Genomic DNA, 56,198 nt, shown 5'->3' with positions numbered 1-56,198 from the left:
GCGTCTATCCCGGGCCTTTGCGCCCTTGCCAAAGCTGCCGCTCAGCCTACGGCGGATAGCCGCGTTGGCCTTGCTGGTGGTGATCGGCCAGATCGCCCTGGGCGGCTGGGTCAGTGCCAACTATGCGGCGGTCGCCTGCATCGACCTGCCCACCTGCCATGGCCAGTGGTGGCCGGCGGCCGACTTCAGCAACGGCTTCCACCTCAGCCAGCACGTCGGCCCCAACTACCTGGGTGGGCAGCTGGACAGCGATGCGCGCACGGCCATTCACATCAGCCACCGTCTGGGCGCGCTATTGGTGACCTGTGTGCTGCTGCTGCTCAGCTGGAAGCTGCACCGCTGTGGCCTCACTGGCCTGTCGCGGCTGGTGCTGCTGGCGCTGGCCGTACAAGTCGGCCTGGGGATCAGCAACGTGCTGTTCCACCTGCCGCTGGCCGTGGCCGTCGCGCATAACGCGGGCGGTGCGATGCTGCTGCTGAGCATGGTGCTGGTGAACTACCGCATTCGCGTGGTCGACAAGGTCCGCGTCGGCGTCGGGCAGGGCTGGCGCCTGCGGCCTGTAGCCGGAGTGAGCATCAACCATCACATGAGGAACGATTCGTGGCGACGCTTCTGAGCGCACGGCGTGCCGGCTGGCGCGATTACCTGGAGCTGACCAAGCCCAAGGTGGTGGTTTTGATGTTGATCACCTCGCTGGCGGGCATGTTCCTGGCGACCCGCGCTGGGGTCAGCTGGAGTGTGCTGCTGTTCGGCAACCTGGGGATCGCCCTGTGCGCGGGCAGCGCGGCAGTGGTCAACCACGTGGTGGACCGGCGCATCGACGCATTGATGGCGCGTACCCACAAGCGGCCCTTGGCCCAGGGCCGGGTCGAGCCGTTGCCGGCGTTGCTGTTCGCCCTGGCTCTGGCGCTGCTTGGCATGGCCCTGCTGCTGGTCTTTACCAACCCCCTCACCGCCTGGCTGACCCTGGCTTCCCTGCTCGGCTATGCGGTGCTCTACACCGGCTTTCTCAAGCGCGCCACGCCTCAGAACATCGTCATCGGCGGGCTGGCCGGCGCCGCACCGCCGCTGCTGGGTTGGGTCGCAGTGAGCGGCCATGTCAGCGCCGAGCCTTTGCTGCTGGTGCTGATCATCTTCGCCTGGACGCCACCGCACTTCTGGGCGCTGGCCATCCACCGCAAGGAAGAGTACGCCAAGGCCGATATCCCGATGCTGCCGGTTACCCACGGCGAGCGTTACACCAAGCTGCATATCCTGTTGTACAGCCTGATATTGCTGGCAGTGAGCCTGCTGCCGTTTGCCATCCACATGAGCGGCCTGTTGTACCTGGCCTGCGCCCTGGTACTGGGCCTGCGCTTCCTGCAATGGGCTTGGGTGTTGTACCGTGGCAGCCAGCCGCACGCGGCGATCGGCACCTTCAAGTACTCTATCGGCTACCTGTTCGCGCTGTTCATCGCGTTGCTCGTTGACCACTACCTGTTGCTGAATCTATGACCCGAACCCAGAAAACCGTCTTCATCCTCGTCGCCCTGGTCGCGCTGATCCTGGGCCTTACCGTCAACAAGGTGCTCAGTGAGCGGGGCCAGCTGAACCCGACCGAACTGATCGATGCCGGCATCATCCTGCTGCCGCAGAGCCGCGCGGTGGCCGATGTGACCATGACCAACCAGGATGGCCAGCCGGTGCAGCTGGACGACCTCAAGGGCAAATGGTCGCTGCTGTTCTTCGGCTACACCTACTGCCCGGACATCTGCCCGACCACCCTGGCCCAGTTGCGCCAGGTGAAGAGCGAGCTGCCCAAGGAGGCCGTGGACCGGCTGCAGGTGGTGCTGGTGAGCGTGGACCCGAACCGCGATACGCCGAACCAGCTGAAGCAGTACCTGGGCTATTTCGACAAGGATTTTGTCGGGGTGGCGGGGTCGATCGAAGATACCCAGAAGCTGGCCAATGCCTTGAGCATTCCGTTCATCCCGGCCGATACCAGCAAGCCGGGGTATACCGTTGATCACAGCGGCAACCTGGCGGTCGTTGGGCCGGATGGGCGTCAGCGTGGGTTCATTCGTGCGCCGTTCAACAACCAGAAGCTGGTGGCGCAACTGCCTGGCTTGGTCAAGCGGGATTGAGATTGCTGGGCCTGCTGCGCAGGCCTTTCGCGACACAAGGCCGCTCCTACAGGGGAACTCACATCCCTGTAGGAGCGGCCTTGTGTCGCGAAAGGGCCGCAAAGCGGCCCCAAGGATGCGAGATCAGAACGCCGGAACGACAGCGCCTTTGTACTTCTCGTTGATGAACTGCTTCACCTCAGGCGAGTGCAGTGCAGCCGCCAGCTTCTTCATCGCGTCCGAGTCCTTGTTGTCCGGGCGGGCAACCAGGATGTTCACGTACGGCGAGTCGCTGCCTTCGATGGCCAAGGCGTCTTTTTCCGGATTCAGCTTGGCTTCCAGCGCGTAGTTGGTGTTGATCAGGGCGATATCGACCTGGGTCAGCACACGCGGGATGGTGGCCGCTTCCAGCTCACGGAACTTCACGCTTTTCGGGTTTTCGGCAACGTCCTTCACGGTCGACAGGATGTTGGTGTTGTCCTTCAACTTGATCACGCCGGCCTTGTCCAGCAGCAGCAGGGCGCGGCCGCCGTTGGTGGCGTCGTTGGGGATGACCACGGTAGCGCCGGAGGACAGCTCGTCGAGCTTCTTGATCTTGGTCGAGTACACGCCCAGCGGCTCGATGTGCACGCCGGCAACGCTGACCAGGTTGGTGCCCTTGGCCTTGTTGAACTCATCCAGGTACGGCTGGTGCTGGAAGAAGTTGGCGTCCAGGCGCTTCTCGGCCACCTGCACGTTCGGCTGAATGTAGTCGGTGAATTCCTTGACCTTCAGGTCTACGCCTTCTTTCGCCAGCTGAGGTTTGACGAAGTTGAGGATCTCGGCGTGCGGCACCGGGGTGGCGGCGACGGTGAGGGTTTCGGCGGCGTTGGCCGAGAAGGCCGCGACAGCGGCGACAACAGCAAGCAGCTTCTTCATGAATCACTCCTTGTGAGGGCCGCGACGGCCCCCGAACGGGTCGGCCGGGCCGACCCCATTGGGGTTACTTACGGGAAAAATGCACGACCAGTTTGTCGCCCACGCTCTGCAGGACTTGAACCAGGACCAGCAACAGCACCACGGTCACGACCATCACGTCGGTCTGGAAACGCTGGTAACCGAAGCGGATGGCCAGGTCGCCCAGGCCGCCAGCGCCGACCACACCGGCCATGGCGGTGTACGACACCAGGGTGATGGCGGTGACGGTGATCGCCGCGAAGATGCCCGGGCGGGCCTCCGGCAGCAGCGCGCTGGTGATGATCTGGCGGGTGGTGGCGCCCATCGACTGGGTGGCCTCGATGATGCCGCGGTCCACCTCACGCAAGGCGGTTTCCACCAGGCGCGCGAAGAACGGCGTGGCACCCACCACCAGCGGCGGGATGGCGCCGGCGACACCCAGCGAGGTGCCGGTGATCAACACGGTGAACGGAATCATCACGATCAGCAGGATGATGAACGGCAGCGAGCGCAGGATGTTGACGATCAGCGACAGCAGCGCATACACGCCCTTCTGCTCGAACATCTGCTTCGGCCCGCAGAGGAACAGCAGCACGCCCAGTGGCAGGCCCAGCAACACGGTGAAGAACAGCGAGCCGAACAGCATGATCATGGTATCGACGGTGGCCAGCCAGATTTCGGCCCAGTCGACGTTAGCGAAGAAATTCAGGGCGTCCATCAACGCAGTACCTCCATATGTACGTCAGCTGCCTTGAAGCGGGCGAACGCCGCTTCCATGTCCCCGCCGATCAGGGCAAGGGTGAGCTGGCCATAGGGGACATCCTTGATGCGGTCGATACGCCCGGCGAGGATGCTGTAGTCCACGCCGGTTTCACGGGCCACGGTGCCCAGCAGCGGGGCGTAGGTGGAATCGCCCTGGAAGGTCAGGCGCACGATACGGCCTGGCACGTGGGCGAAGTCGTCGCGCTGCTCGCCTTCGTCGACCTGCTCGTCCTCCTGGACGAAACGCTTGGTGGTCGGGTGTTGCGGGTGCAGGAACACGTCGGCCACCGAGCCTTGCTCGACGATCTGGCCGGCATCCATGACTGCTACGCGGTCGCAGACCCGGCGGATCACGTCCATTTCGTGGGTGATCAGTACGATGGTCAGCTTCAGCTCACGGTTGATCTCGGCCAGCAGCTGCAACACCGAAGCGGTGGTCTGCGGGTCGAGGGCGCTGGTGGCTTCGTCGCACAGCAGGATCTTCGGGTTGGTCGACAGGGCGCGGGCAATGCCGACGCGTTGCTTCTGGCCACCGGACAACTGCGCCGGGTACTTCCTGGCGTGGTCCTGCAGGCCGACCCGGGCCAGCAGCTCGGTGACACGCTTGTCGATCTCGCTGCGGGACAGCTCGCCGGCCAGGGTCAGTGGCAGGGCGACGTTGTCGGCGACCGTCTTGGATGCCAGCAGGTTGAAGTGCTGGAAGATCATCCCGACCTGCTGGCGGAAGCCGCGCAGCTGGTTGGCGTTGAACGCGGTGACGTCTTCGCCGTCGACGATGATCGTGCCGCCGGAAGGCTCTTCGAGGCGGTTGATCAGGCGCAGCATGGTGCTCTTGCCGGCGCCGGAATGGCCGATCAGGCCGAACACCTGGCCATCTTCGATGGTCAGGCTGGTCGGATTCAGTGCGGGGATTTCCCTACCGGCGACGCGGTAGGTCTTGTGTACCTGTTGGAACTCGATCACGTAGCGAACCTTGTGGGGCGCATGGAATTTGGGTCAGCGGTTAGCTGGGGTCGCGCATTTTAGCCTTTTCCCATAGCTGTTCTTAGCATTTATTTCGTAATGCACCAATCCTTCGGGCATATCGCGACAACCGGTAATCCTGATTGAACGCTCGACAACGCCCTCCAGTCACTACTTGCACAAGCCCGACAAGGGCACGCCTGAAGACTGACGAGGAGAGCCGACCATGCCCAGCAAGAAGACGGACGCGCCCAAGCACAGCGAGGCCGCCGGCACCCAGACCCCTGACCGGGCCAACACCAATGCCAAACTGCAGAGCCTTGAATCGTTCCGCAGTGACGCCACCGGCCAGGCACTGCGCACCAACCAAGGGGTGAAGATTGCCGACAACCAGAACAGCCTCAAGGCCGGCGCGCGCGGGGCCTCGCTGCTAGAAGACTTCATCCTGCGCGAGAAGATCACCCACTTCGACCACGAGCGGATTCCTGAGCGTATCGTTCATGCCCGTGGTACCGGGGCCCACGGCTACTTCCAGAGCTACGGCTGCCATGCCGAGCTGACCAAGGCCGGTTTCCTGCAGGACCCTGAGAAGATCACCCCGGTGTTCGTGCGCTTTTCCACGGTGCAGGGGCCACGTGGCTCTGGCGACACCGTGCGTGACGTTCGCGGCTTTGCCGTCAAGTTCTATACCGATGAAGGCAATTTCGACCTGGTTGGCAACAATATGCCGGTGTTTTTCATCCAGGACGCAATCAAGTTTCCCGACTTCGTGCATGCGGTCAAACCCGAGCCGCACAACGAGATGCCTACCGGCGGTTCGGCCCATGACACCTTCTGGGACTTTGTCTCGCTGGTGCCGGAGTCTGCGCACATGGTGATCTGGGCCATGTCCGACCGCGCCATTCCGCGCAGCTTGCGGATGATGGAAGGCTTTGGCGTGCACACCTTCCGCATGATCAATGCCGAGGGCGTGGCCAGTTTCGTCAAGTTCCACTGGAAGCCGCGCCAGGGCGTGCACTCGGTGTTGTGGGACGAAGCGCAGAAGCTTGCAGGCAAGGACACTGACTACCATCGCCGCGACCTCTGGGATGCGATCGAGACCGGTGATTACCCCGAGTGGGAGCTGGGTGTGCAGATCGTGCCGGAAGCCGATGAGCACAAGTTCGACTTCGACCTGCTCGACCCGACCAAGCTGATTCCCGAGGAGCTGGTAGCGGTCACCAAGCTGGGCAAGATGGTACTCAACCGCAACCCGGACAACTTTTTCGCCGAGACCGAGCAAGTGGCCTTCTGCCCGGGGCATATCGTGCCTGGCATCGACTTCAGCAACGACCCGTTGCTGCAGGGCCGGTTGTTCTCCTACACCGACACCCAGATCAGCCGCCTCGGCGGCCCCAACTTCCATGAAATCCCGATCAACCGGCCGGTGGCGCCGAACCACAGCAGCCAGCGCGACGCCATGCACCGCATGACCATCGACAAGGGCCGGGCTTCTTACGAGCCCAATTCCATCGATGGCGGCTGGCCCAAGGAGACGCCGCCAGCCGCGCAGGACGGCGGCTTCGAGAGCTATCAGGAGCGTATCGATGCGCACAAGATCCGCCAACGCAGTGAGTCGTTCGGCGACCACTTCTCCCAGGCGCGGCTGTTCTTCCAGAGCATGAGCCCGACCGAGCAGCAACACATCATCAAGGCTTACAGCTTCGAGTTGGGCAAGGTGGAGCGCGAGAACATTCGCCAGCGTGAGGTGAACGAGATCCTCGCCAACATCGACCTTAAGCTGGCGGCGGCGGTGGCGGCCAACCTTGGCTTGCCGGCGCCGAAGCAGGGCACGGTGCAGGTAAAAGGTAGCAAACCCGTGCATTCCAAGGCTTTGAGCCAGATGAACCACCCCGGTGATGTGGGGATCAAGGGGCGCAAGATCGCCGTGCTGGTAGCCGAGGGTGTGGATGCTGCGAGTGTCGACAAGCTGGTCAAGGCGCTGCAGGCCAAAAGCGCTCGGCCGATGCTGCTGGGGCCGACTTCGGCGCCGGTAAAAACGGCGGACGGCAAGCAGTTGCCGGTAGATGCGTCGATGGAGGGGATGCCGTCGATCATGTTCGACGGGATTGTGGTGCCCAAGGGCGTGGACAAGGCCTTGGCTTCAAGTGGGGTGGCGAAGCACTTCCTGCTGGAGGGCTACAAGCATCTCAAGGCGATGGTGTTGACCAAGGACCTGTTGAATAGCCTGGGGCTCAAGGAAGACAAGGGATTGCTGCTCGGAGATGAGCAGAAGACCGTGGATGCCTTTGTCAAAGCGGTTGAAGGGCATCGGGTGTGGGAGCGGGAGGCGGCAGCAGAATCGGTGCCCGCCTGATAGGGCCTCTTCGCGGGCTTGCCCGCTCCCACAGGTTCTATGCAAGCCTCGAGGCTGGCGCTGTACCTGTGGGAGCGGGCAAGCCCGCGAAGGCTTCAACGCTGATGCGGGACCAATACCACCTGCGCGGGCATCGACCGTTGAATCTCATGCTTCTGCTTCAGCTGGAACCCGCTGTCGAGCTTGTGCACGCGCTTCTCCAGCAGGTTCTTCAGCCAAGGTGCATCCTGAGTACGCGGCACCTGGAACACCACGTCACACTGGTAATTGACCACGTCCTTGGCAATCTCATCGAGCTGGCGACGCATCGCCCGGATGTCGGTGGTCTTTAGCGCAATCACCGTGCTCGGCGCCGTCGGGTCGATCACCCGCGCCTGGGGCTTGGCCTCAGCCGCCTTCAAGGCCGCTTCTGCCTTTTCCAGCTCGGCCTTGCGCGCCTGGGTCACGGCGTCGCCGCCGGTTACGGCCGGTGCCTGCGGCATCAGCGCCCGGGCCCGGGCCAGCGCAGTAGCGGCGGCATTGACGTCGCCCTTCTGCAGCACGATCTGGCTGCGTTTCAGGTAGGCCTCGGCCAACTGGCGCTGGTTTTGCTCCAGGCGAGGGTCATCTGGCGACTGCGTCTGCAGTGCAGCCAGCTGGTCTTCGGCGGTGGCCAGCTCGTTGCTGGCGATACTCTGTTGCAGCTGCTGCCAGGCATCGGCTTGGGCAGGTGCATCGGCCTGTTCTACCGGCGCGCTGGAACACGCAGCCAGGAACAGGGAAAACGCGGCAACAAGCAGATAACGGGATGCGAACGGCTTCATTCCTGCGACTCTCTATTTGCGCAAAAAGCGAGCAAGTCTACACCCAGGTGCGCACGCTCGAAAATAAGTCTTACAGACCCTTTACCGGTGAAAAGGTTGCAGGGTGCAACTCTGAGCACCCCGGTTTTCAGCGTTTTGGCAGGGCCAGGCTCAGCAAGAATAGCACTGCCGCGCAGACCACGATCGATGGGCCGGCCGGGGTGTCCTTGAACCAGGACATGGCCAGGCCGCCGCATACGGCGGTAATGCCGAGCAGGCTGGCGCCCAGGGCCATCTGCTCTGGCGAGCGGGCGTGGCGCTGTGCCGCGGCGGCGGGAATGATCAGCAGTGAGGTGATCAGCAGCACGCCGACGATCTTCATGGCCACGGCAATGACCACGGCAATCAGCAGCATCAGGGCCATGCGCAGACCCGCTACCGGCAGGCCTTCGACCATGGCCAGTTCTTCATGCACGGTGATGGCCAGCAACGGTCGCCACAGCGCGGCGAGCAGCAGCAGGACCAGCGCGCTGCCGCCCAGGATCCACGCCAGGTCGGTGGTGCTGATGGCCAGCAGGTCGCCGAACAGGTAGGCCATCAGGTCGATGCGCACATCATGCATGAAGCTCAGCACCACCAGGCCCAGCGACAGGGTGCTGGGGGCGAGAATGCCGAGCAGCGTATCGGAGGCCAGCGGCTGGCGTTGCTGCAAGGTCACCAGCAGGATCGCCAGCAGCAGGCAGCCCACCGTCACTGCCAGGGCCGGGCTGACATCCAGCACGAAGCCCATGGCCACGCCCAACAGCGCGGCGTGGGACAAGGTATCGCCGAAGTAGGCCATGCGCCGCCACACCACAAACGAGCCAAGCGGGCCCGCTACCACTGCCAGGGACAAACCCGCAAGCAAGGCGTAAAGAAGAAAATCAGCCATGCTTGCAGTGCTCTCCGTGAACATGGGCGCCAGGGGCGACGACCGAGCCGTGCAGGTCGTGGCTGTGGTCGTGATGGTGGTGATAGACAGCCAGGCTTGGGGCGTTCTGGCCAAACAGCTCGACAAAGGCCGGGTCGTTGCTGACCTGCTCGGGGTGGCCCGAGCAGCACACGTGACGGTTCAGGCAGACCACCTGGTCGGTGGCGCTCATCACCAGGTGCAGGTCGTGGGAGACCATCAGCACGCCGCAGCCGTGGCGGTCGCGCAGGCGGGTGATCAGGTTGTACAGCTCGGTCTGGCCGACCACGTCGACACCCTGCACGGGTTCGTCGAGCACCAGCAGCTGCGGCTCGCGCAGCAGCGCGCGGGCCAGCAGCACGCGCTGCATCTCGCCACCGGAAATGGTCTGGATCGGGCTGTCGATGACCTGTTCGGCACCCACTTCCTGCAGTGCCGACAAGGCAGCCGCGCGGTCTACCCCGGGCACCAGGCGCAAGAAGCGCAGTACCGACAGCGGCAGCGTGGCGTCCACCTGGATCTTTTGCGGCATGTAGCCGATACGCAGCTTCGGCTTGCGCCAGACCTTGCCGCGGTGTGGCTTGAGCAGCCCGAGCACGGCGCGCACCAGGGTGGTCTTGCCGGCACCGTTGGGGCCGATCAGGGTGACGATCTGGCCGGGCGCCACCGACAGGTCGATGCTGTCGAGCACCGCTTCGCCACCAAAGCTGACGCCGACCTGCTCCAGGCGGATCAGGGCGTCGCTCATGCTGCGCTCCGGCAGTTGGCACACAGGCCGACGATTTCCACCGTCTGGGTTTCGACGCTGAAACCCACGCCCTTGGCACTGTTGATGATGGCGTCGCTGATGCTGTCCTGCTCCAACTCGATGGCCACGTGGCATTCGCGGCAGATCAGGAACTGGCCCTGGTGCGCGTGCTCCGGGTGGCTACAGCCGATGAAGGCGTTGAGTGAGGCGATGCGGTGCACCAGGCCGTTTTCCAGCAGGAAGTCCAGCGCACGGTACACGGTCGGTGGAGCGGCGCGGCGGCCGTCCTGCTCGCTAAGTACGGCAAGGATGTCGTAGGCGCCCAGCGGCTTGTGGCTCTGCCACACCAGCTCCAGCACACGCCGGCGCAGTGCGGTCAGGCGCAGGCCCTGGCGCGTGCACAAGGCATCGGCTTCGGACAAGGCGCTGTGCACGCAATGGGAATGATCGTGGGGACGGTGAGCCAGCGGCGTGATGGACATGGGCAGCGACGGTTCTGGATGGAGACGTTATTATGTTACCTGTTTCTGACGAGTCGAGTATTCATCGTGTCCCGATTCCTTGTGCTTTTTGTCGCTTTCATCGCCTGTTCGGCGCAGGCCGACGTGCGCGTGCTGACCAGTATCAAACCCCTGCAGCAGATTGCCGCCGCCGTGCAGGATGGCGCGGGCAAGCCTGACGTGCTGCTGCCACCGGGCGCTTCGCCGCACCACTACGCCCTGCGCCCGTCCGACGTGCGCAAGGTCGGCGACGCCGACCTGCTGTACTGGATCGGCCCGGACATGGAGAACTTCCTGCCGCGGGTGCTGGGCAGCCGCACCAAGCCGACAGTGGCCGTGCAGTCGCTTTCAGGCATGAAGCTGCGCCACTTTGGTGAGGACAGCCATTCCCATGAGGAGGCGGACCAGGACGACCATGACCACGATCACCGCCCAGGCAGCCTGGATGCGCACCTGTGGCTGTCGTCGGTCAACGCCCGGGTGATCGCGGCGAAGATGGCGGCTGACCTGGCGGCGGCGGACCCTGCCAATGCGGCGCGCTACCAGAGCAACCTGAAAGCCTTCACCGAGCGCCTGGATGGCATGGATGCGCGGATCAAGGCGCGGGTGGCCGGGATCGCCGACAAGCCCTACTTCGTGTTTCACGAGGCATTCGACTACTTCGAGTCGGCCTATGGCCTGCAGCACACTGGCGTGTTCAGTGTGGCGTCCGAGGTGCAGCCGGGCGCGCAGCATGTGGCCGCGATGCGCAAGCGCCTGCAGGAAGTGGGCAAGACCTGTGTGTTCAGCGAGCCACCGCTGCGCCCGCGCCTGGCCGAGACACTGACGGCCGGGCTGCCGGTGCGGTTGGCGGAGCTGGATGCCTTGGGCGGAACCGACCCGGTGGATGCCAAGGGCTATGAGCGCCTGCTCGAGAAGCTCGGTGGTGACCTGGCTGGGTGCCTGGAACAGCTGTAAGCCTGTTCTGGCCTCTTCGCGGGTAAACCCGCTCCTACAGGGGTAGCGTGAACCTGTGGGAGCGGGCGTGCCCGCGAAGCAGCAGAAGAGGATCTAGAGGGCGAACGGCAGGTGCAAGGCCACCTGCTGGCGTTGCGCCAGGCGCACCTCGAACTCGCTCGGGTCATGGATCATCACATCCATCCCGGCAAACGACTCTGCTGCAATCAGGCGCGACAGCCAGAAGCGCACGCAGCCTACCCGCAACATCTCCGGCCACAGCTCGGCTTCGGCAGCGGTAAACGGCCGCAGCGCCGCATAGGCTCCCAGCAATGCCTGAGCGCGCGGCACATCGATAGCACCGTGTTCATCCAGGCACCAGTCGTTAACGGTGATGGCGATGTCATACAGCATCGGCCCGGAGCAGGCGTTGTAGAAGTCGATGACACCGGTCAGGTGGGTACCTTCGAACATCACGTTGTCACGGAACAGGTCGGCGTGCAGGTTGGCACGCGGCAAGGCCAGGATCTGCGTCTTGTGCGCGGTGATCTCGTCCAGCGCCGGTTGCAGCAGGGTCGCCTGCTCGGCGCTCAGGCGCGGCAACAGTTCGGCACCGGATGCCAGCATCCAGTCCAGGCCGCGGTCGGTGCGGCGCTCGATGATATGTTCGCGGGTGGCCAGGTGAATGTGCGCCAGCAGTTCACCAACCTGGGCGCAGTGCTGGGCGTTCGGGGCCTTGATGTGCTTGCCCGACAGCCGCGGCTGCAGCAAGGCCGGCTTGCCGCACAGTTCGCGCAGGGCATTGCCGTCACGGTCACGCAGGGCGTAGGGCACCGGCATGTCGGCATCGTGCAGCACGTCGAGCAGGTCGATGAAGAACGGCATGTCCTCGACCGGACCGCGCTCGACCAGCGTCAGGACGAACTCACCCTGTTCGAGGCTGACGAAGAAGTTGCTGTTTTCGGTACCGGCGGCAATGCCCTGAAAGTCGAGCAGACGGCCCAGCTCGTACGGCGCCAGAAAGGTTTCCAGCTCAGGCCGGGTCACGGGGGTGAAGACTGACATGATGAAAAAATGCCCATACGGGCACTTCCGCCGGGAAGTGCCGGGTTGATGTGAACGGTGCGCGCGTCAGATTACCACTCGAAGATCTTCCAGGACGGAATCAGCATGTCCGGTTGGTCGGAACGAATGAAATTGGCATCGGTGCCATCGGCGCGGACCAGGAAATACGGCTTGCCGTTTTTCGGCGTGATCTTGATCGCATACAGGAAGCCGTTCTGCCGGTATTCCTGGATGGTTTTATCGCCTTCCGTGCGAATGGTCACCTCGGGATCGGCCGAGGGGGCGTCTTCCGCCGCCAGGGTGACGACCGGCATGGTTGCCAACAGGCCGAGCAGTAACAGGCGATTGAGTGTACGCATGATAACCTAGTCCCTTTGTCGTCATTGATCCGGCTATTCTAGCTCCGGACCCGCCGAAAAGGTTGATTCTGCTCATGAGCCAAGCGCCCCTCGTCCTGGTGGACGGTTCCTCCTACCTCTACCGCGCCTTCCATGCGCTGCCGCCGCTGACCACGTCCAAGGGCATGCCGACCGGCGCGGTCAAGGGTGTGCTGAACATGCTCAAGAGCCTGCGCAAGCAATACCCCGACAGCCTGTTCGCCGTGGTCTTCGACGCCAAGGGCGGGACCTTCCGCGATGCCATGTTCGCCGAGTACAAGGCCAACCGCCCGAGCATGCCTGATGACCTGCGGGTGCAGGTCGAGCCGCTGCACGCCAGCGTCCGGGCGCTGGGCTACCCCTTGCTGTGCGTTGAAGGCGTCGAGGCCGATGACGTGATCGGCACCCTCGCCCGCAGCAGCGCGACCCAGGGCCGGCCGGTGATCATCTCGACCGGCGACAAGGACATGGCGCAGCTGGTGGACGGCCACGTGACCCTGGTCAACACCATGACCGGCAGCGTGATGGACGTCGCCGGCGTGCACGAAAAGTTTGGCGTTGGCCCGGAACACATCATCGACTTCCTCGCCCTCATGGGTGACAAGGTCGACAACATCCCGGGCGTGCCGGGCGTCGGTGAAAAAACCGCGGTCGGGCTGTTGACCGGTATCGGCGGCGGCCTCAGTGACCTCTACGCCAACCTCGACAAGGTCCCGACCCTGGCCATCCGCGGCGCCAAGACCCTGCCGGCCAAACTCGAAGAGCACCGCGACTCGGCGTTCCTGTCTTACGAACTGGCCACCATCAAGTGCGACGTACCGCTGGATGTCGAGGTCGAGGCGCTGGTTTGCGGTGAACCGGACCGTGAGGCGCTGCTGGCGCTGTACAGCGAAATGGAGTTCAAGAGCTGGGTCGCTGAAGTTCAGCGTGATGCCCAGCGCGGTGCGAGCAAGGCCGGCGACGATGTCGCCCCAGTGATCGACGAGCCGGCCGCCGAGGTCGAGACGAGATACGAAACCATCCTCGACCAGGCCCGTTTCGACGCCTGGCTGGAAAAGCTGCGCCAGGCGCCGCTGTTCGCCTTCGACACCGAAACCACCGGCCTGGACGCCCAGCAGGCGCAGCTGGTGGGCCTGTCGTTCGCCGTCGAGCCCCATGAAGCGGCTTATGTGCCGCTGGCCCACGACTACGAAGGCGCCCCGGCCCAGCTGGACCGCGAGGCCGTGCTGCTGGCGTTGAAACCGCTGCTGGAAGACCCGGCCAAGGCCAAGGTCGGGCAGAACGCCAAGTACGACATCAATATCCTCGCCAACAACTCGCCGGCCATCGAGATGCGCGGTGTGGCCTACGACACCATGCTCGAGTCGTACGTGCTCAATTCCACCGCCACCCGTCACGACATGGACAGCCTGGCGCTGAAGTACCTCGACCACACCACCATCGCCTTCGAGGACATCGCCGGCAAGGGTGCCAAGCAGCTGACCTTCAACCAGATCAACCTGGACAAGGCTGGCCCTTACGCCGCCGAAGACGCCGACATCACCCTGCGCCTGCACCACGCGCTGCAGGCGCGCCTGGCGCAGACGCCGAGCGTGCAGCCGGTGTTGATGGACATCGAGATGCCGCTGGTGCCGGTGCTGGCCAAGATCGAGCGCCAGGGTGCGCTGGTCGATGCCGCGCTGCTGCAGGTGCAAAGTGGAGAGCTGGGCGTGAAGATGGCCGAACTGGAGCAGCGTGCCTACGCGCTGGCCGGTGAGGAGTTCAACCTCGGCTCGCCCAAGCAGCTTGGGGCGATCCTCTATGACAAGCTGGGCATGCCGGTACTGAGCAAGACCGCCAAGGGCCAGCCCTCCACCGCCGAAGCGGTGCTCGACGAACTTGCCGAGCAGGGCTACCCGCTGCCCGAGGTACTGATGCAGTACCGCAGCCTGAGCAAGCTCAAGAGCACCTATACCGACAAGCTGCCAGGGCAGATCAACCCGCGCACCGGGCGTATCCACACCTCCTACCAGCAGGCCGTGGCCGCTACCGGGCGCCTGTCGTCCAGCGACCCGAACCTGCAGAACATCCCGATCCGCACCGCCGAGGGTCGGCGCATTCGCCAGGCCTTCGTTGCCAGCCCCGGCTACAAGCTGCTGGCGGCGGACTATTCGCAGATCGAACTGCGCATCATGGCCCACCTGGCCAAGGACGAAGGCCTGCTGCATGCCTTCCGCAACGACCTGGACGTGCACCGCGCGACGGCAGCGGAAGTGTTCAGCGTGGCGCTGGAAGACGTCACCACCGACCAGCGCCGCAGCGCCAAGGCCATCAACTTCGGCCTGATCTACGGCATGAGTGCGTTCGGCCTGGCCAAGCAGATTGGCGTCGACCGCAAGCAGTCGCAGGATTACATCGACCGCTACTTCGCCCGCTACCCGGGCGTGCTGGCCTACATGGAGCGCACCCGCGCCCAGGCAGCCGAGCAAGGCTTCGTCGAAACCCTGTTCGGTCGCCGTCTGTACCTGCCGGATATCAACGCCAAGAACCCGGCCCTGCGCAAAGGCGCCGAGCGCACGGCGATCAACGCGCCGATGCAGGGCACCGCCGCCGACATCATCAAGCGCGCCATGGTAAACGTCGACAACTGGCTGAGCGAGAGCGGCCTGGATGCACGGGTGATCCTGCAGGTGCACGACGAACTGGTACTGGAAGTACGTGAGGACCTGGTCGACCAGGTGAAAGATGAAATCCGCACGCACATGAGCAACGCCGCGCAACTGGATGTTCCGCTGGTGGTCGAAGCAGGTGTTGGTTCGAATTGGGACGAAGCTCACTGATTGAGCTGGGAAAGATGTGTAGGATCTGCGACGTGGTGACGCGGATCCTGGCATGGCTCGATGCCATTAGTTCAGGAGTTTCATGAAACTATCGCAAATAGTTTTGAGGGCTCCGGAACTAAACCGGTGAAGTGGAACTCAGAGTAACTGAATGGCTGGTGAAGCCTTTCGATGCTCCTATGTTGTGTTAAGTGTTGGCAGATACCTGGACCCCGCCCTAGCGGTCCAGACTTGAACCCCGAACTTCCCCCTCCCCATACGAAGTCCGGGGTTTTTTTTGCCCGGAATTTGACTTGCAGCTGGCGAATAACACTGTGGGAGCGGGCGTGCCCGCGAAAAATCCAGCGCGGTGTCTGGCCTGGGCTTCGCCCAGGTTCGCGGGCTCGCCCGCTCCCACAGGATCAGTGAACGGCCATCAAACAGCTGGCTTGTCTTCCAGCTCCATCCAGTCCGCCAGCACCCGGTAGGCCTCTTCCAGGCCCTGGCGCTTGGGTGCCGAGAACAGCTGGATGGTCGCCGCGTCACCCCACCCCTTGCGAATCTCCGACTGCACCTTGAGCAACGTGTTCTTGCCCGCGCCATGGGTCAGCTTGTCGGCCTTGGTCAGCAGGATGTGCATCGGCATGCGGCTGGCCTTGGCCCAGTCGAGCATCATCTTGTCGAAGTCGGTCATCGGGTGACGCACATCCATCATCAAAATGATGCCTTTCAGGCAATCACGGCTGCCCAGGTAGGCCTCCAGGTGCTTCTGCCAGTGTTGCTTCAGCGGAATCGGGACTTTTGCATATCCGTAGCCCGGCAGGTCGACCAAACGCCTTTCATCGTCCAGACTGAAGAAATTCAACAGCTGGGTGCGCCCTGGGGTTTTCGAGGTACGCGCCAGGCTGGCATGAGTCAGGGTATTGAGGGCGCTGGATTTGCCGGCGTTGGAACGGCCGGCGAAAGCCACCTCGTAACCCTGGTCGTCCGGGCATTGTTCGACCTTGGCAGCGCTGAGGGCGAATTTGGCTCTCTGGCAGAGGCCGAGGATGGGGTTATTGACTTGCATGGGATTTCCGATGTGGGTGTTGCCAAAGCCTAGGCCGGCAAGCGGTGTCGTTTCCGTTTGGATGGCGGAAGTATATAATGCCCCAGTTTTTGTGTGCTCATTCTCCCAGCGAAGGGGAATGGGCATGGGGTGTCGAACAATAGCTCGCGCATCAGAACGCAGCGCGTCCCCCAACCCTGTCAGGTCGTTTCGCATGGCGAAATGGCTGCTAGCTGTCGGTATGTTCCTGCCGTTTTACAGCGCACAGGCTACACAGGATCCCGAGGCGTTGTACAACCGCACGTGTGCGGCCTGTCACGCCGGGCAGTTGCCACAGGCACCCAAGAAGGGTGACCCGGCAGCGTGGGAGCCAAGGCTGGCGCAAGGCATGGAGCAACTGGTGGTGCATGTTACCCAGGGTTTCAAGGCTATGCCGCCGCGTGGATTGTGCATGGACTGCAGTGCCGAGGACTACCGTTTGGTCATCCTTTGGATGAGCGGCAGTCCCGATACATAACATTTCACCCTTAGCCGTGTTGGATTAGCTGATGAACAAACTAGTCGTGAGTCTGCTGTTGACCCTGGGTGTCGCAGGTGCGGCCACTGCTGCGGAACCCATCAAAGGCGATGCCGCCGCTGGCCAGGCCAAGACAGCCGTCTGTGGTGCCTGCCACAACCCCGACGGCAACAGCCTGGCGCCGAACTTCCCGAAACTGGCCGGCCAGGGCCAGCGCTATCTGGAAAAGCAACTGCACGACATCAAGTCGGGCAAGCGCACCGTACTGGAGATGACCGGCATGCTGGCCAACTTCAGTGACCAGGACCTGGCCGATATCGCCGCCTGGTTCTCCAGCCAGAAAGGCAGCGTTGGTGCCGCCGATCCCAAGCTGGTCGAGCGCGGCCGCGCGCTGTTCAATGGCGGCAACCTGGAAAAAGGCATGCCTGCCTGCACCGGTTGCCACTCGCCCAACGGCGCAGGTATCGCCCTCGCGGGCTTCCCGCACCTGGGCGGCCAGCATTCGCAGTACGTGACCAAGCAGCTCACCGACTTCCGCGAAGGCAACCGCACCAACGACGGCGATGCGATGACCATGCGCACCATCGCTGGCAAGCTGAGCAACCATGAGATCGAAGCGCTGGCCAGCTACATCCAGGGCCTGCATTAACATTCGGTTAATGCTGTAACGCTAAAGATGAAAGGGCGGCGCAGACCGCCCTTTTTTCTGTCCGCAGCCGTTACACTACAGAACTCGGGCCCTTCGCCACCGGTCACAGCACAGGTCGCGTCGAGGCGACCAATGAATGCTCAGGAGTAAAGCATGCGTAAACTGATTCTCAGCGCCGCGCTGGTCGCTGCCAGCGTCTTCGGGATGACTGCCGTCCAGGCCGCAGAGCCTGCCACTGCCGGCAAGGAATACATCGAGCTGAGCAACCCTGTTCCGGTATCCCAGCCAGGCAAGATCGAAGTGGTCGAGTTGTTCTGGTATGGCTGCCCTCACTGCTACCACTTCGAGCCAACCATCAACCCGTGGGTCGAGAAGCTGCCCAAGGACGTCAACTTCAAACGCGTACCGGCCATGTTCGGCGGCCCGTGGGACGCCCACGGCCAGATGTTCCTGACCCTCGAAGCCATGGGTGTCGAGCACAAGGTTCACGCCGCCGTATTCGACGCCATCCAGAACCAGCACAAGCGCCTGACCGACCCGAAAGACATGGCCGACTTCCTCGCCACCCAGGGCGTGGACAAGGACAAGTTCCTCGCCACCTTCAACTCGTTCGCCATCAAGGGCCAGGTCAACCAGGCCAAGGAACTGGCGAAGAAGTACGAAATCACCGGCGTACCGAGCATGGTGGTCAACGGCAAGTACCGCTTCGACCTGGGTACCGCCGGCGGGCCGGACGGCGTGCTGGACGTTGCCGACCAGCTGATCGCCAAGGAGCGCGCCGCTAAGTAAGCGGCGTACCCCATGCCCCGCTTCAGAACTACGCGTGGCATTGGCCTGCACCAGCCGCAGGTCAACGAGCATCACCTGCAGGCCCCTGGCCTGCCCGAGGATGGTCGCCTGCGGCTGCTCAGCTTCAACATCCAGGTCGGCATCAGTACCGAGCGCTACCGGCATTACCTGACCCGCAGCTGGCAGCACCTGCTGCCGCACACCGGGCGGGCTGGCAACCTGCAGAAAATCGGCCAGTTGCTCAACGACTTCGACCTGGTGGCCCTGCAGGAGGCCGATGGCGGCAGCCTGCGCTCTGGCTACGTCAATCAGGTAGAGCATCTAGCCCAACTGGGTTCCTTCCCTTACTGGTATCAGCAGCTCAATCGCAACCTCGGGCGTTTTGCCCAGCACAGCAATGGCGTACTTAGCCGCCTCAAGCCACAACTGCTCGAAGATCACCCGTTGCCCGGCCCGGCCGGCCGTGGTGCGATCCTGGTGCGCTTTGGCGAGGGTGAAGATGCGCTGATCGTGGTCATGATGCACCTGGCCCTGGGCGCCAAGACGCGCGCCCTGCAACTGGGCTACATCCGTGAGTTGATTGGCGGCTACCGCCATCAGGTGCTCATGGGGGACATGAATACCCACGCCACCGACCTGCTCGAGCATTCGCCACTGCGCGATCTGGGCCTGATTGCGCCTCAGGTCGAAGCCACTTTCCCCAGCTGGCGCCCGCAGCGCTGCCTGGACCACATCCTGCTCAGCCCGAGCCTGACCCTGGAGCGGGTCGAGGTCCTGGCTCAGCCGATTTCCGACCATCTTCCCGTTGCGGTTGAGATCCGATTGCCTGATGCACTGACTGTGGATACGCTGCCGGTCTTGAGCTAGATCAGCTAAAGCGCGGCAAGCCCTCAAGTGTTCGCAGGGCGCGCCGACAGCGTTTAATTACACAGCCCATAGATGCATTACCCGTCGCGGATCCAGGCATGACCGAAGAAGCCGAGCGCTGGAAAGAAAAATACCTTAAAAGCATCGAACAGCAGGAAAAGCTCGAACGCCGCTGGGACGCGCGCCTCGACCTGCTGCGCCGTGGCCTGGTACGCAGCACCCTGGCGGCCGAAGGCAGCGACAAGGTTGTCGACCAGTGCATGAAGGAAATGCGCGAGGTCATTCGCAGCGACAACATGGACGCCGGCCTGGCCGGGTTGATCCCGCGTCTGGAAAAGGCGGTGCTGGACTCCGAGCAGCGCCGTGAAACCCGTATGAATCAGGTCAGTGATGCCCTGAACGCCCTGGTTACCCAGCTTCAAGGCTTGCCACTGCCCGGTGAAGTTGCCCGGCCACTGAAAAAACTGGCGAAGAAGCTCGATGGTGGGGTCGCCCAGTCACGTGAGTTACCGCCTCTTCTGGGTGAACTCAGTGGCCTGCAAGGGCGTGCCCTTTCGTCGCTGAGCAAGCCGGATGACGAGGCCCGCCCGGGCTTCCTGCAGCGTCTGTTCGGCAACCGCGACAACGAGCCTGAGCCTGCCCAGGCTGCGCAACCTGCGCTTGAAATTGCGCCGGTCGAACCCCAGCCGCAGCCGGATGGACCTGTGCTGGTGGACTTGCCACCGCGTGATGCGGACGAGCTGCAACCTCTGGCTGCCGCTGAGCCTGCCCCGGAGCCTGAGGAAGCTGCTCATGTCGCCGAGCCGGAGGTGTCAGAAGAGCCACACACCGTTGAACAACCGGTAGTGGTCCAGCCTGAAGCTGGACCGCAAGCAGATGAAGCTCCCGACCTGCAGGACCAGCCTGAGCAACCGGTGGCCTCGGTGCCGGCGACACTCGAAGAAGTATTCGGTGAGGACGGCCCCTATTCCCTTCCTGATGCAGTGGAGCCGCCGTACAGTCAGGTCGCCGCACACATCGAACAGACCCTGATCGGCCTGCTGGACGACCTCAGCCTGCCGGAGCGCCACAAGGCTCAGGCCCTGGAAATGCGCGAGCGGGTGGCACGCGGGCTGAACTGGTATGAACTGATCCCGGTCCTCGATGACCTGGCGGTGCTCATGCTGGCGATCACCGACAGCGGCCAGCACGAATTCGAGACCTACCTGCAGCAGCTCAACGAACGCCTCGACAGCTTCCAGAGCCACCTGCACGAAGCCAGCGCCGGCCATGCCGACAACAGTTCCGCCGCGCGCGAGCTGGACAGCCAGCTGCGTGAACAGGTCGATGGCCTGCAAAGCAGCGTGCAGGGCGCCGTGGATGTGGACAGCCTCAAGCACATCCTGGAAAACCGCCTGGAAACACTGCTTGGCACCATGGACGAACACCAGCACGAGCGTGATCGCCGCGAGCAGGAACTTGCCGGACGCCTGCAGGGCCTGGCCGAGCGGGTCGCCAGCATGGAGCAGGAAGCGCTTGGCTACCGCGAACACCTGGAGGAACAACGGCAGAAGGCGCTCATCGACCCGCTAACCGGGCTGCCCAATCGCGCAGCCTGGGCCGAGCAGGTCGAGCGCGAAATGCTCGACTGGCAGGAAAGCGGCGGCCATCTGGCCATGGCAATCCTCGACCTGGACCACTTCAAGCGCATCAATGACAGTTACGGCCACCTGGCCGGCGACAAGGTGTTGAAGATCGTTGCCGACCAGTTGCGCAAGCGCCTGCGCCCACGTGACTTCATCGCCCGGTTCGGGGGCGAAGAGTTCGTGTTGTTGCTGCCGCAGACGTCTCCTGCAGCCGCTGCCCAGGTTGCCGAAGCGCTACGCGCGGCAATCGAGGCCTGCCCGTTCCATTTCAAGGGTGAACGCGTGGTCATCACCACATCCATCGGCTTGAGCGCCTTCCGTTCCGGCGAACGTGGCGACCAGGTGCTCAAGCGTGCCGATGCCGCACTGTACCGGGCCAAGGATCAAGGCCGTAACCGCGTGGAACAAAGCTGAACGGGTAGCAGGCACGCGCATACGTTATGCTATTGCGTTACTGCCTGATCAGCTTGGCTTCCCACATGAAAGCGTTAATTTCCGCATTGCTGATGCTCGTACTGGCCGGTTGCTCGACCGGCCTGCGCATCGACCGCAGCCACCCTTCCGCCAACCAGGACAGCCGAATCCAGTTCGTCGTCCTGCATTACACCAACGCGTCGCTGGAGCGTTCGCTGGCATTGCTGACCCATGGCGAGGTCAGCGCCCATTACCTGATCGGTGACGGTCCGGGCACGGTCTACCAGCTGGTCGACGAGAACCGTCGCGCCTGGCATGCCGGTGACAGCCAGTGGCAGGGGCGCACCTGGCTGAACTCCAGCTCCATTGGCATCGAGATCGTCAACCCGGGGTTCGACGATACGGCCAAGGGCCGCGTCTGGTACCCCTACAGCGAAGCGCAGATCCAGTCGTTGATCGCGTTGCTCAAGGACATCGTCAAGCGCAACAACATCGAGCCACGACACATCATCGGGCACAGCGACATCGCCCCCGCACGCAAGCTCGACCCTGGCCCGTTGTTCCCCTGGAAGCGTCTGGCAGATGCAGGCCTCGGCGTCTGGCCTGAAGCCAATGCCGTAGCGCGCCAGCAGGCCTATTTCAACGTCAACCCACCGACCATCGGCTGGTACCAGCAGGAACTGGCGCGCTTTGGCTATGCCATCGAGCAGACCGGGCAGCTCGATGTCGCCACGCGCAATGTCATAGCTGCCTTCCAGATGCACTTCCGCCCGCAGCGTTTCGACGGCATGCCGGACGCGCAGACCGCAGCCATGCTATCGGTGCTCAACCGCATGCGTTAAGGCGAATTGCATTCGGGCGCCAAACGGCAAAGCCGATTCTCATTCCAGTTGCTATACCTTGTTAATCAACTGGATGCTGCCCATGTCTGCCCTGATTTCTGCATTGCGCCAATTTTTTTACCGCCCCTGGATGCTGGCCTCCCTGGCAGCGTTGGCCAGCGCCGCAGTATTGCTGACCGCCAGCATCGGTATTGCGCTGCAGCAGATGAAGGAAAGCGAGAGCGCGCAGATGAACGCCCAGGGCGAGCGCTTTCTCGACCGCCTGGAGCAGGTGTTCGGCCAGTTGCGCGAGGGCGTCGACGAACTGCAGGCGCAGTCGCTGCGCGGCTGCAGCCCGGCGATGATTTCTGTGTTGCAGCAGGTCGGCCTGGGTTCGCGCTTCATCTATGAAGCAGCCTACGTAGATGCCAATGTCGCCTGCTCCAACCGGGGTGGGGCCAGGGCTTTCGTGCCAACGCGCGCGCCGGATATCCAGGGCCCGACCTATAGCTATTGGCTCAATACCACCACTGAACCCAACGAAAACCTCGCTGCCTTGATGCTGGCGCGGGGCAACTTCCTGGTTTCTACTTCACGCGGACACCTGACCGACGTGGTCGACCTGCCACCAGGCGGCAGCCTGCTGGTGGTGCTGGACAACGGCACCCGTGCAATCCCTGTGCTGGGCCCGCCCCAAGCCTGGCCGCCGACCAGTGGCTGGCCGCCGCCCAGCCAGAAGTCCTTGTTCGAGCTGCGTGATCGGCTGGTCTATCGCATGCCGACCAAGTCGCCAGACTACCAACTGGTGCTGATTGCACCACGGGCCAGCCTGCCTTTACGCATGAACGGCATGCTCTGGCTGCTATTCCCGGGCAGTGTGCTGGCGGCCTGCTGCATCGGCTGGCTGGTGCTGCAGCTGATTCTGCAGCGGCGTTCGATGAGTTCGGAACTGCAGAATGCCTTGCGCCGGGGCGAGCTGCAGGTGCTGTATCAACCGATCATCGAGCTCGACAGCCGACGCTGTGTCGGTGCCGAGGCCCTGGTGCGCTGGCGTCGCCCGGACGGTTCGCTGACCAGTCCGGACCTGTTCATTCCACTGGCGGAAAACACCGGGCAGATTCGTCAGATCACCGATTTCGTGCTGCAACGGGTACTGGAGCAACTGGGCCAGCTGCTGCGCTCACATCGCAATCTTTATATATCGGTGAACCTGGCGGCCTGCGATGTGATGGTGCCGCGTATTGGCCGGGTGGCAGCGCGGCTGCTGGCGCTGCACCGCGTGGCGGCCAGCCAGATTGCCTTTGAAGTCACCGAGCGCGGTCTGATCGACGTGGTGGTGGCTCGGGATAACCTGCAAGCCCTGCGAGCGGTCGGGCATCAAGTGCTGATCGACGATTTCGGCACGGGCTATTGCAGCCTGGCCTATCTCCAGACCCTGCCGGTGGACTGCCTGAAGATCGACAAGGCGTTTATCGATGCGCTGGGCCACGACGCTGCCAGCAGCGGTGTGGCGCCGCACATCATTCGCATGGCCCACGACCTGCACCTGCGGGTGATTGCCGAGGGCATCGAGTGCGAGGCGCAGGCGGTGCTGCTCAACAGCGAGGGGGTGAATTACGGGCAGGGCTGGTTGTTTGCCCATCCGCTCAATGCCCGGCAGTTCGCCGAGCTGGTGACCCGTGGCCGGCAGCCACGGCGAGCGCGGATCGATGATGAGCCATGAGCCTGGGCAAGCTCAGGCTGGCAAGGCCATATAGAACTGTGTGCCCTGCCCTGGCCGGGAAAACACGCCCATGCGCCCGCCATGCAACTGCACGATCTCCTTGCACAGTGCCAGCCCCAACCCGGCGCCACCTTTCTTGCGCCCTACCTGCACGAACGGTTCGAAGATCCGCCCCTGCTGCCCGTAGGCAATGCCTTCACCATTGTCCTCGACACTGATGATCACCCGCTCCGCGTGCCGCCGCGCATGCAGGCGGATGCGCCCGCCACTGGCGGTATGGCGGATGGCGTTGTGCAGCAGGTTGTCCAGCACCCGGTCGAGTTGCGCCACGTCGGCCTGGATACGCGGCAGCGGTGGCTCCAGGGCCTTGATCAGTTCGATCTGCTTGTTGGCGGCTTGTTCGCTGAAGCGTGCCTGCGCCCTGTCGAGCAGTTCGTCGATGGCGCATGGGGCAAGCTCGAGCTTTTGCAAGCCGCTCTGGTAGCGCGAGAAATTCAGCAGGTCATTGATCAGCTGGGTCAGGCGCTGCATTTCCTCGCCGATGGTCTCCAGCAGATCGCTCTCGCGAGCCTCGGGCGGGAATTTCAACCGTTCACGCAACAGGCCGAATGCCATGTGCATCCCGGTGACCGGGGTGCGCAATTCATGGGAAGCACGTAGCACGAACTCACTGCGCACACGTTCGAAGGCGCGTTGCTCGGTGACATCGTGCAAGACCATCACCGCACCCAGAATCGGCCCTTGCGGATGACTGACCGGGGTCAGGCTGTAGGTCAGCAGGCGAGATTCTTCATCAACCTCGATGCTCAGGTCTTCCGGTGGCCGATCCAGGCTGCCACCGCGCAGTACCTGGCGCAGCTGTTGCTCCAGCTCCGGGCGCTGCAGGGCCTCGGCCAGGCCACTGCCAACCCGGCTGTCGCTCCAGCCCAGCTGCCGCTGGGCGACCGGGTTGAGGTGCTCGAGGTGCCCCTGGCGGTCGATGATCAGCAAACCATCGTCGATGCTGTCGAGCACGGCCTGCAAACGCTGCTGGCCTGCCAACAGTTCATCGACATTGGTTGCCTGGTGCTTGCGCAGGGCGTCGGCCATCAGCCCGAAGCGGCGGGTGAGCTGGTTGAGCTCGATGGCCTGTGTGACCGGCAAGGTAATTTCGAAATCCCCCTTGCCAAGTTGGTCGGCGGCCTTGGCCAGGGCTTCGATCGGCTGGCCGAAGCGGCGGGCGATGTTGTGCGCGGTGACGAAACCGAGCACCAGCACCACCAGCCCCATCAGGCCGAGTACCCCACTGACCAGCAAGGCGCGGTCACGGGTGTGCTCTTCGCTGCGGGTCATGAGATCGAGGGCTTGCTTGTGCGAATCGATCAGGTCGGTACGCACCTGGTTGAATGCCGCGCCCAGTGGTTGTTCCACGCCCATGCTGCGGGCCGGCGCCGGGCTGTCGCGGTAGGCCTGGATGAAGGCCTGGTAGTTGCTGCTGGCCTTGCTGAAGCCGGTGCGTTCACCGCCTTGCGCCAGCCCCTGGTTGAGCAGCTCCTGGAAATTGTCCTGCAGGGGGCGCAGGTTGTCCCGAGCGGTGTCTTCGTCCAGTAGCAGAGTCAGTTGTTCGCCGAGGTTCTGCCGCAGTTTCAGGCCCACTTCCAGTGCGTTGGTAGTTTCGCGCACTGACTGTTGCTGCACCGTGGCCATCTGCAGCACGCTCACCAACCCCAGCAACAAGCCCAGCAGGGCCACGGTCACCAGGGCCGAGATACTGAGGAACAGCCGCGTACGCAGCTTCATCGGCAGCCTCACAGGTTGTACTGCTTGCGCTTGCGGTAGAGCGTGGAGGCGTCGATGCCGAGGGTTTTGGCAGCCTGATCGAGGGTGTCGCTGGTAGCCAGCACGGCGCCGATGTGCGCACGTTCCAGCTCATCCAGGCTCAAGGCTGCGCCTACCCGAGGCGCATTGCCTGCCGGTTGTTCGCCCATTCCCAGGTGGCTGACTTCCACACGCTCCTGAGGGCAGATGATGCTGGCGCGTTCGATCACGTTGCGCAGTTCGCGGATGTTGCCCGGCCAGCGGTAGTTGAGCAGCGCGCTGCGCGCCTCGTCGCTGAAACCACGGGCCGGACGCGAGTATTCCTTGACGAAGCGGGCCAGGAAGCGGTCGGCCAGGGTCAGGACGTCCTCGCTGCGCTCGCGCAGCGGCGGCAAGTGCAGGGTAATGACGTTGAGGCGGTATAGCAGGTCTTCGCGGAAGCGGTTCTCGCGCACCATGTCGTCAAGGTTGAGGTTGGTCGCGGCGAGGATGCGCACGTCGGCGCGGCGGGTAACCGGGTCGCCTACCCGCTCGTATTCCTTGTCCTGGATGAAGCGCAGCAGCTTGGGCTGCAAGGTCAGGGGGAAATCGCCGATTTCATCGAGGAACAGCGTGCCGCCGTCCGCCTGGCTGACGCGACCCAGGGTGCTCTCGCTGGCGCCGGTAAACGCCCCACGGGTATGGCCGAACAATTCGCTTTCCATCAGTTCGGCATTCAGCGATGGGCAGTTGATGGTCACGCAGGCTTTGCGGGCCCGCTTGCTCCAGCCGTGGATGGCACGGGCCAGCTCGCCCTTGCCGGTACCCGACTCGCCGAGAATGAGGATGTTGGCATCGGTGGTGGCCACCTGACGGGCGGTTTCCAGCACGGCCATCATCGCCGGGCTGTGCGAGTCGAGGCCGTCCTTGGGTTTGCGCACTTCGCCTTCAAGGGCCTCCAGGCGCGCCGAGAGTTGGCGGACTTCCAGCTGTTTGGCGGTAGCCAGACGCAACTGATCAGGGCTGCAGGGTTTGACCAGGTAATCGGCGGCGCCGGCCTGGATGGCATCGACGGCAGTGTCGATCGCCGAATGCGCGGTGACGATCACCACCCGCATCCACGGCGCCTGAATGCGCATCTGCGCCAGCACATCGAGACCGTTGTCCTCGCCCAGGCGCAGGTCGAGGAAGCACAGGTCGAACACTTGGCGCTGCAGCAAGGCGTCAGCCTGCGCAGCACTATTGGCCGTGGCCACGCTGTAGCCTTCGTCTTCAAGGCAGTATCGGAAGGTGCGCAGGATCGCGGACTCGTCATCCACCAGCAGAATGCGGCCTTGGTTGTCCTGGGCTGATTCCATTTCCTGCGCTCCTTCGGGTAGATCTTCAATTAGTGTGGGAAAAATCGGGCAAGTTGCACGGTCAATTGTGAAGGAATCTGTCCTTTGCATGCTAGCCAATGGCCAAACTGAACCGTGACGCCGGATATCTCGATGATTTTCTTAGAGCAGCGCGCTGGCACATTGGTTGCGATGATTTTCTGCTTTTGCCAACTAAAAGGAGGTACACCCGTGTCCCCTACCACCCGAATGGCCGTGTTGGCGGCCGCCCTGCTGTCCGTTTGCACACCTGTGTTCGCCGATCCTGTTCAGGACGCTCGTTTGGAGGGGGCGTTGCAAACTGCGCTAACCCTCAACCGGATCCTCAACCCGTTCCGCATCAAGGTCGAGGTCGATGGCCAGCGGGCTCGCCTTTCCGGGGAAGTCGAGAACGGCGTCGAGCGCGAGTTGGCCGAGCAGGTGGCCCTGGCCACACGGGGTATCGAGCAGGTCGACAACCAGTTGCGGGTCAACGCCGAACTGGTCGAGCGCCCGTTGGAGCTGCGTGCCTACGCCCAGCGGCTGGAGGATGCGACCTTGGCGGCAGTGATCCGCGCCCGATTGCTGTGGAGCAAGGCTACGGAGAAATCACCTATCGAGGTGCAAAGCGAAGACGGCGTAGTCACCTTGCGTGGAAAAGTCGACAGTGCCGAGGCCAAGGAGCTCGCGGGCGTGGTGGCGCGCACCACCGACGGCGTGCACCTGGTCAACAACCTCGTCAGCATGGATACCGCGGCCATGGCGAAGGCAAGGGAAACACCGGTTGACGCTTCGAGCGGGCCGCAGCCGAGCGACGGCTGGGTGGTCGACAAGATTCAGACCAGCTTCCGCTTCAGCCGCAATCTGGACGGCCTGAACATCAAGGTGGCCAGCGAACAAGGCATGGTCCGGCTCACTGGCGAGGTGGTCAGCAGCGAGCAGAAGACCATCGCCGTGGATATCGCCAGGCAGATCATCGGCGTGCGGGGCGTCGACGCCGATCTGCTCAAAGTGGCGACCAAGGTCGAGGGGTGAATCGTGCATTTCGCACGACGCCAGCAGGGGCATCGTGCAGGATACGTCCTCAACGGCGTTGTGCTATGCAGATAACTAATTGATTTATAAGCATTTTATTTGGATTGGCGGGCTGGCATGCAGGCTGCAATTACTTGTTCAGGTTTGAACAGAAAAATTACAGCAGGAGAAGCCGGCATGAACCGCCCATCCGTCAACCGCTCGCTCAATGCCGCACTTCCCGTGCGCCAGTTCCTGTTCCTTGGGATGGCGTTGCTGCTGACCTTGGCCGCCGGCCTCTTCTACTACAGCTGGCAGACCGCCCGGCTCGCCGATCAGGTAGCAGCGCAGACTGCGTTGCTGGCACAGATCCAGTCGACACGGGCCAATACATTGGTCAAGGCAACCGAACCGGTCGAGCAGCGGCCTGCCGCCAATACTTCGCCGGCCACTGTGGATAACGTCGTGCCCCAGCAACGCTGGGTGTTCTAAGACGCTGGCCGCACCGATTTTCAAAAAGAAAGGAGAAGCATCATGCTGAGCTGGGCTATCACTTTCCTCATCATCGCCATTGTCGCCGCTGTGCTTGGCTTCGGTGGTATCGCTGGCGCCGCTACGGGTATCGCGAAGATCCTGTTCATTGTCTTCCTGGTCCTGTTCGTAGCCTCCTTCTTCTTTGGACGTGGTCGAGGTTGAAGATGAGCAGGAAGCTTTGTACAGCCCTGGCTGCCGCCGCCGTGATGTTGGGCGGCAGTGCAGCGGTGCTGGCGGCCAACGATGGCCAGGTCCGGGTCGAGCAGTTGCTCGGCTCGGACCCCGAATACCGGGAAACCTGGCAAGACACGATCAAGGGCGAGGAACGTTTGCCTGACTGGGTTATCAACCTGAGCGGCAGCGGTCAGGAGCAGATGTCTGCAGTGACCGAAGACGGCGACAAGTATCTGGTCGGCCCGCTGTGCGAGTCACCTCAGAACTGCACCTACAAGCGCCTGATCGTGGCCTTCAGCTGGGACAAGGACGACGCCTACGGGATGCTGGTGGAAGTGCCCGAAGGCTTGCCGAGTGACAAGTCGCCAACCCGCCATGCGCAGTACCGCTGGCTGGGTAAGCCGGACGACGGCATGAAGGCGATGTTGCAGGAGCAACTCAAGCGTGACCCGAATTGGTACTGACCAGCGGTCACGCGCTGTCATGTAATGGAAGCGGAACCTTTTTATCTTTCTCGCTTCTATGATGCGCCGCCCCGAGGAGGGGCAGCGCATGACCAGGGGGCCGGGCTGTTCTGATTGTTGCAGGATCGGAGTGGCCTAGGGGTACAGGGAGTACCTCCAGCATTGGGCCGGGTCAGGAAAAGGCAGAATCGGAAGCTTCAGGTCGGGGGTGTCTGACAAACACCGCAACCGGGCCTGGCTTCCGAGGCGCCATCTCCCCCTTTTGCTGATTCCTTTCAGGTCCTGACCTCGAAGACACATTTTGTCTTGACCGTACATCAATTTTTTTTCGTCCGGTATAGGGGTCGCGCAAGTGACATTTCGGCCATTCGGATTGTCGAACAAGCCGTTTTTATCCCCGACTACATACCGCTAAAACTGCCTAAATATGGCGGTTTGGTCTTGTTCGGATTTCCGAACGTTATAAATCAATGACTTACGTGCGGCGTATTTTGTCCTGAATGCCTATGCCGTATCGGCATGGGGTATGCGTTTCCGGCATTAGATTTCAGCCTTCCCCATCGCAATAGTTGCCGCCTTTTTCGCTGGCCCGAGCGCCCTGTCGCTCGCTCGCGGTGTCCTTACACGAGGTCTCCGGACGGAAGCCAAAAGCTCCCCGTGACGTTGCCAACGGCTCTGTTACGCGCTTTTCCGGTCGGTACCCGTGACCACTAGAACAAAGGGTAAAGACATGAAGAAGGCAAAACTGAGCCTCGCCTGGCAGATCGTCATCGGTCTGCTCCTGGGCGTTGCAGTCGGCGCGCTGCTGAACCACTTCAGCGCGGAAAAGGCCTGGTGGATCAGCAACGTCCTCCAGCCCGCCGGTGACATCTTCATTCGCCTGATCAAGATGATCGTCGTCCCGATCGTGATTTCGTCGCTGATCGTGGGTATCGCCGGGGTTGGCGATGCGAAGAAACTGGGCAGCATCGGCCTGAAGACCATCCTCTACTTCGAGGTGGTGACCACCATCGCCATCGTTGTCGGCCTGGTGTTGGCCAACCTGTTCCACCCGGGCGCCGGCATCGACATGAGCACCCTGGGTACCGTCGACATCTCCAAGTACCAGGCCACCGCGGCCGAAGTGCAGCATGAACACGCGTTCATCGAGACCCTGCTGAACCTGATCCCGTCGAACATCTTCGCAGCGCTGATGCGTGGCGAAATGCTGCCGATCATCTTCTTCTCGGTGATGTTCGGCCTCGGCCTGTCGAGCCTGCAGGCCGACCTGCGCGAGCCGCTGGTGCGGACCTTCCAGGCCGTATCGGAAACCATGTTCAAGGTCACCCACATGATCATGAACTACGCCCCGATCGGCGTGTTCGCCCTGATCGCCGTGACCGTTGCCAACTTCGGCTTCAGCTCGCTGCTGCCGCTGGCCAAGCTGGTGCTGCTGGTGTACTTCGCCATCGCCTTCTTCGCCTTCATGGTGCTGGGCCTGGTGGCGCGCCTGTTCGGCTTCTCGGTGATCAAGATCATGCGCATCATGAAAGATGAGCTGATCCTCGCCTACTCCACCTCCAGCTCCGAAACCGTGCTGCCGCGCGTGATCGAGAAGATGGAGAAGTACGGTGCGCCGAAGTCGATCTGCTCGTTCGTGGTACCGACCGGCTACTCGTTCAACCTCGACGGTTCGACCCTGTACCAGAGCATCGCGGCCATCTTCATCGCCCAGCTGTACGGCATCGACCTGTCCTGGAGCCAGCAGCTGCTGCTGGTGCTGACCCTGATGGTCACCTCCAAAGGCATCGCCGGCGTACCGGGCGTGTCCTTCGTGGTGCTGCTGGCGACCCTGGGCAGCGTGGGCATTCCGCTGGAAGGCCTGGCCTTCATCGCCGGTGTAGACCGCATCATGGACATGGCGCGTACCGCCCTGAACGTGATCGGCAACGCCCTGGCAGCCCTGGTGATTGCGCGTTGGGAAGGCATGTACGACGCCGCCAAGGGCGAGCAGTACTACGCCTCGCTAATGGCAGACAAGCAGGAAGCTGCCCTGGTAGGCGAAACCGCCAAGCGCTGAGCCTGAACGGCTGAACCAGAAAGCCCCGACTTGTCGGGGCTTTTTGTTGTCTGTGGGATGGCCCAGGCTTTTCGCGGCTCTTGTAGGAGCGGCCTTGTGTCGCGAAAGGGCTGCAAAGCAGCCCCAGAAATTTATGCATCTTTGCTGCAATCCTGGGGCCGCGCAGCGGCCCTTTCGCGACACAAGGCCGCTCCTACAGGGACCTCGATCGCCAGCGACGGGCCGCGATACGCTATCATTCGGGCATTTTCAGGGGGAACACACGGATGCTCAACGGCCTTTGGCTCGGCTTTTTCCTGGTGGCGGCTGTCTCCGCCCTGGCCCAATGGCTGGTCGGTGGCAATGCCGGCATCTTCGCCGCGATGGTCGAGAGTATCTTCGCCATGGCCAAGCTGTCGGTGGAGGTCATGGTCCTGCTGTTCGGCACCCTGACCCTGTGGCTGGGCTTCCTCAAGATCGCCGAAAAGGCCGGCATCGTCGAATGGCTGGCCAAGGTGCTCGGGCCGCTGTTCGCCCGCCTGATGCCGGAAGTGCCGCCCGGCCACCCGGCCCTGGGCCTGATCACCATGAACTTCGCCGCCAACGGCCTGGGCCTGGACAACGCCGCCACGCCGATCGGCCTCAAGGCCATGCGCGCGCTGCAGGAACTCAACCCCAGCAGCACCACGGCCAGCAACGCGCAGATCCTGTTCCTGGTGCTCAACGCTTCATCGCTGACCCTGCTGCCGGTGACCATCTTCATGTACCGCGCCCAGCAAGGCGCCACCGACCCCACCCTGGTGTTCCTGCCGATCCTGCTGGCGACCAGTGCCTCGACCCTGGTCGGCCTGCTGTCGGTGGCGGTGATGCAGCGCCTGCGTCTGTGGGACCCGGTGGTGCTCGCCTACCTGATCCCCGGTGCGCTGCTGCTGGGCGGCTTCATGGCCTTCCTGGGCACCCTGTCGGCGGCTGCGCTGGCCAGCCTGTCGTCGATCCTCGGCAACCTGACCTTGTTCGGGGTGATCATCCTGTTCCTGGTGATCGGCGCGCTGAAGCGGGTGCAGGTGTACGAAACCTTCGTCGAGGGCGCCAAGGAAGGTTTCGATGTGGCCAAGAGCCTGTTGCCCTACCTGGTGGCAATGCTGGTCGCGGTGGGTGTGCTGCGCGCTTCGGGCGCGCTCGAACTGGCCCTGGACGGCATTCGCCACGCGGTCAACTGGATGGGCCTGGATACCCGATTTGTCGAGGGCCTGCCCACGGCGCTGGTCAAGCCGTTCTCCGGCAGCGCGGCGCGGGCCATGTTGATCGAGACCATGCAGACCCACGGCGTCGACAGTTTCCCTGCCTTGGTGGCCGCGACCATTCAAGGCAGCACTGAAACCACCTTCTACGTGGTGGCGGTTTACTTCGGTGCAGTCGGCATCCAGCGGGTGCGCCATGCCGTCGGCTGTGCCTTGCTGGCCGAGCTGTCTGGTGTGATCGCCGCCATCTGCGTTTGCTACTGGTTCTTTGCCTGAGCCTGACCCTGAGCAAGCGCGCTCTGAGCTACGGTCCAGTTCACCACCAGCCCGGCCAGCTGATCGCTGGCCGCGCCAAAGCCTGCGACCACGGCTGACACCTGGGTATCTGCCAGTGGCTGGCGCACTTCGAAGCGCTTGCTGCTGAGGATGCGCTGGCTGCGGCCTTGCACCAGGCGTGCGTCGTAGCGGATCACCACTTCCACCTTGCCCCCCGGTAGATACTCGCTCTGGAACGCCTGCAGTTCGCCGCTCAGTTCGTAGTCGGCCTGCAGGTTGCTGTCGTCAGCGCTCAGTCGCTGCACCCGGCCGTCACGCTGGAAACCATCGAGCAGGCGGTTGCGGACCAGCAGCGGCACCGGGTCGCTCCAGCGGGCGCCCTTGTAGCTGCTGATCACATTGCCTTGGGGAATCACGGCGATACGTGGCCCGGCCAGCACCTCGCTGGCCAGCGGCTTGTTCAGGCGCAACGACCAGTCGACCGGGCTGGCGATATGGCTGGTTTGGTTGACTGGCAGGCGGTAGGTATCCACCGGTTCGCTCTTGGGCAGGATCGAGCAGGCGCTGACCAGGCTCAGGGTGGCTGCCAGGGCCAGCGGGCGCAGCGATGGGGTCATGGCTGGAACTCCTTGTTGTTGTCACGGCCCAGCAGGTAGCCGCTCGGGTCGGCCTCCAGGCGCCGGGAAATGCCCTTGAGCGAGTTCAGGGTTTCGCGCAGCTCGCGGATGGCCGGGGTCAGCTGGTTGAGCCCTTGGGCGCCGTCGTCGATGGACTGACGGTTGTCCTGCAGCAGGCTGTTGAGGGTCGCGGCGCTTGCGGCCAGCGACTGCATGGCCTGCTCGGCGCTGCCGATGGCCTGTTTGCCCTGGGTGCCGAGCAGGCCGTTGGCGTTGCGCATCAGTGCCTGGGTTTCGGCCAGGGTGGCGTTGGCCTGCTTGCCGACCTGGGCCAGCTGGGCGATCGCCTCGCTGACACCGCCGTTCTGGTTGGCGAATGCGCTTGTGGTCTGGTCGAGGTTGGCCAGGGTGTTGCTCAGGTGCTCGATGTTGCTGTCCGAGAACATCTGCGTGGCGTTGTGCAGCAGCAGGTTGATGTTGGTTACCAGGTCGCTGCTGTCGTTGAGCAGGCGCGAGATCGGCGACGGCGAGGCGACGATCACCGGCAGCTTGCCGTCCTTGCCCTTGAGCTCCGGGCTGTGCGGCGTGCCGCCGCTGAGCTGGATGAACGAGTTGCCGGTGACCCCGGCCAGGGTCAGCTTGGCCTGGGTATCTTCCTTGACCGGGGTATCACCGCTCAGGCGCACCCGGGCCAGTACCCGGCGCGGGTCCTTCGGGTCCAGGCGCAGGCTGGTGACATCGCCGACCTTGATGCCGTTGTATTGCACCGGGCTGCCGCGGGACAGGCCCGAGACCGCTTCGTTGAAGATCACTTCGTAATCCTTGAAGGCGTCGTCGACGCTGGACTTGGTCAGCCACAGGCCGAACAGCATGGCGCCGGCCACCACCAGGACGGTGACCAGGCCAATCAGGACGTGATGAGCTCGGGTTTCCATTGTTCAGCGCTCCTGCCCGGCGCTGGCGGCGGCGTGTTCGGCTGCGCGCCCGCGTGGGCCGTGAAAGTATTCGTGGATCCATGGGTCGTTGGTCTGCTCGACCTCGGCCAGGGGGCCGGCGACCAGTACCTTCTTCTGTGACAACACAGCGACGCGATCGGTGATGGTGTAGAGGGTGTCAAGATCGTGGGTGATCAGGAACACACTCAGGCCCAGGGCATCGCGCAGGGTCAGGATCAGCTGGTCGAAGGCGGCGGCGCCGATCGGGTCGAGGCCGGCAGTGGGTTCGTCGAGGAACAGGATGTCCGGGTCCAGCGCCAGGGCACGGGCCAGGGCTGCGCGCTTGATCATGCCGCCGGAGAGCGAGGCTGGGTACTTGTCGGCGGCGGCGATGGGCAGGCCGGCCAAGGCCAGCTTGACCCCGGCCAGGTGCTCGGCGTCGGCGCGCGACAGGCCGGCATGCTCGATCAGCGGCAGGGCGACGTTTTCGGTAACGGTCAGCGACGAGAACAGCGCGCCCTTCTGGAACAGTACGCCAAAGCGGCGCTCGACCAGCGAACGTTGTTCCTCACGCATCCCGGCCAGGTCTTCGCCGAATACCTTGACCTGCCCTTCGTTGGGGCGTCGCAGGCCGATGATGCTGCGCAGCAGCACCGACTTGCCGCTCCCCGAACCGCCGACCACCGCGAGGATTTCGCCGCGATACAAGTCCAGGTCGAGGTCCTGGTGCACCACCTGGCTGCCGAAGCGATTGCAGATGCCCCGCGCCTCGATCACTGCTTCCCGGCCACTCACCAGCCCATCTCCATGCAGAACAGCGCTGCCACCGCATCCAGCACGATGACCACGAAAATCGATTGCACCACGCTGGAGGTGGTGTGGGCACCGACCGATTCGGCGCTGCCGCTGACCTTGAAGCCTTCGAGGCAGCCGATGGCAGCGATCAGGAAGGCGAAGATGGGCGCCTTGGCCAGGCCGACCAGGAAGTGCTGCACGCCGATGTCGCTTTGCAGCAGCGACAGGAACATGGCCGGCGAGATGCCCAGTGACAGGGCGCAGACCACCGCACCCCCGACGATGCCGCAGATCATCGCGACGAAGGTCAGCAACGGCAGCGAGATCAGCAGCGCCAGTACTCGCGGCACCACCAGCAGCTCGATCGGGTTGAGGCCCAGGGTGCGGATGGCATCGATTTCTTCATTGGCCTTCATCGAGCCGATCTGTGCGGTGAAGGCACTGGCGGTGCGCCCGGCCATGAGGATGGCGGTCAGCAGCACGGCGAATTCGCGCAGGAACGAGAAGGCTACCAGGTCGACGGTGAACACCGTTGCACCAAAATTGGCCAGCACCGTGGCACCGAGGAAGGCCACCACGGCGCCCACCAGGAAGGTCAGCAAGGCGATGATGGGGGCGGCGTCCAGCCCGGTCTGCTCGATGTGCGCAATCACCGGGGTGACGCGCCAGCGGTGTGGCTGCAGCAGGCGGCGCAGCAGGGTCTCGATGATCAGGCCGAGGAAACCGAGCAACTGCATGGTGTCCTGCCACAGCGTGCCGACCGCGCAACCGATGCGCTCCAGCAGCACCAGCAACACGTTGCGCTCGGGCTCCTTGATCGGGATGCAGTAGTCCTGCACCGAGCAGTAGACATTCTTGAGCAGGGCGCGGCTGGCTTCAGGCAGGCCGTTGGTGCAGTGCGAGAGTCGCTCGGAGCCGAGCAGCTCGGCCAGCAGCGAGGCACCGGCGGTGTCCAGGCGGCCCAGCTGGCTGAGGTCGACGGCAGTATCGGCGCCGTACTGCGTGCGCAGGCGTTCGCTGTCGCGCCTGAGGCTGGCGTAGTGGGCCAGGGTCCAGTCACCGGCAATCCGCAGGCAGGCCGGCTGGCAGTTGGTGTCCAGGGTGGCGCTGGGGGTGGTCATAGGCTCCATGCATCCGGCTGGGCTAGAGGCTGATCATAGCGCAGCGGGCATGGAGCGGTTTGTTGAATATGTGCTGTCCTTCGCCACTGTCACGGCGCGGGCGTGTCGTCCACCACCTTGAAGCGCAGCACACCGATCACCTGGCCATCTTCGGTCAGCACCCGGACTTGCCACTTGCCCACCGGGTTGGGCGGGAAGTTCTGCTTGTGGGTCCAGGCACGGTAGCCTTCCTTGCGCCCGCCGTGGATGTCCAGGGCAATCCGATCGACCTCCTGGCCGTCTTTCTGCCACACATGGTAGATGCGCTCGTCCAGGCCCCGCGGTGCGTTGATCGCGGTGTAGGCGTACAGGCCATTGCTGCGAATGCGGCTGGCGGCAATCTCTTCCAGCGATTCGCCGGGCTGGCGATTGAGTACTTCGGTGCTCACCGCCACGTCTGTCATCCACAGCGTTGCCGGCGGCACCCACGAACGCAGCAGCCAGCCACTACCGCCCACCGCCAGGGTCACCAGCACCAGTGCCACGCCGCGGCGCCAGGTGGTAACCGGGAAGCTGCTGAGCAGGCTCGGGAACGACAGCACCATGGCGGCAATCAACGCCAGCTTGAAACTCTGTGCGGTGGTCAGGTGCAGGATGATCGGCAGCGCAGTGAGCAGCGCGGCGAACAGCGTCAGGGTGTGCATCGCAAGGAACAGCCAGCGCCGTGGCGCCAGCCATTTGTAGTACAGCGGGTCGATGATCGAGATGAGCCCGGCGGCGCCAAGCAGGCCGGTGAACACCAGCTGGCCGCTGTTCCAGGTGGTGGTGATGAAGAAGAACGGCAAGACGAAGAACAGGCTTTCCTGGTGGATCATCTGCGTCGCGTAGCGCAGCAGCGGCTGCGGGATCTCGCGCTTGAAGGTGCGCGCGAACAGGCCGGTCAGGGTGTTTTCCAACATCAGCCAGACCCAGCTGACCAGCATGATGATGGCGATCCAGCTGGCCAGGCTGGCCTGGCGGTCGACCAGGATGAAACTGCCGATGCCGGAGAGGAAACCACCGAGCGCGATCACGCCGGGGTAGCGTTTGAGCAGTTCGATGACGCGCTGGACGAAGTGGGGTATTGGGGGCATGGGTCTGCAACGAGAAGATGAAGTGGCTGTGCCGGCCCTTTCGCGGGCAAGCCCGCTCCCACAGGTACTGCACTGGTTTTGAATCCTGTGCGGTTCCTGTGGGAGCGGGCTTGCCCGCGAAAGGGCCGGTACTGGCAAAAGGATACCGCCGATTCACTACTGCCGTGTAGCACCACTCGGTCGTTCCGGTTTGTGCCGTCGCCAGCGCAGCAGCCCCAGCGCCAGTATCAGCCCCAGCAACAAGGCAACCAGGCCATAGAGCTCGTCATACCCCAGGAACGGCTTTTCGATGCGCAGGTAACCCTGATCCTTGAGCAATTCCTTCAGTGCCGCGTTGGCCTCTTCCAGCGTCACCTGGCGCAACTTGCGCGCCGGGTCGGCAAAGCGGCCGTGGGTGTAGTCGTTCAGCGCCCCCCAGTAATAATCGGCCAGCGCACTGTTGCCCTGGGTGCTCCAGCTTTCCTTGGCCACGGCGGCATCCTTGATGCGGGCGAAGGTATCCGGGTCGAGGCCGTCCTTGCGCAAATGATCGAACAGTTGCTGCATCACCTTTACGGCCTGGTCGATGTCATCGCGCTCAAGGTCGGCGTTGAGGCTGAGCATGCCGCTGTCACCAAAGCTCTCGCGTTGTACTGATGGCCCGTACGACAGGCCTTTGCGCAGGCGCAGCTGGTCGTATACGGCCCAGTCGAGGTAGCGCGACAGCAGGTCTAGGGTCTGCTGATGGTCACTGTCCAGGACCGGTTCGATGAACAGCCAGTGCAACTTGACACTGTCACCCAGCAGGCCATGGGTCAGGTCGCGCCGCTGCTCGGCCGGTTGGCTGATGCTTTCGAGGGTACGCCGCTCTTCCGGCTCGGTGGCCGGCAGTTCGCCGTAGGTGCGCTCCAGATAGGCAGGCAGCAGGCGATCGAGGCCGCCGACGACGATCAGGGTCATGTTGTTGGCGGCGTACCAGTGATCCCGCAGGGTTTTCACCTGCTCCAGGGTCATGTCCGCGACGTTGGAACGCTCAGGGCATTTCAGGCCCAGCTCGGTGGCCAGCTGGTCGCTGGCCGGATGGCCGATGTCCTGGCGGTCGAGCCAGCGCTGAAGGTGGCCATAGTGGCCGCCATCCTCGCGTTCGATGATGCGCTTGGCCGTGGCCAGGGCTTTGGCGTCGATGCGCGTGTCGCGGATGATTGCCAGCAACAGGTCGAGCACCTTGCGCTGGTTGCGTGCCGGCGCCTCGATGACGAAGGTGGTGTCGGCACTACTGGTGTAGGCGTTCCATTCGCCACCCAGGCTTTGCAGGCGCTCTTCCAGGCCGCCTTCACCGGTCTCGTCGATGCCAGTGAACAGCAGGTGTTCGAGCAGGTGCGGCAGCTCCTTCTGCTCGCAATCGAAGTCATCCAGGCCAACCCCCACCACCAGGCGGATCGCCACATGGTCGCGCTCGTAACCGGATTTCAGGATCACCTGCAGGCCATTGGGCAACAGGTAACCTTCGACCCGCGAGCGATCGAGGGCAAATGAGGGCAGGCTGCAGATCAGCAGGCAAACGAACATCAGGCAACGCATGGGCGAGCGACGGTCTCCAGGTGTGCGAGATCAGGACAGGTGGGCATCTTCCGGGACGCTGTCGAGCAGCAGCCCGCCAGTGTCCGAGCCACCCAGTACCACATAGGCACTGCTGCAGAACAAAGAGTTCAATCGCTTCATGTCGGCGATCAGCTCCAAGTGTAGCGAACTCGTCTCGATACTTTGCACCACCTTACGCTGCAAACGGCTGACATGGGCATGCGCCAGGCGCCGTTCCTGGGCGCGGAAGCGACGCTTTTCGCGCAGCAGCAGGCGCGCGCTTTCCGGGTCGGAGCTGAGGAATACCGACAGCCCCAGGCGCAGGTTGGCCAGCAACTGCTCCTGCAGCCCGGTGAGCTCTTCCAGTCCGACCTGGGAAAACTCCCGGCGCTGGCTGGTTTTCTGCTGCTGCACCTTGCGCAGCATGCGTTCGATCAGGTCGCAGGCCAGCTTCAGGTTGATCGCCAGTTCGATGATTTCGGCCCAGCGGCGGTTGTCCTGGTCGCTGAGGTCTTCCCGTGGAATCTGCGCCAGATACAGCTTGATCGCGCTGTACAGTGCTTCGGCATCCTCGCTCAAGGCCCGTACTTGCTGGGGCATGGCGGTGTGGGTACCACGCAGGGCGCCGAGCATGGCCTCCAGCAGGCTGTCGACGATATCGCCCAGGCGCAGGGTTTCGCGGGCGGCATTGGCCAGGGCCAGGCTGGGCGTGGCCAGTGCCGAGGCATCGAGATGGCGCGGGCGTATCTGGCCATTGCCGGTCTCGCGTTCGGGCAGCAGCGCATTGCACAGGCGGCCCATGGGTTTGACTGTCGGCAGCATGATCAGGCAGCGCAGGGTGTTGTAGAGCAAGTGGAAGCCGATCACCAGCTCCTGCGGGCTGAAGCTCAGGCTGTCCATCCACTCCACCAGTGGGTGCAGTACCGGGATGATCAGCACCAGGCCGATCAGCTTGTACAGCAGGCTGCCCAGGGCCACGCGGCGCCCTGCGGCGTTCTGCATGCTGGTGCTGATGAAGGCCAGCAGGCCGCTGCCGATGTTGGCGCCAACCACCAGGCCGATGGCCACCGGCAGGCTGATCACTTCGGCGCCGGCCAGGGTGGCGGTGAGCAGCACGGCAGCCAGGCTGGAATACGAAACCATGGCGAACAGCGCACCGACCAGGGCATCGAGCATGATGTCGCCGGTCAAGGACGCGAACAGCACCTTCACGCCTTGTGCGTGGGTGATCGGCGCTGCCGCCTGCACGATCAGCTGCAGGGCCAGGATGATCAGGCCCAGGCCGATCCCCACGCGGCCCAACTGGCCGGCACGGGTCTGTTTGCGCGAGAGGAAGAAGATGACCCCGAGGAACACCAGCAGTGGCGACAGCCACGACAGGTCGAAGGTCAGTACCCTGGCCATCAGCGCAGTACCCACGTCGGCACCGAGCATGATCGCCAGCGCCGGGGTCATGGCCATCAGGCCCTGGCCGACGAAGGAGGTAACCAGCATGGCGGTGGCGTTGCTGCTTTGCACCACGGCAGTCACTACGATGCCAGCGATGAACGCCAGTGGCCGGCGGTTCATGTTCTGGCTGAGCACGCGGCGCAAGTTGGAGCCGAACACCCTGAGGATGCCGGTACGGACGATATGCGTGCCCCACACCAGCAAGGCAACGGCAGAAAGCAGGTTGAGCAGGGTCAACATGGTCGAGCCCCCCTTTGTTATCGGGCTCCAGTGGCGGAGCCAAAATGGGTGAAGCCGTAAGCCTGGCCCGGGGGTGGGTGTTTTGATCCAGTGCTTACTCAAGCTTTAGTTGTTTTGCGGACCTCGCGCCAGCTTGGCACGCTCTGCAAGCATTTGAAATATTTGTGTCATGAAAACCGGTACATGAAAAAGGGCCCCGAAGGGCCCTTTTTCTGCGCGTCCTGATCTTACTGACCTGGAATGTCCTTGCGCAGTTTCACCGGGTCGTGCTCCTTGCCCTGCTTGCGCGCCATGGCGGTGCGCATGCGGATGTTGATCGCCTCCACGGCCAGCGAGAAGGCCATGGCGAAGTAGACGTAGCCCTTCGGCACGTGCACGTCGAAAGATTCGGCGATCAGCACGGTACCGACGACGATCAGGAAGGAAAGCGCAAGCATCTTCAGCGATGGGTGTTTATCGATGAAGTCGCTGATGGCACCGGCGCAGGCCATCATCACCAGCACTGCGACGACGATGGCGGCAATCATCACCGGCACGTGCGAGACCATGCCGACGGCAGTGATCACCGAGTCCAGCGAGAACACGATGTCGATGATGGCGATCTGGATGATGGTGTAGAGGAACTTGCCTCCGGCACCCTTGGGCTCGTCAGCGCTCTCTTCCTCGCCTTCCAGGCCGTGGTAGATCTCTTGCGAGCTTTTCCACAGCAGGAACAGGCCGCCGCAGAACAGGATCAGGTCACGACCGGAGATACCCTGGCCGAATACCACGAACAGGTCGGCGGTCAGGCGCATGACCCAGGTGATCGACAGCAGCAGCATGATGCGGGTGACCATGGCCAGGGCCAGACCGAAAATCCGGGTACGTGGCTGCATGTGCTTGGGCATGCGGCTGACCAGGATCGAGATCATGATGATGTTGTCGATCCCGAGGACGATCTCAAGCGCTGTGAGGGTAAAAAAGGCAACCCAGATTTCCGGGCTGGTCAGCCATTCCATGTGTATTCCTTCAAACGATAATGGCGATGCACCCCCTCAGGGGCGCATCGCGTTGGGTGATGCGTGTTAATTAAAGACTACTGAACAGCGGGAAAATGCCCATCAGCAGCGCGGCGAACATTATGCATAGGCATACCAGCACTGCCCACTTGAGCGTGAAGCGCTGGTGATCGCCGAACTCGATACCGGCCAGGGCCACCAGCAGGTAGGTAGAAGGTACCAGCGGGCTAAGCAGGTGAACCGGCTGCCCGACGATCGAGGCACGGGCCATTTCCACCGGGCTGATGCCGTAATGGCTGGCCGCTTCCGACAGCACCGGCAGCACGCCGTAGTAGAAGGCATCGTTGGACATGAAGAAGGTGAACGGCATGCTCACGATCGCGGTGATCACCGCCAGGTACGGGCCCAATGCTTCAGGGATGACCGCCAGCAGGCTCTTGGACATGGCCTCGACCATGCCGGTACCGGACAGGATGCCGGTGAAGATGCCGGCGGCGAAGATCAGCCCGGTCACGGCCAGCACGCTGCCTGCGTGGGCGGCGATGCGGTCTTTCTGCTGTTGCAGGCAGGGGTAGTTGACGATCATGGCGATGCTGAAAGCGATCATGAACAGTACCGGCAGCGGCAGTACGCCGGCGATCAGCGCGACCATCAGGCCGGCGGTCAGGGCACCGTTGAAGTAGATCAGCTTGGGGCGGCGGGCATCCGGGAACTGCGACACGCTGATTTCGCTGTGGTCGATGTCATCGGTGGGCAGGTGCAGTTCACCCAGGCGGGCACGTTCGCGCTTGCCGTACAGGTAGGCGATGGCGAGGATCGCCAGCACGCCGAAGGCCATGGCCGGAATCATCGGCACGAAGATGTCCGACGGGTCTACGTGCAGGGCGCTGGCGGCGCGGGCGGTCGGGCCACCCCACGGGGTCATGTTCATCACCCCGCCGGCGAGGATGATCAGGCCGGCCATGATTCGTGGGCTCATGCCCAGGCGGCTGTACAGCGGCAGCATGGCGGCACAGCAGATCATGTAGGTGGTGGCGCCGTCACCGTCGAGCGAGACCACCAGGGCCAGCACCGCGGTGCCGACCGAGACTTTCAGTGGGTCACCCTTGACCAGCTTGAGGATCTTGCGCACGGCCGGGTCGAACAGACCGGAGTCGATCATCAGGGCGAAATAGAGGATGGCGAACATCAGCATCACGCCGGTAGGCGCGAGCTTGCTGATGCCTTCGAGCATCATCGGGCCGATCTTGGCGGAAAAACCGCCGAACAGGGCGAACAGGATCGGTACCAGGATCAGCGCGATCAAGGCCGACAGGCGCTTGGTCATGATCAGGTACATGAAGGTGATGACCATGGCAAAGCCGAGGAAGGTCAGCATGGCAATACTCCAGGCGTGGCGCAGCGAAAGGAATGACTATTCGGGCGGATCAGCGCGTGTGGCGCTGCACGGGGAGCATGGGTCGGGGCATTACAGGAAGGCGGGCGCAGGAATACATCAGAATCACCATTGTTGTTGTTGATGGGCCGGGCGCGGAGATTTCCGGGTGCCCTGGCTGACCGGTCTTGTGCCGGTAGTGGCGGCTATCCTAGGGGGACAAGCTTTCAGCCAGCTTTCGCCGGGAAAACGGCGACGGGAGGTAGGTGATGCAGGATGTAACCGAGGGTGGCTGCCATTGCGGCGCCTTGCGCTATCGGCTGCAGGGTGACCTGACGGATGTCGCCCATTGCCATTGTTCGATCTGCCGGCGGGTCAGCGGCGGGCTGGTGGTGACCTGGGTCACCCTGCCCCGCTCGGGTTTCCGCTGGATGGCAGGAAGGCCTCAGTGCTATGTGGCACCGGCCAGTTGCAAGCGGTATTTCTGCGGGGAATGTGGGGCGCATGTGGCACTGGTGACCGAACATAGCCCGGGAACCATCGATGTGACAGTGGCGACGCTGGACCACCCGGAGCGGGTGCCGGCCAGGCGGCATATCTGGACCACAAGCCGATTGCCTTGGATGCATCTGGATGAGGAGTTGCCTGGAGAGGCAGAGGAAGAACTGTAGGAGCGGCCTTGTGTCGCGAAAGGGCCGCAAAGCGGCCCCAGCAATATCTGCAGCAAAGCTGAAATCGCGGGGCTGCTCTGCAGCCCTTTCGCGACACAAGGCCGCTCCTACAGACGATCTGTTGGCCGGCGCTAGGGCAATTGCAGGCCGCCAGCCGCCTTGTGCAGCGCCCGCAAGTGCACGCCAATCTGCTTCACATTGGCCTCGACCGCAGCAATTTCCTTCGCCCGAGACGGCTCCAGCAGCGCCCTCACCTCTTTGTCCAGGTCGGTACTCAGACGCAGCAGCTTGGCCTGTCGCTCGGCGCTGACCTGCTCCAGCTGCTTGCGTTCTTCCGGCTGCGGCAGCCCATAGCCCTTGGCATCCAGCAACTCGGCCGGGCGACTGAGGAAGCCGCTGTTGGCGAGCATCTGCCTGAGGGTCTCGTCAGCCTTGTTGATACTGCCGTCCTTCAGCGCGGCTGCGTTCAGGTATCGCTGTTTCACTTCGTCCTGAGCCAGCAACAACTGCCGGCGCAGGCTGGCCTGCTCGAGCAGCAGCAAGGCCGCGCTGGTGCGCAGGTCGGCTTTATCGAACCAGGGGCGCCTCTGCTCTGCATCCTGGGCCAGCCAGTCCTCGACCTCAGTCTGCTTGATCGGCAGTTGCTTCCTCAGCACATCGAACATGGCCTGGTAGCGGTCGCGGTAGGAGTCGAAGCGATAACCCAGGCGCAGGGCTTCGCGTGGGTCATCGAGCACGCTGGTATCGGCCAGCCCCCTGCCCTTGAGCACGGCCAGCAAGCCATTGGGCATGATGCTGTCGAGGTCATTGAGGCGTGGGTTGGCAGTGCCGCTGCGCAGCAGCTTCAACGATTCCACGGCGCAGTTGTTGGACAGGAACCAGTAGTTGCCGTCGTAGCTCCAGTGCATCTCGGCGGCTTGGCGCACCAGGTTCTCGATTTCGTCGCGGTTGAGCTTGAGCGGTACCGAGGCCAGGCTGCGCAGTTCGGTCTTGGTGTACTCATCGATTACCTGGCCCAGCGGTAGCACGAACAGCCGGGAGGGGTAGGTGCCGACCAGGCCGTCCCAGCTGGACAGCTGGACGTCGTTGACGAATGCACGGTAAGACAGCACCAGGCTCTGGTCGAGGTCCAGGCGGCAATCCGGGCCACGTGGGCGACCGGGCTTGCAGATCACCAGGCGCAGCATGCTGTGGCCCCAGCGGCTGACCAGGTTCTGGTTGGCTTCAGCCAGCAGGAAGTCGACCTCGTAGACCCGCTCGGGATCGATCTCGCCCAGCGGCTGGCGGGCGAAGTCACTGCCGGCATTGATGAACGGCAAGCCTTTGGCGCAGGTGTTCTGCTGTGGCGCCCAGCTGAAGTGGTCACGCAGGTACTGGTTGAGCGCCGGTCGCCGGCAGCCGTAGCTCGGGTCGAGGAGGAAATACTCCATGTTGACCGCGATGTATTCCTTGGGGCTGCTCAGCTCGTAACTGTCGGGGCTGCGCATGAACTGGGCGTTGTGCTGCTCACGTTCGCCACGGCGGCCGACGTATTGCGGCCAGCCTGCCAGATCGAGCAGGCGCGGGTCGTCGCTGAGGGTAAAGCGGCGCTCGGCTTGACCGCGACATTCTTCCAGCTGGCCGATCTTGCCCAGCGTGCCTTGCTGGCGCGCGCAGCGGGCGATCAGCGAGCGTTCGGCGCTGGGCCACAGGCGAGCACGATCGTAAATATGGGTAAGCTCATGCAGGACGGTGGCCAGCAGTTCTTCACGCACCGTGCCATGGGGGCGGTTGGTACGCTCGGTGGCGGCACTGCCGTCAGTCAGGCTGGGCAGCAGGCGGCGGTTGAGTTCGAGGGTCGATACCAGCGAAGCCTGGCCATAGGCATCGGCCGGCATGTTGTCGCTCCAGCTGACCGTGACGCGCCGGTCCAGCCGTTGCTTGAACAGTGGCGGCAGCTTGGCCATGGCCTCGTCGAGCAGGGCCTGGCTGGCTTGAATCTGTTGCGGGTCGAGGCCTGACGCCTGCAGCTCTAGCTGCAGGTCGGCCAGGGCGGGCGTGCCCAGCAGCGTCAGGGCGCAGCCGAACAGCCAGGCACGCACGCGGTTCACAGCGCGAGGATGGCTTCGGCCAGTACTTGGTCGCTGGCGTCGCGCGCTTCAGGTACGCGCTCGCGCAGGGTGCTGAATGCCGCTTCGAGCTGCGCGCCACGGATATCGCCGTTGCTGGCGACAAAGCTGGCAGCGTCGTCATGGGCTTCGCGCACGACTTTGGCGTCGCGGATCGACGTGGTGGTGTCAGAAGTGAAATCGATCGAACGGCCAAAGGCACGCACGATGATGTTGCTGGTGGCCACCAGGGTCTGTGCATGGGCCAGGTCGGCCAGCAGCAGCATGCCGAGGGAAGCGGCAATCAGCGGTTTACGCATGGAGCATCTCCGAAAAATACAGGGAGTCAGGTGTAGTTATTGGACGAGAATTGCTTCCGCCAGTTCAAGGTCGCCGACGGAGTGCCGAGCGCAGTTGTGGCGCAGCGAGTCGAGTGCTGCTTCCAGGCGTGCACCGCGGATCAGGCCATCACTGGCAACGAATGCCGCAGCGTCGTCACGGGCCTGCCTGACCAGTTTGCGGTCGAAGGGGGCGGCGGTGACCTGGCTGGTAACGTAGCCCGTGATAACCAGGCCTTGTGTGGTGGTGTCCATGGCATGGGCGCTGGCCATGGCAGTGGCGCTGAACAGCAACGGCAACAGATAACGCATGAGCTTTCTTGACGGCAGGGGAAGTGAACGGCGAAGGCTACCCCAGGTGCGAGGCCGCTAGCCAACGCACCTGCTTTGCATAGCCTTGATCAGATCGCGAGGATGGCTTGAGCCAACTGAGCATCACTGGCTTGCAGCTGCGGCATGGTCGAACGGATGTGCATGAAGGCACTTTCCAGCCGCGCACCACGAATGGCGCCTTGGGTACCGACGAAGCTGGCGGCGTCATCACGGGCGGCCTGCACGATCTTGTCATCGCGGAACGATGAGGTCAGGTCGGAGGTGGCGTCGGTGGAGGCGGCAAAGGCGCGGACCACCGCATCGGTGGTGACGACGAAGCTGCTGGCTTGGGCGGTGCCGGCCAGGCCGAGCAGCAGGGCGGCACCAATCAGGTATTTACGGGACATGTTCTTGGACTCCTGGATAGGGTTCTGCTTTATCGGACGCTGGCACAGCTCGTCGCGCTACGTGTTTGGACAACGGGTTCTACCAGACTGCTGAGCGAAGCGTATCACGCGGTGCTGTTTCTGGATGTTAATGAGAGCGGAAGCTGGCAACTGTTATGGTCAATTTCGAATACTTCATAGCTGTACAGGTGTTGCGCGGGACCGCTCTGGGGCGCACCTTGCGGGCAATAAAAAACCCGCTGCAGTCGCCTGCAACGGGTTGGGGAATTCGCGGTGCCGGCCGAAGCCGGCGAACCGGAGCTTAGCGCCAGAACGGCTTGCTCAGCTCTTCGTAACGCTGCGACTCGCTGATACCGGCGTCGGCCAGCAGGCGGGCATCCAGGCGAGCCAGTTGACGGCGGCTGGCCATGCGACGCTGCCACAGCAGCAGAGTGGAGATAGCGCGCAGTGGCAGGGAGGCCTGGGACTGCTGGGCATTGCTTTCAAAAACGAGACCGGAACTGAGGGTACGTTCCATGATGTTTCATCCTTCCGCTTATGGCGGGATTAGGTAGTGGTTTAACTGATGCCAATGATCCTCCTCTGCTGTCCATAACAGTAGATACAGTTCAACAGTAATGCGATGGGCCAGTTAACTGTTTAACCCTACTGTTGCACTCGAAATAGGCGCAACTGTACCGGTCTGCACTGAGGTGGTGCATTTTGGCTTGGCATTGGAGGTTTTAAAGGTAGGAAGGCCTGAAAATAGCAGTACAGTAGTACAGTTTTAATCAGGAAATTGAGCGAAGTGTTCAGGCGGGGTGGTTTGACTGTTGTGGTCCTGTCGTCGGCGTGGCGACGACAGGGCCAAAACAGTTGAGGCAGCTGGATCAGCTGGCGAGCATGCGCCCGGTTTCTTCCAGGTTTTCGTGCCAGCTCAGTGCTTCACGCAGGATGTGGGGGGTGTGGCCACCACGCTGGCAGGCGCGATCGAAGTAATCGTTCAGCGCTGCGCGGTAGTCCGGGTGCACACAGTTGTCGATGATCGTCCGCGCCCGCTCACGCGGTGCCAGGCCACGCAGGTCGGCCAGGCCTTGCTCGGTGACCAGGATGTCGACGTCGTGTTCGGTATGGTCAACGTGGCTGACCATTGGCACCACGCTGGAAATCGCACCGCCCTTGGCGATCGACTTGGTGACGAACACCGCCAGGTGGGCGTTGCGGGCGAAGTCACCCGAACCGCCGATGCCGTTCATCATCTTGGTGCCACAGACGTGGGTCGAGTTGACGTTACCGTAGATGTCGAACTCCAGCGCCGTGTTGATGCCGATGATGCCCAGGCGGCGGACCACTTCGGGGTGGTTGGAGATTTCCTGTGGGCGCAGGACCAGCTTGTCCTTGTAGCGCTCCAGGTTGCCGAACACGTCGGCATTGCGACGGGTCGACAGGGTGATCGAGCTGCCCGAGGCAAAGCTCAGCTTGCCAGCGTCGATCAGGTCGAAGGTCGAGTCCTGCAGCACTTCGGAGTACATGGTCAGGTCTTCGAACGGCGACTCGATCAGGCCACACATCACCGCGTTGGCGATGCTGCCGATGCCTGCCTGCAGCGGGCCGAGCTTGTTGGTCATGCGGCCAGCTTCCACTTCCTGCTTCAGGAAGTTGATCAGGTGGTCGGCGATGCCCTGGGTTTCGTCATCCGGTGGCAGCACGGTGGATGGCGAATCCGGTTGGTCGCTGATGACGATACCGACGATCTTGGCCGGGTCGATCGGGATTGCAGTGCTGCCGATGCGGTCGTCGACCTTGACCAGCGGGATCGGTGTGCGGGTTGGGCGATAGGTCGGGATATAGATGTCGTGCAGGCCTTCGAGGTTGGCGTTGTGCGACAGGTTGATCTCGACGATCACTTGTTTGGCGAAGATCGCGAAGCTGGCCGAGTTGCCCACCGAGGTGGTTGGCACGATGTGGCCCTGCTCGGTGATGGCCACGGCTTCGATGACCGCGATATCCGGCAGCTTGAGCTGCTGGTTGCGCAGTTGCTCGACGGTTTCCGACAGGTGCTGGTCGATGAACATCACCTGGCCGTCGTTGATGGCCTTGCGCAGGGTGCTGTCGACCTGGAACGGCATGCGACGGGCCAGCACGCCGGCTTCGGTCAGCTGCTTGTCGAGGTCGTTGCCCAGGCTGGCGCCGGTCATCAGGCTGATTTTCAGTGGCGACTGCTTGGCGCGTTCGGCCAGGGCATGCGGCACAGCCTTGGCTTCGCCGGCGCGGGTGAAACCGCTCATGCCGACGGTCATGCCGTCCTCGATCAGGCCAGCGGCATCAGCCGCACTCATTACCTTGCTGTGCAGGGAGGACAAGCGGATACGATCACGGTACATGGATTGTTATCTCGGGCTACTGAAACTACTGCAGCGCAGTCTAGAGATTTCGCCCATTGCCGTCCCACGACCATGGTCGTATGAGAAGCCTTGAAATAGAGCCGTTGATCCGGATCAATAAAAGTAAAGCCCCGGCAGATTCTGACCGGGGCTTCCTTTATATCACCTGGTTTGCAGCGGCTTCTGTCACTCCACTGCCTTCACCATGTCTTCGATGACCTTCTTCGCGTCACCGAACACCATCATGGTCTTGTCCAGGTAGAACAGTTCGTTGTCCAGGCCGGCATAGCCGCTGGCCATCGAGCGCTTGTTGACGATGATGGTCTTGGCCTTGAAGGCCTCGAGGATCGGCATGCCGGCGATGGGCGACTTCGGATCGTTCTTCGCCGCCGGGTTGACCACGTCGTTGGCACCCAGCACCAGCACCACGTCGGCCTGGCCGAACTCGGCGTTGATGTCTTCCATCTCGAACACCTGGTCATACGGCACTTCGGCTTCGGCCAGCAGTACGTTCATGTGCCCAGGCATGCGCCCCGCCACCGGGTGGATGGCGTACTTCACGGTCACCCCGTTGTGGCTCAGCTTCTCGGTCAGTTCCTTCAGTGCGTGCTGGGCACGGGCCACCGCCAGGCCGTAACCCGGGACGATGATCACGCTGTCAGCGTTGCTCAGCAGGAAGGTCGCATCGTCGGCAGAACCGGATTTCACCGGGCGCTGCTCTTTCGAGCCTTGCGCCGCGCCGGCATCGGTATCGCCGCCGAAGCCGCCGAGGATGACGTTGAAGAACGAACGGTTCATCGCCTTGCACATGATGTACGAGAGGATGGCGCCGGACGAACCGACCAGGGAGCCCGCGATGATCAGCATCGAGTTGTTCAGCGAGAAGCCGATACCGGCCGCGGCCCAACCCGAATAGCTGTTGAGCATCGACACCACCACCGGCATGTCGGCGCCCCCGATCGGAATAATGATCAGCACACCCATGATGAAGGCCAGGACCAGCATCAGGGTGAAGGCACTGTAGTGGCCGGTGAAGGTGAACAGCAGGCCCAGGGCGATGGTGGTCAGGCCGAGGATCAGGTTCAGCTTGTGCTGGCCGGCGAACTGTACCGGTGCGCCCTGGAACAGGCGGAACTTGTACTTGCCCGACAGTTTGCCGAAGGCGATCACCGAGCCGGAGAAGGTGATGGCCCCGATGGCCGCACCCAGGAACAGTTCCAGGCGGTTGCCGGTGGGGATCGGGTCGCTGATGGCGGCGACGATGCCCATCGACTGCGGCTCCAGCACGGCGGCGATGGCGATGAACACCGCAGCCAGGCCGATCATGCTGTGCATGAAGGCGACCAGCTCGGGCATCTTGGTCATCTCGACGCGCTTGGCCATGATAGAACCGGCGGTACCGCCGACCAGCAGGCCGACGATGACGTAGCCGATACCGGCAGTTGCAAGCTCAGCCCCGAGCTTATAGATGAGGCCAACCGTGGTGAGGATGGCGATCCCCATGCCGATCATGCCGAACAGGTTGCCGCGCCGTGAAGTGGTCGGGTGCGACAGGCCCTTGAGCGCCTGGATGAAGCACACCGAGGCGACGAGGTAGAGGAGCGTTACCAGATTCATGCTCATGCTTACTTCTGCGCCTCGTTCTTGGTTTTCTTCTTGAACATCTCAAGCATGCGACGGGTGACCAGGAAGCCACCGAACACGTTGACCGCAGCCAGAGCCACCGCCAGGGTGCCCATCAGCTTGCCGGCCGGGGTCACGGTCAGGGCCGCCGCCAGCATGGCGCCGACGATGACGATCGCCGAAATGGCGTTGGTAACCGCCATCAGCGGCGTGTGCAGCGCCGGGGTGACGTTCCACACCACGTGGTAGCCCACATAGATGGCCAGCACGAAGATGATCAGGTTGTAGATGCCGTGGGAAATCAGCATGTCTTCCATTGTCGTGCTCCTTAGCCGTTCTTGCGGACGACCTGGCCATCGCGGCACATCAGGCAGGCCGCGACGATGTCGTCTTCGAGGTTGATGACCAGCGCGCCGTCCTTGTCGAACAGCAGCTTCATGAAGTCCAGCAGGTTGCGTGCATACAGCGCCGAGGCATCGGCACCTACTTGAGCCGGCAGGTTGGTCGGGCCAACGATGATCACGCCGTTTTCTTGCACCACCTGGTCGGCGACGGTCAGCGGGCAGTTGCCGCCCTGGGCTGCTGCCAGATCGATGACCACCGAGCCGGGCTTCATTTGTGCCACGGTTTCAGCGCTGAGCAGGGTCGGTGCCTTACGGCCGGGGATCAACGCGGTGGTGATGACGATATCCGCCTGCTTGGCGCGCTCGTGCACGGCCTGGGCCTGGCGTTGCATCCAGCTGGCCGGCATTGGTCGGGCATAACCGCCGACGCCTTCTGCGCATTCACGCTCTTCATCGGTCTCGTAGGGCACGTCGATGAACTTGGCGCCCAGCGACTCGATCTGCTCCTTCACCGCCGGGCGTACGTCGGAAGCCTCGATCACCGCACCCAGGCGCTTGGCCGTGGCGATGGCCTGCAGGCCGGCAACGCCTGCCCCCAGGATCAGCACGCGCGCGGCTTTGACGGTACCGGCGGCGGTCATCAGCATGGGCATGAAGCGAGGATAGTGGTGGGCCGCCAGTAATACGGCCTTGTAACCGGCGATGTTGGCCTGCGACGACAGCACATCCAGGCTCTGGGCCCGTGAGGTGCGTGGCGCGGCTTCCAGGGCGAAAGCGGTGATACCGCGTTCGGCCATCTTGCCGATCAGCTCGCTGTTGAAGGGGTTGAGCATGCCTACGAGGAGGCTGCCACTGTTGATCAGGGCCAGCTCCTGGTCGTTGGGAGCGACCACCTTGAGCACCAATTGGGCGCCGTAGGCGTCGGCTGCGCTTCCCAGGGAAGCCCCCACGGCCTCATAGGCACTGTCCGGAATGCTGGCGTTGAGCCCTGCCCCCCGTTGGACGGTGACCTGATGGCCCTGGCCAATCAGTTTCTTGATGGTTTCCGGGGTCGCAGCGACCCTTGTCTCACCGGTCTGCGTCTCGAGAGGAACACCAATGTGCACGACTATTTCTCCTGCGGTGACCTTTGTCTTTGTAAAAGCCAGCACACTGCGGATGGCGCGCTGGGGCGGCTGTTGAGCGCCGGACCCGCCGAATCCAGGGCGGGCGAAGCATTTTGCAGACGAACCCAGGGGCCATCAACCGGTTCTGGAGCGAAACGAAGTCAAAACTACAAGTCACCCTGTGACCGTATGTCGCAAGTGATGGGCTACAGCCCGTCAATCATGGGCTATTGGCAGATTAGGGGAAAAATCGAAATTTTTTGCGATGATTTCGCGGATGGGCTCATGAATGTCGTAAAACCCTCTGAAAGCCGCGTGTTTAGCGGCCTAGATGGGGTTTTTCGATTCACCTGAACAGTTTTCGCAGATGCGACAAAAACGTATATCTGTAGGTGTTTAAAATAATTGACTACAAAGGTAGGTCAGGCGCTTTCATCTTTGTGCGAGGCGGTATAGAGCTGTGCCTGTCCCACCAGCCAGTCACGGAAGGCCCGGAGCGAGGCCGACTCCACCTTGCGCTCGGGGATCATCAGATAGTAGGCCTTGTCGCTGGACAGCGCGTACCTGTTAGCGACTACCAGCCTGCCCTCCTCCAGCTCGCGCTGGATCAGGAACGGCGGGATCAGTGCGATGCCCATCTCGTGCATGGCCGCCTGGGCCAGCATGGAGAATAGTTCATAGCGCGGGCCTGTCATGTCACCCGCGATATTCAGGCCCAGGCCATTGAACCACTGGCGCCAGGCATAAGGCCGGGTGGTCTGCTGCAGCAGTGGCAGGCTGGCGATGCGCTGGGCATCTAGCATGCCCTGCCCGTCCAGCATGGCCGGGCTGCACACCGGCACGGGGTTCTCGCCCATCAGGCGATGGGACTGGGTGCCGGACCAGTCGGCATCGCCAAAGTAGATGGCGGCATCGAACGGGGTGTCTGCGAAAAGGAATGGGCGGGTACGGTTGGTCAGGTTGACGGTGACCTCGGGGTGACGTTGCTGGAAGTCCTTGAGTCGTGGCAACAGCCATTGGGTGCCGAAAGTGGGCACCACGGCCAATTCGATCACGTTGGCACCTTGCTGACGCATCACCGACAGCGTGTCGCGCTCCACCGCATCCAGCTGAGCGGCAACCTGCCGGCTATAGGAAAGCCCGGCTTCGGTGAGTTTCACCCCACGGCGTGAGCGCCTGAACAGCTCGACATTGAGGAACTCCTCCAATCCGCCGATCTGGCGACAGACGGCGCCCTGGGTCAGGGCCAGCTCCTGGGCCGCCTTGGTAAAGCTCTCGTGGCGTGCGGCCGCTTCGAAGCAGACCAGTGCGGTGGTGCTGGGGATCTTGCGGCGCATGTACGTCAACCTCACTCATGGGGCCTTGAATATGGCGTTTTCGAGTATCTCGAAGTGACAAAATATCACTGATGCGTGCGCAATCCTCGTTTGTCGTGGTGCCGGATCAGGCCTAGGATCAATGGCACAAAAACCGCTCCCCTATTTCGAGGATTTCGCTCATGGCCGGTAAAGCAAGCTTCAACTGGATCGACCCGCTGCTGCTGGATCAGCAGCTCACTGAAGAAGAGCGCATGGTGCGTGACAGCGCTTATCAGTTCGCCCAGGACAAGCTGGCCCCGCGCGTGCTGGAGGCATTCCGTCACGAACAGACCGACCCGGCCATCTTCCGCGAGATGGGTGAAGTCGGCTTGCTCGGCGCGACAATCCCCGAGCAATACGGTGGCAGTGGCCTGAACTATGTGTGCTATGGCCTGATTGCCCGCGAGGTGGAGCGCATCGACTCTGGCTACCGTTCGATGATGAGCGTGCAGTCTTCGCTGGTGATGGTGCCGATCAACGAATTCGGTACTGAAGCGCAGAAGCAGAAATACCTGCCCAAGCTGGCCTCTGGTGAATGGATTGGCTGCTTTGGTCTGACTGAGCCTAACCACGGCTCCGACCCGGGCTCGATGATCACCCGTGCCAGGAAGGTCGATGGCGGCTATCGCCTGAGCGGCAGCAAGATGTGGATCACCAACAGCCCGATCGCCGATGTATTCGTGGTCTGGGCCAAGGATGATGCCGGCGATATCCGTGGCTTTGTCCTGGAAAAAGGCTGGGACGGTCTCAGTGCTCCGGCGATCCACGGCAAGGTTGGCCTGCGGGCATCCATCACCGGTGAAATCGTCATGGACAACGTGTTCGTTCCGGAAGAGAACATCTTCCCTGATGTGCGTGGCTTGAAGGGGCCGTTCACCTGCCTGAACTCTGCGCGTTATGGTATTTCGTGGGGCGCGCTGGGCGCGGCTGAGGCCTGCTGGCACACCGCTCGCCAGTACACTCTGGATCGTCAGCAGTTCGGTCGCCCACTGGCTGCCAACCAGCTGATCCAGAAGAAACTGGCCGACATGCAGACTGAAATCACCCTGGCCCTGCAAGGCTGCCTGCGCCTGGGCCGCATGAAGGACGAAGGTACTGCGGCGGTAGAAATCACCTCCATCATGAAGCGCAACTCTTGCGGCAAGGCCCTGGACATCGCCCGCATGGCTCGCGACATGCTTGGCGGCAATGGCATCTCCGACGAGTTCGGCGTGGCGCGCCACCTGGTAAACCTTGAGGTGGTCAACACCTATGAGGGTACCCATGACGTGCATGCGCTGATCCTCGGGCGTGCACAGACCGGCATCCAGGCCTTCTACTGATAAGGAGCCAGTCCATGGGCGCGCTATCTCATCTGCGGGTGCTGGACCTCTCCCGTGTGCTGGCGGGGCCTTGGTCTGGCCAGATCCTGGCGGACCTGGGGGCTGACGTGATCAAGGTCGAGCGCCCTGGCAGCGGCGATGACACTCGATCCTGGGGGCCGCCCTTCCTCAAGGATGCCGAGGGTGAGAACACCAGCGAGGCAGCCTATTACCTGTCGGCAAACCGTAACAAGCGCTCGGTGACCATCGACTTCACCCAGCCGGAAGGCCAGCGCCTGGTGCGCGAGCTGGCGGCCAAGTCGGATATCGTCATCGAGAACTTCAAGGTCGGCGGGCTGGCGGCTTACGGGCTGGATTATCCGAGCCTGAAGGTGATCAATCCCAAGCTTATCTATTGCTCGATCACTGGCTTCGGCCAGACGGGGCCGTACGCCAAGCGTGCGGGGTATGACTTCATGATCCAGGGGTTGGGTGGGCTGATGAGCCTGACCGGCCGCCCGGATGGAGAGGAAGGTGCCGGGCCGGTGAAGGTCGGTGTTGCCCTGACCGACATTCTCACCGGGTTGTACTCGACCGTGGCGATTCTGGCTGCCCTCGCCTATCGCGATCAGCATGGCGTTGGTCAGCACATCGACATGGCGCTGCTCGATGTGCAGGTGGCCTGCCTGGCCAACCAGGCGATGAATTACCTGACTACGGGCAATCCACCGCGGCGACTGGGTAATGCTCACCCCAATATCGTGCCTTACCAGGACTTTCCGACGGCGGATGGCGATTTCATCCTTACAGTGGGTAACGATGGCCAGTTCCGTAAGTTCGCCGAGGTGGCTGGGCAGCCGCAGTGGGCGGATGACCCGCGCTTCGCTACTAATAAGCAGCGGGTGGCGAACCGAGCCCAGCTGATCCCACTGATTCGCCAGGCAACGGTATTCAAGACCACTGCCGAATGGGTGAGCCAGCTGGAGGCTGCCGGGGTGCCATGTGGGCCGATCAATGACTTGGCGCAGATGTTCCAGGATCCGCAGGTGCTGGCCCGGGGGTTGGCGGTAACCATGCCCCATGGGCTGGCGGGGAGCGTGCCGCAGGTGGCCAGCCCGATTCGGTTATCGGAAACGCCTGTGGAGTATCGGCGGGCTCCGCCGCTGTTGGGCGAGCATACCGAGGCGGTGTTGGGCGATGTGCTGGGGCTGGATGCCGATGCTGTGGGGCGGTTGCGCAGTGCTGGCGTTCTTTGATGCTATATAGAGCAGTTGAAAAGCGGGGAGGCCGACAGGCCTCCCCGCTTTGCTTTTCAGCGATATTAAAGTTTCTTGAAATTAAAGGTTGACGCGCTTTCGAATCCCCTTATAATGCGCCCCACTTCCAGCGACATCGGAACGAAAAACTCCTTGAGATTCAATGAGTTAGGTAGTTAAGGTGATGTTGGAGGGGCTTCGATCGAAAGATCGATAGCGGTTGAGATGAAG

Annotated in this window: 54 protein-coding genes (1 of these 54 running past the window's edge); 23 read left to right on the top strand and 31 right to left on the bottom strand. The window is 62.8% G+C overall.

Annotation, left to right across the window (positions count from 1 at the left end; all coding sequences use genetic code 11):
* The 3 genes in view from N430_RS25340 to N430_RS25330 are tightly spaced (each overlapping or abutting the next) and all read left to right on the top strand, a layout consistent with a single transcriptional unit that may run on beyond the window.
* Positions 1-616 carry the 3' portion of a heme A synthase gene (locus tag N430_RS25340; protein ID WP_110639505.1) on the top strand. The gene continues 464 nt to the left of window position 1, outside the view, so the window shows 616 of its 1,080 coding nt (coding positions 465-1,080); the start codon falls outside the window, past its left edge; the stop codon is at positions 614-616.
* On the top strand, positions 601-1,494 hold the full coding sequence (gene cyoE / locus N430_RS25335; protein ID WP_110639506.1) for a heme o synthase: 894 nt from the start codon (positions 601-603) through the stop codon (positions 1,492-1,494). The genes N430_RS25340 and cyoE overlap by 16 nt, the downstream gene beginning before the upstream one ends.
* Positions 1,491-2,123, top strand: a complete 633-nt coding sequence (locus N430_RS25330) for an SCO family protein (RefSeq protein WP_103448336.1) — start codon at positions 1,491-1,493, stop codon at positions 2,121-2,123. The genes cyoE and N430_RS25330 overlap by 4 nt, the downstream gene beginning before the upstream one ends.
* Before the next feature lie 123 nt (positions 2,124-2,246).
* Here N430_RS25330 and N430_RS25325 read toward each other — a convergent pair whose 3' ends face one another.
* The 3 genes from N430_RS25325 to N430_RS25315 all read right to left on the bottom strand — a co-directional run bounded on the left by N430_RS25325 (position 2,247) and on the right by N430_RS25315 (position 4,763).
* Positions 2,247-3,020 carry a MetQ/NlpA family ABC transporter substrate-binding protein gene (locus N430_RS25325; RefSeq protein WP_110639507.1) on the bottom strand — a complete coding sequence of 258 codons (774 nt, stop codon included), beginning with the start codon at positions 3,018-3,020 and terminating at the stop codon, positions 2,247-2,249.
* Between the two features lie 64 nt (positions 3,021-3,084).
* Entirely contained in the window at positions 3,085-3,756 is a 672-nt protein-coding gene (locus tag N430_RS25320; protein ID WP_103448334.1) for a methionine ABC transporter permease, read from the bottom strand.
* Positions 3,756-4,763 carry a methionine ABC transporter ATP-binding protein gene (locus N430_RS25315; protein ID WP_110639508.1) on the bottom strand — a complete coding sequence of 336 codons (1,008 nt, stop codon included), beginning with the start codon at positions 4,761-4,763 and terminating at the stop codon, positions 3,756-3,758. The genes N430_RS25320 and N430_RS25315 overlap by 1 nt, the downstream gene beginning before the upstream one ends.
* 226 nt (positions 4,764-4,989) lie before the next feature.
* Between N430_RS25315 and katE the strand changes: the two genes are divergently transcribed.
* On the top strand, positions 4,990-7,119 hold the full coding sequence (gene katE / locus N430_RS25310; protein ID WP_110639509.1) for a catalase HPII: 2,130 nt from the start codon (positions 4,990-4,992) through the stop codon (positions 7,117-7,119).
* Positions 7,120-7,214: 95 nt separating this feature from the next.
* On the opposite strand, the gene N430_RS25300 is transcribed toward katE, so the two are convergent.
* The 4 genes from N430_RS25300 to zur all read right to left on the bottom strand — a co-directional run bounded on the left by N430_RS25300 (position 7,215) and on the right by zur (position 10,080).
* Positions 7,215-7,922, bottom strand: coding sequence for a PA5502 family lipoprotein (locus N430_RS25300; protein ID WP_110639510.1), 708 nt, complete (start codon positions 7,920-7,922; stop codon positions 7,215-7,217).
* 127 nt (positions 7,923-8,049) lie between these two features.
* Positions 8,050-8,832: a zinc ABC transporter permease subunit ZnuB gene (gene znuB, locus N430_RS25295; protein WP_110639511.1), complete on the bottom strand. Its 783-nt coding sequence runs from the start codon at positions 8,830-8,832 to the stop codon at positions 8,050-8,052.
* Entirely contained in the window at positions 8,825-9,598 is a 774-nt protein-coding gene (gene znuC / locus N430_RS25290; protein ID WP_060483860.1) for a zinc ABC transporter ATP-binding protein ZnuC, read from the bottom strand. Before znuC ends, znuB begins: the two co-directional genes overlap by 8 nt.
* Positions 9,595-10,080, bottom strand: coding sequence for a zinc uptake transcriptional repressor Zur (gene zur, locus N430_RS25285; protein ID WP_110639512.1), 486 nt, complete (start codon positions 10,078-10,080; stop codon positions 9,595-9,597). The genes znuC and zur overlap by 4 nt, the downstream gene beginning before the upstream one ends.
* Before the next feature lie 18 nt (positions 10,081-10,098).
* On the opposite strand from zur, the gene N430_RS25280 reads away from it, so the two are divergent.
* Entirely contained in the window at positions 10,099-11,055 is a 957-nt protein-coding gene (locus N430_RS25280; RefSeq protein ID WP_110639513.1) for a zinc ABC transporter substrate-binding protein, read from the top strand.
* 93 nt (positions 11,056-11,148) lie between these two features.
* On the opposite strand, the gene N430_RS25275 is transcribed toward N430_RS25280, so the two are convergent.
* On the bottom strand, positions 11,149-12,099 hold the full coding sequence (locus tag N430_RS25275; RefSeq protein WP_110639514.1) for a homoserine kinase: 951 nt from the start codon (positions 12,097-12,099) through the stop codon (positions 11,149-11,151).
* A 71-nt stretch (positions 12,100-12,170) separates the two neighbouring features.
* Positions 12,171-12,458 (bottom strand): DUF2782 domain-containing protein, encoded by a 288-nt coding sequence (locus tag N430_RS25270; RefSeq protein ID WP_027917186.1) that lies wholly within the window; start codon positions 12,456-12,458, stop codon positions 12,171-12,173.
* A 74-nt stretch (positions 12,459-12,532) separates the two neighbouring features.
* Here N430_RS25270 and polA point away from each other — a divergent pair, with 74 nt between their 5' ends.
* Positions 12,533-15,295 carry a DNA polymerase I gene (polA, locus tag N430_RS25265; protein ID WP_110639515.1) on the top strand — a complete coding sequence of 921 codons (2,763 nt, stop codon included), beginning with the start codon at positions 12,533-12,535 and terminating at the stop codon, positions 15,293-15,295.
* A gap of 415 nt (positions 15,296-15,710) precedes the next feature.
* Here the strand turns inward: polA and yihA are convergent, their stop codons facing one another.
* Positions 15,711-16,343: a ribosome biogenesis GTP-binding protein YihA/YsxC gene (gene yihA, locus N430_RS25255; RefSeq protein ID WP_110639516.1), complete on the bottom strand. Its 633-nt coding sequence runs from the start codon at positions 16,341-16,343 to the stop codon at positions 15,711-15,713.
* Positions 16,344-16,536: 193 nt separating this feature from the next.
* Between yihA and N430_RS25250 the strand changes: the two genes are divergently transcribed.
* The 7 genes from N430_RS25250 to N430_RS25220 all read left to right on the top strand — a co-directional run bounded on the left by N430_RS25250 (position 16,537) and on the right by N430_RS25220 (position 23,727).
* A complete protein-coding gene (locus tag N430_RS25250) occupies positions 16,537-16,839 on the top strand; it encodes a cytochrome c5 family protein (RefSeq protein ID WP_110639517.1) in 303 nt (100 codons plus the stop codon).
* 31 nt (positions 16,840-16,870) lie between these two features.
* Positions 16,871-17,488 carry a cytochrome c gene (locus N430_RS25245; RefSeq protein ID WP_079230207.1) on the top strand — a complete coding sequence of 206 codons (618 nt, stop codon included), beginning with the start codon at positions 16,871-16,873 and terminating at the stop codon, positions 17,486-17,488.
* A 153-nt stretch (positions 17,489-17,641) separates the two neighbouring features.
* Positions 17,642-18,277 (top strand): thiol:disulfide interchange protein DsbA, encoded by a 636-nt coding sequence (dsbA, locus tag N430_RS25240; RefSeq protein WP_110639518.1) that lies wholly within the window; start codon positions 17,642-17,644, stop codon positions 18,275-18,277.
* A 12-nt stretch (positions 18,278-18,289) separates the two neighbouring features.
* On the top strand, positions 18,290-19,144 hold the full coding sequence (locus N430_RS25235; RefSeq protein WP_110639519.1) for an endonuclease/exonuclease/phosphatase family protein: 855 nt from the start codon (positions 18,290-18,292) through the stop codon (positions 19,142-19,144).
* Positions 19,145-19,242: 98 nt separating this feature from the next.
* Positions 19,243-21,183, top strand: a complete 1,941-nt coding sequence (locus N430_RS25230; RefSeq protein ID WP_110639520.1) for a diguanylate cyclase — start codon at positions 19,243-19,245, stop codon at positions 21,181-21,183.
* Positions 21,184-21,248: 65 nt separating this feature from the next.
* Positions 21,249-22,025, top strand: a complete 777-nt coding sequence (locus N430_RS25225) for an N-acetylmuramoyl-L-alanine amidase (protein WP_110639547.1) — start codon at positions 21,249-21,251, stop codon at positions 22,023-22,025.
* 82 nt (positions 22,026-22,107) lie between these two features.
* Positions 22,108-23,727 carry an EAL domain-containing protein gene (locus N430_RS25220; RefSeq protein WP_027917195.1) on the top strand — a complete coding sequence of 540 codons (1,620 nt, stop codon included), beginning with the start codon at positions 22,108-22,110 and terminating at the stop codon, positions 23,725-23,727.
* 12 nt (positions 23,728-23,739) lie between these two features.
* Here the strand turns inward: N430_RS25220 and N430_RS25215 are convergent, their stop codons facing one another.
* Positions 23,740-25,506, bottom strand: coding sequence for a KinB sensor domain-containing domain (locus N430_RS25215; RefSeq protein ID WP_110639521.1), 1,767 nt, complete (start codon positions 25,504-25,506; stop codon positions 23,740-23,742).
* 8 nt (positions 25,507-25,514) lie between these two features.
* Positions 25,515-26,861 (bottom strand): sigma-54-dependent response regulator transcription factor AlgB, encoded by a 1,347-nt coding sequence (gene algB / locus N430_RS25210; RefSeq protein ID WP_110639522.1) that lies wholly within the window; start codon positions 26,859-26,861, stop codon positions 25,515-25,517.
* Positions 26,862-27,089: 228 nt separating this feature from the next.
* Between algB and N430_RS25205 the strand changes: the two genes are divergently transcribed.
* The 6 genes from N430_RS25205 (at position 27,090) to N430_RS25180 (ending at position 32,599) form a co-directional block, all read left to right on the top strand.
* A complete protein-coding gene (locus tag N430_RS25205; RefSeq protein ID WP_371922797.1) occupies positions 27,090-27,893 on the top strand; it encodes a BON domain-containing protein in 804 nt (267 codons plus the stop codon).
* Between the two features lie 177 nt (positions 27,894-28,070).
* Positions 28,071-28,364: a hypothetical protein gene (locus N430_RS25200; protein ID WP_110639524.1), complete on the top strand. Its 294-nt coding sequence runs from the start codon at positions 28,071-28,073 to the stop codon at positions 28,362-28,364.
* Between the two features lie 42 nt (positions 28,365-28,406).
* Positions 28,407-28,568 carry a DUF1328 domain-containing protein gene (locus N430_RS25195; RefSeq protein WP_003252966.1) on the top strand — a complete coding sequence of 54 codons (162 nt, stop codon included), beginning with the start codon at positions 28,407-28,409 and terminating at the stop codon, positions 28,566-28,568.
* Positions 28,569-28,570: 2 nt separating this feature from the next.
* Positions 28,571-29,044: an inhibitor of vertebrate lysozyme family protein gene (locus N430_RS25190; protein WP_110639525.1), complete on the top strand. Its 474-nt coding sequence runs from the start codon at positions 28,571-28,573 to the stop codon at positions 29,042-29,044.
* 730 nt (positions 29,045-29,774) lie between these two features.
* Complete coding sequence (gltP, locus tag N430_RS25185) at positions 29,775-31,103, top strand: glutamate/aspartate:proton symporter GltP (RefSeq protein ID WP_110639526.1); 1,329 nt, start codon at positions 29,775-29,777, stop codon at positions 31,101-31,103.
* A gap of 266 nt (positions 31,104-31,369) precedes the next feature.
* Entirely contained in the window at positions 31,370-32,599 is a 1,230-nt protein-coding gene (locus tag N430_RS25180; protein ID WP_110639527.1) for a nucleoside recognition domain-containing protein, read from the top strand.
* Here N430_RS25180 and N430_RS25175 read toward each other — a convergent pair.
* The 9 genes from N430_RS25175 to N430_RS25135 all read right to left on the bottom strand — a co-directional run bounded on the left by N430_RS25175 (position 32,581) and on the right by N430_RS25135 (position 42,804).
* Entirely contained in the window at positions 32,581-33,216 is a 636-nt protein-coding gene (locus N430_RS25175; RefSeq protein ID WP_110639528.1) for an ABC-type transport auxiliary lipoprotein family protein, read from the bottom strand. The genes N430_RS25180 and N430_RS25175 overlap by 19 nt on opposite strands.
* Positions 33,213-34,151, bottom strand: coding sequence for an MlaD family protein (locus tag N430_RS25170; protein WP_110639529.1), 939 nt, complete (start codon positions 34,149-34,151; stop codon positions 33,213-33,215). The genes N430_RS25175 and N430_RS25170 overlap by 4 nt, the downstream gene beginning before the upstream one ends.
* Before the next feature lie 3 nt (positions 34,152-34,154).
* Positions 34,155-34,946, bottom strand: a complete 792-nt coding sequence (locus N430_RS25165) for an ABC transporter ATP-binding protein (protein ID WP_110639530.1) — start codon at positions 34,944-34,946, stop codon at positions 34,155-34,157.
* Complete coding sequence (locus N430_RS25160) at positions 34,943-36,076, bottom strand: ABC transporter permease (protein WP_110639531.1); 1,134 nt, start codon at positions 36,074-36,076, stop codon at positions 34,943-34,945. The genes N430_RS25165 and N430_RS25160 overlap by 4 nt, the downstream gene beginning before the upstream one ends.
* An 80-nt stretch (positions 36,077-36,156) precedes the next feature.
* Complete coding sequence (locus N430_RS25155; RefSeq protein WP_110639532.1) at positions 36,157-37,179, bottom strand: DUF5924 family protein; 1,023 nt, start codon at positions 37,177-37,179, stop codon at positions 36,157-36,159.
* Positions 37,180-37,335: 156 nt separating this feature from the next.
* Positions 37,336-38,739 carry a pitrilysin family protein gene (locus N430_RS25150; RefSeq protein ID WP_110639533.1) on the bottom strand — a complete coding sequence of 468 codons (1,404 nt, stop codon included), beginning with the start codon at positions 38,737-38,739 and terminating at the stop codon, positions 37,336-37,338.
* Positions 38,740-38,769: 30 nt separating this feature from the next.
* Positions 38,770-40,428 carry a Na/Pi cotransporter family protein gene (locus tag N430_RS25145; RefSeq protein ID WP_110639534.1) on the bottom strand — a complete coding sequence of 553 codons (1,659 nt, stop codon included), beginning with the start codon at positions 40,426-40,428 and terminating at the stop codon, positions 38,770-38,772.
* 227 nt (positions 40,429-40,655) lie between these two features.
* Positions 40,656-41,426 (bottom strand): TerC family protein, encoded by a 771-nt coding sequence (locus N430_RS25140; RefSeq protein WP_110639535.1) that lies wholly within the window; start codon positions 41,424-41,426, stop codon positions 40,656-40,658.
* 70 nt (positions 41,427-41,496) lie between these two features.
* Positions 41,497-42,804 carry a CitMHS family transporter gene (locus N430_RS25135; protein WP_110639536.1) on the bottom strand — a complete coding sequence of 436 codons (1,308 nt, stop codon included), beginning with the start codon at positions 42,802-42,804 and terminating at the stop codon, positions 41,497-41,499.
* 266 nt (positions 42,805-43,070) lie between these two features.
* Here N430_RS25135 and N430_RS25130 point away from each other — a divergent pair, with 266 nt between their 5' ends.
* Positions 43,071-43,472, top strand: coding sequence for a GFA family protein (locus tag N430_RS25130; protein ID WP_110639537.1), 402 nt, complete (start codon positions 43,071-43,073; stop codon positions 43,470-43,472).
* A 131-nt stretch (positions 43,473-43,603) separates the two neighbouring features.
* Here the strand turns inward: N430_RS25130 and N430_RS25125 are convergent, their stop codons facing one another.
* The 9 genes from N430_RS25125 to N430_RS25085 all read right to left on the bottom strand — a co-directional run bounded on the left by N430_RS25125 (position 43,604) and on the right by N430_RS25085 (position 52,052).
* A complete protein-coding gene (locus tag N430_RS25125; protein ID WP_110639538.1) occupies positions 43,604-45,562 on the bottom strand; it encodes a DUF4105 domain-containing protein in 1,959 nt (652 codons plus the stop codon).
* Positions 45,559-45,879: a DUF2388 domain-containing protein gene (locus N430_RS25120; protein WP_103448300.1), complete on the bottom strand. Its 321-nt coding sequence runs from the start codon at positions 45,877-45,879 to the stop codon at positions 45,559-45,561. The genes N430_RS25125 and N430_RS25120 overlap by 4 nt, the downstream gene beginning before the upstream one ends.
* A 36-nt stretch (positions 45,880-45,915) precedes the next feature.
* On the bottom strand, positions 45,916-46,209 hold the full coding sequence (locus tag N430_RS25115) for a DUF2388 domain-containing protein (protein WP_110639539.1): 294 nt from the start codon (positions 46,207-46,209) through the stop codon (positions 45,916-45,918).
* An 89-nt stretch (positions 46,210-46,298) separates the two neighbouring features.
* Complete coding sequence (locus N430_RS25110) at positions 46,299-46,616, bottom strand: DUF2388 domain-containing protein (RefSeq protein WP_110639540.1); 318 nt, start codon at positions 46,614-46,616, stop codon at positions 46,299-46,301.
* A gap of 301 nt (positions 46,617-46,917) precedes the next feature.
* Complete coding sequence (locus tag N430_RS25105) at positions 46,918-47,133, bottom strand: DUF1127 domain-containing protein (protein ID WP_054884336.1); 216 nt, start codon at positions 47,131-47,133, stop codon at positions 46,918-46,920.
* A 352-nt stretch (positions 47,134-47,485) separates the two neighbouring features.
* On the bottom strand, positions 47,486-48,979 hold the full coding sequence (locus N430_RS25100; RefSeq protein WP_110639541.1) for an acetyl-CoA hydrolase/transferase family protein: 1,494 nt from the start codon (positions 48,977-48,979) through the stop codon (positions 47,486-47,488).
* A 186-nt stretch (positions 48,980-49,165) separates the two neighbouring features.
* Entirely contained in the window at positions 49,166-50,602 is a 1,437-nt protein-coding gene (locus tag N430_RS25095; RefSeq protein WP_103448296.1) for an NAD(P)(+) transhydrogenase (Re/Si-specific) subunit beta, read from the bottom strand.
* A 2-nt stretch (positions 50,603-50,604) separates the two neighbouring features.
* The gene (locus N430_RS25090) at positions 50,605-50,919 is read right to left on the bottom strand and encodes an NAD(P) transhydrogenase subunit alpha (protein ID WP_003256966.1); all 315 of its coding nucleotides are present in this window, start codon (positions 50,917-50,919) and stop codon (positions 50,605-50,607) included.
* An 11-nt stretch (positions 50,920-50,930) separates the two neighbouring features.
* Positions 50,931-52,052 (bottom strand): Re/Si-specific NAD(P)(+) transhydrogenase subunit alpha, encoded by a 1,122-nt coding sequence (locus N430_RS25085; RefSeq protein WP_015268506.1) that lies wholly within the window; start codon positions 52,050-52,052, stop codon positions 50,931-50,933.
* On the opposite strand from N430_RS25085, the gene N430_RS29350 reads away from it, so the two are divergent.
* Entirely contained in the window at positions 52,047-52,406 is a 360-nt protein-coding gene (locus N430_RS29350) for a hypothetical protein (RefSeq protein ID WP_133248874.1), read from the top strand. The genes N430_RS25085 and N430_RS29350 overlap by 6 nt on opposite strands.
* Before the next feature lie 68 nt (positions 52,407-52,474).
* Here the strand turns inward: N430_RS29350 and N430_RS25080 are convergent, their stop codons facing one another.
* Positions 52,475-53,389, bottom strand: a complete 915-nt coding sequence (locus N430_RS25080; protein WP_110639542.1) for a LysR family transcriptional regulator — start codon at positions 53,387-53,389, stop codon at positions 52,475-52,477.
* A gap of 161 nt (positions 53,390-53,550) precedes the next feature.
* On the opposite strand from N430_RS25080, the gene N430_RS25075 reads away from it, so the two are divergent.
* Together N430_RS25075 and N430_RS25070 are read left to right on the top strand one after the other, a co-directional pair.
* Positions 53,551-54,732, top strand: a complete 1,182-nt coding sequence (locus N430_RS25075) for an acyl-CoA dehydrogenase (protein ID WP_110639543.1) — start codon at positions 53,551-53,553, stop codon at positions 54,730-54,732.
* 14 nt (positions 54,733-54,746) lie between these two features.
* Positions 54,747-55,967, top strand: a complete 1,221-nt coding sequence (locus N430_RS25070) for a CaiB/BaiF CoA-transferase family protein (RefSeq protein WP_110639544.1) — start codon at positions 54,747-54,749, stop codon at positions 55,965-55,967.
* Positions 55,968-56,198 lie beyond the last annotated feature (231 nt).

The sequence above is a fragment of the Pseudomonas sp. CC120222-01a genome (genome assembly GCF_003097235.1).
Taxonomy (GTDB): domain Bacteria; phylum Pseudomonadota; class Gammaproteobacteria; order Pseudomonadales; family Pseudomonadaceae; genus Aquipseudomonas.
Note: the sequence above shows the minus strand (reverse complement) of the source record. Positions and strands in the feature narration are given on the sequence as shown.

Excerpts from the sequence above, each read along its gene's own strand:
- N430_RS25140 (WP_110639535.1), bottom strand. The coding sequence starts at position 41,426 with ATGGAATGGCTGACCAGCCCGGAAATCTGGGTTGCCTTTTTTACCCTC.
- gltP (WP_110639526.1), top strand. The coding sequence starts at position 29,775 with ATGAAGAAGGCAAAACTGAGCCTCGCCTGGCAGATCGTCATCGGTCTG.
- N430_RS25080 (WP_110639542.1), bottom strand. The coding sequence starts at position 53,389 with ATGCGCCGCAAGATCCCCAGCACCACCGCACTGGTCTGCTTCGAAGCG.
- N430_RS25235 (WP_110639519.1), top strand. The coding sequence starts at position 18,290 with ATGCCCCGCTTCAGAACTACGCGTGGCATTGGCCTGCACCAGCCGCAG.
- N430_RS25225 (WP_110639547.1), top strand. The coding sequence starts at position 21,249 with ATGAAAGCGTTAATTTCCGCATTGCTGATGCTCGTACTGGCCGGTTGC.
- znuC (WP_060483860.1), bottom strand. The coding sequence starts at position 9,598 with ATGAGCGACGCCCTGATCCGCCTGGAGCAGGTCGGCGTCAGCTTTGGT.
- dsbA (WP_110639518.1), top strand. The coding sequence starts at position 17,642 with ATGCGTAAACTGATTCTCAGCGCCGCGCTGGTCGCTGCCAGCGTCTTC.
- N430_RS25250 (WP_110639517.1), top strand. The coding sequence starts at position 16,537 with ATGGCGAAATGGCTGCTAGCTGTCGGTATGTTCCTGCCGTTTTACAGC.
- N430_RS25270 (WP_027917186.1), bottom strand. The coding sequence starts at position 12,458 with ATGCGTACACTCAATCGCCTGTTACTGCTCGGCCTGTTGGCAACCATG.
- N430_RS25095 (WP_103448296.1), bottom strand. The coding sequence starts at position 50,602 with ATGAGCATGAATCTGGTAACGCTCCTCTACCTCGTCGCCTCGGTGTGC.
- N430_RS25330 (WP_103448336.1), top strand. The coding sequence starts at position 1,491 with ATGACCCGAACCCAGAAAACCGTCTTCATCCTCGTCGCCCTGGTCGCG.
- N430_RS25215 (WP_110639521.1), bottom strand. The coding sequence starts at position 25,506 with ATGAAGCTGCGTACGCGGCTGTTCCTCAGTATCTCGGCCCTGGTGACC.
- N430_RS25115 (WP_110639539.1), bottom strand. The coding sequence starts at position 46,209 with ATGCGTTATCTGTTGCCGTTGCTGTTCAGCGCCACTGCCATGGCCAGC.
- yihA (WP_110639516.1), bottom strand. The coding sequence starts at position 16,343 with ATGCAAGTCAATAACCCCATCCTCGGCCTCTGCCAGAGAGCCAAATTC.
- N430_RS25320 (WP_103448334.1), bottom strand. The coding sequence starts at position 3,756 with ATGGACGCCCTGAATTTCTTCGCTAACGTCGACTGGGCCGAAATCTGG.
- N430_RS25190 (WP_110639525.1), top strand. The coding sequence starts at position 28,571 with ATGAGCAGGAAGCTTTGTACAGCCCTGGCTGCCGCCGCCGTGATGTTG.
- N430_RS25090 (WP_003256966.1), bottom strand. The coding sequence starts at position 50,919 with ATGGAAGACATGCTGATTTCCCACGGCATCTACAACCTGATCATCTTC.
- N430_RS25180 (WP_110639527.1), top strand. The coding sequence starts at position 31,370 with ATGCTCAACGGCCTTTGGCTCGGCTTTTTCCTGGTGGCGGCTGTCTCC.
- N430_RS25175 (WP_110639528.1), bottom strand. The coding sequence starts at position 33,216 with ATGACCCCATCGCTGCGCCCGCTGGCCCTGGCAGCCACCCTGAGCCTG.
- zur (WP_110639512.1), bottom strand. The coding sequence starts at position 10,080 with ATGTCCATCACGCCGCTGGCTCACCGTCCCCACGATCATTCCCATTGC.
- N430_RS25160 (WP_110639531.1), bottom strand. The coding sequence starts at position 36,076 with ATGGAGCCTATGACCACCCCCAGCGCCACCCTGGACACCAACTGCCAG.
- N430_RS25245 (WP_079230207.1), top strand. The coding sequence starts at position 16,871 with ATGAACAAACTAGTCGTGAGTCTGCTGTTGACCCTGGGTGTCGCAGGT.
- znuB (WP_110639511.1), bottom strand. The coding sequence starts at position 8,832 with ATGGCTGATTTTCTTCTTTACGCCTTGCTTGCGGGTTTGTCCCTGGCA.
- N430_RS25075 (WP_110639543.1), top strand. The coding sequence starts at position 53,551 with ATGGCCGGTAAAGCAAGCTTCAACTGGATCGACCCGCTGCTGCTGGAT.
- N430_RS25300 (WP_110639510.1), bottom strand. The coding sequence starts at position 7,922 with ATGAAGCCGTTCGCATCCCGTTATCTGCTTGTTGCCGCGTTTTCCCTG.
- N430_RS25155 (WP_110639532.1), bottom strand. The coding sequence starts at position 37,179 with ATGCCCCCAATACCCCACTTCGTCCAGCGCGTCATCGAACTGCTCAAA.
- polA (WP_110639515.1), top strand. The coding sequence starts at position 12,533 with ATGAGCCAAGCGCCCCTCGTCCTGGTGGACGGTTCCTCCTACCTCTAC.
- N430_RS25200 (WP_110639524.1), top strand. The coding sequence starts at position 28,071 with ATGAACCGCCCATCCGTCAACCGCTCGCTCAATGCCGCACTTCCCGTG.
- N430_RS25145 (WP_110639534.1), bottom strand. The coding sequence starts at position 40,428 with ATGTTGACCCTGCTCAACCTGCTTTCTGCCGTTGCCTTGCTGGTGTGG.
- N430_RS25280 (WP_110639513.1), top strand. The coding sequence starts at position 10,099 with ATGGAGACGTTATTATGTTACCTGTTTCTGACGAGTCGAGTATTCATC.
- N430_RS25130 (WP_110639537.1), top strand. The coding sequence starts at position 43,071 with ATGCAGGATGTAACCGAGGGTGGCTGCCATTGCGGCGCCTTGCGCTAT.
- N430_RS25135 (WP_110639536.1), bottom strand. The coding sequence starts at position 42,804 with ATGCTGACCTTCCTCGGCTTTGCCATGGTCATCACCTTCATGTACCTG.
- katE (WP_110639509.1), top strand. The coding sequence starts at position 4,990 with ATGCCCAGCAAGAAGACGGACGCGCCCAAGCACAGCGAGGCCGCCGGC.
- N430_RS25110 (WP_110639540.1), bottom strand. The coding sequence starts at position 46,616 with ATGTCCCGTAAATACCTGATTGGTGCCGCCCTGCTGCTCGGCCTGGCC.
- N430_RS25325 (WP_110639507.1), bottom strand. The coding sequence starts at position 3,020 with ATGAAGAAGCTGCTTGCTGTTGTCGCCGCTGTCGCGGCCTTCTCGGCC.
- N430_RS25105 (WP_054884336.1), bottom strand. The coding sequence starts at position 47,133 with ATGGAACGTACCCTCAGTTCCGGTCTCGTTTTTGAAAGCAATGCCCAG.
- N430_RS25170 (WP_110639529.1), bottom strand. The coding sequence starts at position 34,151 with ATGGAAACCCGAGCTCATCACGTCCTGATTGGCCTGGTCACCGTCCTG.
- N430_RS25230 (WP_110639520.1), top strand. The coding sequence starts at position 19,243 with ATGACCGAAGAAGCCGAGCGCTGGAAAGAAAAATACCTTAAAAGCATC.
- N430_RS25070 (WP_110639544.1), top strand. The coding sequence starts at position 54,747 with ATGGGCGCGCTATCTCATCTGCGGGTGCTGGACCTCTCCCGTGTGCTG.
- N430_RS25195 (WP_003252966.1), top strand. The coding sequence starts at position 28,407 with ATGCTGAGCTGGGCTATCACTTTCCTCATCATCGCCATTGTCGCCGCT.
- N430_RS25220 (WP_027917195.1), top strand. The coding sequence starts at position 22,108 with ATGTCTGCCCTGATTTCTGCATTGCGCCAATTTTTTTACCGCCCCTGG.
- N430_RS25275 (WP_110639514.1), bottom strand. The coding sequence starts at position 12,099 with ATGTCAGTCTTCACCCCCGTGACCCGGCCTGAGCTGGAAACCTTTCTG.
- N430_RS25205 (WP_371922797.1), top strand. The coding sequence starts at position 27,090 with ATGGCCGTGTTGGCGGCCGCCCTGCTGTCCGTTTGCACACCTGTGTTC.
- N430_RS25100 (WP_110639541.1), bottom strand. The coding sequence starts at position 48,979 with ATGTACCGTGATCGTATCCGCTTGTCCTCCCTGCACAGCAAGGTAATG.
- N430_RS25120 (WP_103448300.1), bottom strand. The coding sequence starts at position 45,879 with ATGCGTAAACCGCTGATTGCCGCTTCCCTCGGCATGCTGCTGCTGGCC.
- N430_RS25150 (WP_110639533.1), bottom strand. The coding sequence starts at position 38,739 with ATGCGTTGCCTGATGTTCGTTTGCCTGCTGATCTGCAGCCTGCCCTCA.
- algB (WP_110639522.1), bottom strand. The coding sequence starts at position 26,861 with ATGGAATCAGCCCAGGACAACCAAGGCCGCATTCTGCTGGTGGATGAC.